This is a genomic window from Pseudomonas pudica, from assembly GCF_015680405.1.
GTDB classification, from domain to species: Bacteria; Pseudomonadota; Gammaproteobacteria; order Pseudomonadales; family Pseudomonadaceae; genus Aquipseudomonas; species Aquipseudomonas pudica.
This window is the reverse complement of the sequence record NZ_JADLJS010000006.1, coordinates 168494-226164: the sequence shown is the minus strand read 5'-3', so window position 1 is coordinate 226164 and position 57671 is coordinate 168494. Positions and strand designations below refer to the sequence as shown.

The following is a 57671-nucleotide window of genomic DNA, read 5'->3' as shown; positions in this document are numbered from 1 at the left end:
TTTGATCGTAGCCCTTTCAGCTCTTTCCGAACAACCTAACTTATTGAATTTCAAGAAGTTTGTCGTTCCGATGTCGCTGGAAGTGGGGCGCATTATAAGGGGATCCGAGAGGGCGTCAACCTTTAATTTCATTTATTTGAAATGTTCCAGGCGAAGACCTTATCAAGGCTACCAGGTGCTCGCCACAACACCTTCTGCGCCTGTGAGATCGAGCGCCGCACAGGCCCTTGCCCCCTCCCCTATCTCCGGCCAATTCTGGGCAGCACCCGCGCAACAGCAGGAACCCGCAACACCATCAACACAGCCCCAATACCCGCATAGATCGCCCACTCCCGCAGATCCGAGCGCACGATCCACAAGAAATGCAGCAACCCCAACCCAAGTATCACGTACACCAACCGATGTAGCTTCTTCCAACGCGCCCCCAACCGCCGCTGGCTATACCGATTCGAGGTAACGGCCAGGGCCAGCAACCCAAGAAACCCAAGCGCCCCCACAATAATGTAAGGCCGCTTGCGCAACTCCACCGCCAACTGCCCCCAGTCCAGCCCAAGGATAAAGAACAGGTAAGCCAGGATGTGCAGCACGATATAGGCGAACACCCACAACCCCAGTTGCCGGCGCACCACGATCCAACCCGACCATCCCGTCAGCTTCTGCAGCGGCGTCATGCCCAAGGTAACCAGCAGGAAGGTCAGCGCCCCGAGCCCAAGCCGGTCCATCATGATCTTTCCAGGATCAGGCCCTAGCAGATTCATCGCCGCCTCATACAACCACCAGGCCGGGAACAGGCACCCCACGATGAAGATGGCCAGGCGAAACCAGGGGTAACGCATCAATAGTTCTTCCGCAGATCAAGCCCGGTATACAGCGACGCCACTTCATCGGCATAGCCATTGAACATCTGGGTTTCTCGCACATTGGGACTGAACAGCCCGCTGGGCAGCCGCCGCTCACGCGCCTGACTCCAACGGGGGTGGTCGACCGTCGGGTTCACATTGGCATAGAACCCATATTCATCCGGCGCCAGCCCTTCCCAGGTGGTGCCGGGTTGCTCCGTCACCAGGCTGATACGCACGATCGACTTGATGCTCTTGAAACCATACTTCCACGGCACCACCAGCCGCAACGGCGCGCCATTCTGGTTGGGCAGCTCCCGGCCATACATGCCAACCGCCAGGATCGCCAAAGGATGCATCGCCTCATCCAGACGCAAGCCTTCCCTATAAGGCCAGTCGATCAGGGCGAACCCCGAACGCTGCCCCGGCATGTGCTCCGGGTCTTTCAGGGTTTCGAAGCGCACATAGCGCGCCTTGGACGTCGGCTCTACCTGCTTGAGCAACTGCGCCAACGGGAAGCCCAGCCACGGAATGACCATCGACCACGCCTCCACGCAACGCAGCCGGTAGATGCGCTCCTCTAGCTGGTACGGTTTGACGAAGTCTTCCAGTGCATAGCGCCCGGGCTTACCCACCTCGCCATCGACCACAACGCTCCACGGTTCGGTTTTCAGGCTATCGCCCTTGGCCGCCGGGTCGCCCTTGTCGGGCCCGAACTCGTAGAAGTTGTTGTAGTGGGTGGCATCCTTGAACGGCGTGATTGTCTCACCCTGGACCGTTACTGCCTGCCATCGGGTGGCCGCGAGTTTTTCACTGAACCAGCCAGGCGCCCTGCCAGCTTCGACATCGGCGTAACGGCTGGTTTCAGCTGCGCGCGCCATGCTCGGCAAGGCGCCCAGCGCCAGGCCGGCCAACGAGCCACCCAGCAGGGTACGACGGGAGAGGTAGATGCCTTCGGGGGTGATCTCCGATGCCTTGCACTCGGAAGACCTGGAAAGCTTGATGAGCATGAGCGGCTCCACAGCACTGGATAACGGATGTACCAGTAAGACTATGGAGCCGGCGGGTTATTCCTGCATTAAATGATTGTCACGCTTTGCGACGGCGTGCCTTGAGCAGGAACTGGATCGGCCCCGAAGCCGCATAGGCGAGGAAGATCAGCAGCAGGATACGCGGCGGGTCGCTGAACACCACGGCAAACACAAGCACCACGGCCAGGATAGCCACGAACGGCACACGACCCTTGAGGTCCAGCTCCTTGAAGCTGTTGTACTTGATGTTGCTGACCATCAGCATGCCGGCAGCAGCCACCAGCAGCGCCACCAGGAACGACAGCTTGGAGCCCTGGATGCCGTAGTCACTGAACGCCCACACGGTACCCGCGACCACGCCCGCGGCAGCTGGGCTGGCCAGGCCGATGAAGTAGCGCTTGTCAGCGGTGCCGACCTGGGTATTGAAGCGTGCCAGACGCAGTGCTGCACCGGCCACATAGATGAAGGCGACCATCCAGCCGACCTTGCCCATGTCGCCCAGCGCCCAGCCAAAGGCCAGCAAGGCCGGAGCCACACCGAAGGCGACCATGTCCGACAGCGAGTCGTACTCGGCACCAAAGGCGCTCTGGGTGTTGGTCATGCGCGCGACACGACCATCGAGGCCGTCGAGCACCATGGCCACGAAGATGGCGATGGCAGCAAAGGCAAAGTACTTGCTCGCCTCGCGCGGGTCACCGGCGCTCAGTGCGCTCTGTGCGCTCATCGAGCTGATGATGGAATAGAAACCGGCAAACAGGTTGGCGGTGGTAAACAGGTTGGGCAGCAGGTAGATGCCACGATGGCGCACCTTGCGCCCTTCGGCGTCATGCCCTTCTTCAACGTGCTCATCGACAGGTAGCAGGCTTTCGGCGTCGGAGGGCTTGTTCGGCTCTTCGGGACGTTCGCTCATGGAGGGTACCTTGCAACAGGATGGAAAATGTTCGACACGGGCCTGCAAAACAGGTTCTGACGGCAGGCCACTGGTCTGCTTTATACCAGAAGCGGACTGTCAGAACGAAAAAACGCGGCCGAAGCCGCGTTTTTCATCTTTCGACAAGACTTAGTTCTTGGTCTTGTCGACGATTTTGTTAGCCGAGATCCACGGCATCATCGAGCGCAGTTGCTCACCGATGATTTCGATGCCGTGAGCGGCGTTGTTGCGACGCTTGGCAGTCATCGATGGATAGTTGGTAGCACCTTCGGAGATGAACATCTTCGCGTACTCGCCGTCCTGGATGCGCTTCAGGGCGTTGCGCATGGCCTTGCGGGATTCTTCGTTGATGACTTCCGGACCGGTTACATACTCACCGTACTCGGCGTTGTTGGAGATCGAGTAGTTCATGTTGGCGATGCCGCCTTCGTACATGAGGTCAACGATCAGCTTCAGTTCGTGCAGGCACTCGAAGTAGGCCATTTCCGGCGCGTAGCCAGCTTCGACCAGGGTTTCGAAACCGGCCTTGACCAGCTCTACGGTACCGCCGCACAGAACAGCCTGCTCACCGAACAGGTCGGTTTCGGTCTCGTCCTTGAAGGTGGTTTCGATGATGCCGGTACGGCCGCCGCCTACGCCCGAAGCGTACGACAGGGCAACATTCTTGGCGTTGCCGGAGGCATCCTGGTAAATGGCGATCAGGTCAGGGATACCGCCGCCCTTGACGAACTCGGAGCGAACGGTGTGGCCCGGGGCCTTCGGCGCGATCATGATCACGTCGAGGTCGGCACGTGGAACAACCTGGTTGTAGTGGATCGAGAAACCGTGGGAGAAGGCCAGGGTAGCGCCCTTCTTGATGTTCGGCTCGATTTCCTGCTTGTACAGTTGGCCTTGGAACTCGTCCGGGGTCAGGATCATGACCAGGTCGGCAGCAGCGACGGCAGAGGCAACGTCGGTCACTTTCAGGCCATGGGCTTCTGCCTTGGCAACGGTGGCCGAACCTTTACGCAGACCGATGGTGACATCTACACCGGAGTCCTTCAGGTTGCACGCCTGAGCGTGGCCCTGGGAACCGTAACCGATGATGGCGACTTTCTTACCCTGGATGATGGAAAGGTCGCAGTCTTTATCGTAGAAAACTTTCATGAAAATACCCCTGGTTATATCTCGGCCCCTGCGGAGCCATCGCTAATTTTTTTGAATTTAGATGCTGAGCACTTTGTCGCCACGGGCAATGCCGGTAACGCCGCTGCGCACGGTTTCGAGAATCGATGCAGTGCCGATCGCCTGGATGAAGCTGTCCAGTTTGTCGCTGGTGCCGCTCAGCTGCACGGTGTACACGCTGGCAGTCACATCGACGATCTGGCCACGGAAGATATCCGTGGTGCGCTTGATCTCGGCGCGCTGGGCACCGGTGGCCTTGACCTTGACCAGCATCAGTTCACGCTCGATGTGAGCGCTTTCCGACAGGTCGACGAGCTTGACCACTTCGACCAGCTTGTTCAGGTTCTTGGTGATCTGTTCGATCACTTCGTCATGGCCAACAGTGGTCAGCGTCAGACGCGACAGGGTCGGGTCTTCGGTCGGCGCCACGGTCAGGCTTTCAATGTTGTAGTTACGCTGGGAGAACAGGCCGACCACGCGGGACAACGCACCTGGTTCGTTTTCCAGCAGCAGGGAAATGATGTGCCGCATATCAGGTACGCTCCGTCTTGCTCAGCCACATGTCACGCATCGAGCCATCCTTGATCTGCATCGGATAGACGTGCTCACTGCGGTCAACCGCGATGTCGATGAACACCAGGCGGTCCTTCATCGCAAACGCTTCTTCCAGCTTCGGCTTGAGGTCCTTCAGGCTGGTGATGCGGATACCCACATGGCCATAGGCCTCGGCCAGCTTGATGAAGTCAGGCAGCGACTCGACGTACGAGTGCGAGTGACGACCGTTGTAGGCCATGTCCTGCCACTGGCGGACCATGCCCAACACACCGTTGTTCAGGTTGACGATCTTCACCGGCAGGCCGTACTGCATGCAGGTGGACAGCTCCTGGATGTTCATCTGGATGCTGCCTTCGCCGGTCACGCAGGCCACGTCCTGGTCCGGGAAGTTGAGCTTGACGCCCATCGCCGCCGGGAAGCCGAAGCCCATGGTGCCCAGACCACCGGAGTTGATCCAGCGGTTCGGCTTGTTGAAGCGGTAGTACTGCGCCGCGAACATCTGGTGCTGGCCCACGTCGGAGGTGACGAAGGCATCGCCATTGGTCACTTCGCACAGGGTCTCGATGACTTTCTGCGGCTTGATGACATTGCCGTCACCCTTGTCGTAAGGGAACAGCTCGCCATTGCCACGCCATTCGTCGATCTGCTTCCACCAGGCATCCAGCGCCACCTTGTCAGGCTGCTCGCCGATTTCCTTGAGGATGCCAAGCATTTCGCTGAGCACGCTGTCGACAGGCCCGACGATCGGTACGTCGGCCTTGATCATCTTGGAGATCGACGCCGGATCGATGTCGATATGGATGATCTTGGCGTTCGGGCAGAACTTGGCCGGGCCGTTGACCACGCGATCGTCAAAACGGGCACCGACGGCGAAGATGACGTCGGCATGGTGCATGGCCATGTTGGCAGTGAAGCTGCCGTGCATGCCGAGCATGCCGAGGAACTGGCGGTCGGTACCCGGGAAGCCCCCCAGCCCCATCAGGGTATTGGTGACCGGCAGGTTCAGCGACTTGGCGATTTCGGTCAGGGCTTCGGAGCCACCACCGAGGATCACGCCGCCACCGGAGTAGACGATCGGGCGCTTGGCCGCCAGCAGCATCTCGGCAGCCTTGCGGATCTGGCCGGAGTGGCCACGTACCGCCGGGCTGTAGGAGCGCAGCTTGACCTTTTTCGGGTAGACGTATTCGAACTTCTCGGCCGGGTTGGTCATATCTTTTGGAATGTCGACCACGACCGGACCTGGGCGACCGGATTGCGCCAGGTAGAATGCTTTTTTCAGAACTTCGGGGATTTCGCTGGCATGTTTGATCATGAAGCTGTGCTTCACGATCGGCCGCGAAATACCGATCATATCGGTTTCCTGGAAGGCATCGGTGCCAACCATGGTGCTAGGCACCTGGCCGGACAGGATGACCATCGGAATCGAATCCATGTAGGCGGTGGCAATACCGGTAATGGCATTGGTCGCGCCCGGGCCGGAGGTCACCAGCACCACACCGGCCTTGCCGGTGGCGCGGGCGTAGCCGTCCGCCATATGGGTAGCTGCCTGCTCATGACGAACCAGGATGTGCTCGACTTCCGGTTCCTTGAACAGCGCGTCGTAAACATGCAGGAGAGCACCACCAGGGTACCCGTAGATGTGCTTAACGCCTTCGTCACGCAAGAAGCGGACGACCATCTCAGCGCCAGATAAAAGCTCCACGTTGTTCACCTCTAAAACGCCAGAATACCGCCCTCACTGGACGGGTCTTAATAGGTTTACTGCCAAGCAGAGCATGAGCGAACGTCAGCACTGACTGAGCAAGTATTGGGAGCACCCCAGAGTGTTGCGGGGTTTTCCCACCCAGCGCGAGGTAACGCGTTGCGGGGTGTAACAGGTCGGCGCGGGTGTGCGCCTCATGATCTGCTTAGCGGGTCTGCTTCTGGCAGTCCCTCTACAGCGGAGATTGGATTCTTCTGATTCGGCGCCAACAAGTCAAGAAAAATTATTGCCAATTTTTCCCCAAGATGAATTCCTGCCACCACTAAAAATCGCTTCAGCAGCAGAATAAATAAGATTTCCACAAAAAAGGGCCACAATCTGCGGCCCTTGGAGGAAAAACTGAAGAAATCAGGCGGAAGGAGCAATCAATTGGTCAAATGCTGCCAACAGGCGCCGTAGCTCACGACTTTGCTCTGGCCGGTCGGTAAACACGGTTTCGGCCATTACAAGGATGCCTGATGCATTGGGCAGCGGATGGCCCAGCTCGATGATGATCTTCATGCGCGGCAGGAAGATCCATTGCAACCACTGCTCGAAACTGAGGGTGTCGACTGCAAAAGGCACCGTACTGGCCAGTGCCTCGTCGCTTGGCGGCTCGTCATCCCACCAGCCTTGCACTTGCAGCTCACGCTCGATCAACAGCAGGTGGTCGGCAACATCCAGAATGCGCTGCTCGATCATCACGAATTGACCCGTGCCTTTTGCCGGGCCAGTGCTGCACCAGCGCTGTCACCCTGCTTTTCGCGGGCCTGGGCAATGGTGTTCCACAGCTCGGCCTGAAGGCTCGGACGGCCGTTGGCGTAAGTCAGGGCACGACGCGCCAACTGCTCGGCCTGCGGCGCATCGCCTTGCGAAAGACGCACCTGGGCCAGGCGGTAAAGCACCTGCGGCTCGCGCGGGGCAATGCGCTGGGCACGCTCCAGGCTCGAGGCGGCACCGTTGAAGTCACCACTGCCCTGCTGGGTTTTCGCGGTGGTCAGCAGCGCCAGCACCGGGCCGTCCAGCTGCTCGTCGGCCGACAAGCCACCTGCAGCTGCGCTGCTACGCGGTATACCAGTTGGTGCGCTGGTGGTTTGCGGGGCACTGTTCATCGCCGCGATATCGAAAGGTTCGTCGGCGATCGGGTTGGGGTTGGTGGTCATCGGTGCCGAAGTGACAGGCCCTGTGGTGATCGGCCCCGGAGTGATCGGGGAGGTGCTGATCGGCGCTGCGCCATTGGCCGCCGGGAATGTCTGAATGCCCGAGGCGCCAGCGCCCTGCGGGATCATCACGGTGACGCCGGAGTCTTCAGGCAGCGTTTGCGCCTGTGCGGTGCCCGCGCTATAGCCACCCGCAGAGCGGTTGGCCGTCACGCGTTCGCTGTTGGACACGCGGGTGCTCGAGTCGACCACCGGAATATTGCCACGCGGGACGCTGGCGCACCCCTGGAGCACCGCCAGCGCCGTCACGGCAGGAAACAGCCACTTGTTCACGTCACACCTCATCAATGCAGCCTGTGCTTAATTCATCCAGCCCTTGACCCAGTCCATGACCGATTCAACTGGATCCTGCTCACCGCCACAGGTCGCGCCGGCGGGCGGTTCACTGCCGCGAATATACGGCATCTGCACCGCTCCCGGACAGCTGCCATCAGACCCGTGGCCACTGTACGGGTCGATCCAGGCCTGCACCACGTTGTCCGGTTGCGGCATGTCCAGCGGCAGCGGGTCGGCCTTCTTCATGAAGCTGGTCCACACCTGCAAGGCACCGGTGGCACCGGTGAATGGCGTCTTGCCGTTATCGTCACGCCCCATCCATACAACGGCCAGCAGGTCCTGGCTGAAGCCGGAGAACCAGCTATCGCGCGAATCGTTACTGGTACCGGTCTTGCCCGCCAGGGTGAGATTGCGCGGCAAAGTGTTGTACACCGAGCGGCCGGTACCTTCGCGCATCACCCGCTGCATGGCGTTCTGCACCAGGTAGATGGCCCCCGGGTCGAAGGTTTGCTGGATCTGGAACGGGTAGCGCTTGAGCGGCTCGCCCTCGGCGGTGAGCACGCTGCGGATACCGCGCATCGGGGTGTTGAAGCCGCCATTGGCGATGGTCTGGTACATGGTTGCGACCTGCATCGGCGACATGCCACCGGCACCCAGCAGCATGGCCGGGAAGGCTGGCCAGTCGACATTCACCCCCAGCCGGCCAATGGTCTTGATCACGTTAGGCACACCCACTTCCAGGCCGATCTTGGCAGTCGACAGGTTGTAGGAGTTGGCCAGCCCCTGGTACAGGTAGATGGTGCCATGCGGGCGACGATCGTAGTTCTGCGGGCGCCAGACCTGGCCGTCGGCACCTTTGACCGAGAACGGCTCGTCCTGCACCCAACTGGTCAAGGTGTACTTGGTCGGTTGTTCCAGCGCGGTCAGGTACACCGCCGGCTTGACCAGCGAACCGATCGGCCGCACGGCATCAATGGCGCGGTTGAAGCCGGCGAAGCCGGCCTGGCGGCTGCCGATCAGCGCCTGCACCTCACCGGTTTCCGGATTGGTCACGACCATCGCCGACTCAACCTCGTCCGCCCCCTTGCGCCCCGCGAGGCGCTTGAAGGTCTCGCTCATCGAGGTTTCGGCCTTCATCTGCAGGATCGGGTCGAAGCTGGTGAAGATGCGCAGGCCTTCTTCGGTCAAGTCTTCATCGCGGTAGTCCTGGCGCAGCTGACGCTTGACCAGGTCGAGGAAGGCCGGGAATGAGCTGTCTGCCAGGCTGCCGCGCTTGGTCACGCCCAGCGGCATCTTCTTCGCTGCATCGACTTCTGCCTGGCTGGCCACGCCCTGCTCGGCCACCAGGTCGAGCACCAGGTTGCGGCGGGCCAGGGCGCGGTCCGGATAGCGACGCGGGTTGTAGTAGGAGGGCCCCTTGACCATGCCCACCAGCAGAGCGATCTGGTGCAATTTCAGCTCCGACAGCGGTTGGCTGAAGAAGAACTGGCTGGCGAGGCCGAAGCCGTGCACCGCACGCTGACCATCCTGGCCGACGAACACCTCGTTGAGGTAGGCCTCGAGGATCTCGCGCTTGTCGTAGTGCAGTTCCAGCAATACGGCCATCATCGCCTCGGTCAGCTTGCGGCTGAGGCTGCGCTCGCTGGTGAGGTAGAAGTTCTTCACCAACTGCTGGGTCAGGGTGCTGCCACCCTGGCGCATGGAACCTGCCGAGGTATTGACCCACATGGCTCGGGCGATGGACTTGGGCGACACCCCGAAGTGGCTGTAGAAATCACGGTCTTCCGTCGCCACCAGGGTTTCGAGCAGGTACGGCGGCACCTGGTCGATCTTGATCAGGATGCGGTCTTCGAGGTTTTTCGGGTAGATGCCGCCGATCATCAGCGGCTCCAGGCGCACTACATCGAGCGTCTTGCCGTTGGCGCCGGAAAGGCCCGCCACATAATCGCCAGAGAAGCGCACACGCACGAACTGCGCCGGCTCCATGCCCTCGTAGAACTGGAAGCCACGGGTATTGAGCTCGACGGTATTGCCGTTGACTGCCGCCGCGCCCGGGCCGTTGGCCGCGCTTTCACGCCGGTAGCCGAGGGCGTCCAGCTCGGTGAGGAAGTCGTTCTTGCTCAGCTTCTGGCCGGTGAACAGCTCCAGCGGCCGGGCATACACCTTGGCCGGGATGGTCCAGCGCTTGCCGGAAAACTTTTCCTGGACAACGGCATCGAGGTAAACCGCGAAGCCGGCGACGATCACCAGGCCGACCAGGCTGAGCTTCAAAGCCCAGCCCAGCCAGGCGCGGGAGCGGCCGGTCGGGCGTTTCTGAGGGGTACGGGGATTTCGGGTTCGGGTCATGGCGGCGGATTATACGCACTTTATAAAGGCTGGGCAGACGCCCCCGGCGGTAGGCAGGGACGGCACCATTGACCATAATGGCGCATTCGAATTCCCTGCCCCCGGAAGGATTTCCCGTGAGCCAAGCCCTTATCACTGCGTTGCAGAACCCCGCCCTGTACCCTCACCCCGTGGATGGGTTCCAGCTCATCGAGACGCATATCTCCTGGGTCCTGCTCACTGGCGAGTATGCCTACAAGATCAAGAAGCCGATGAACTTCGGCTTCCTCGACTTCACCGGCCTGGACCAGCGCCGGCATTTCTGTAACGAAGAATTGCGCCTGAACCAGCGCCTGACCGACGGCCTGTACCTGGAAGTGTTGCCGATCACCGGTAGCGTCGACGCGCCGCAGATCGGTGGTGAAGGCGAAGCCATCGAGTACGTGCTGAAGATGCGCCAGTTCCCCCAGGGGCAGATGCTCAACACCCTGCAGGCCAATGGCGAACTGAATGCCGCGCACATCGACCAGATGGCCCGGCAGATCGCCGAGTTCCACCTGCAGGCCCCACGCGTTCCGGTGGAGCACCCGCTCGGCACGCCGGACAGCGTGATGGCGCCTGTGGAACAGAACTTCGAGCAGATTCGCCCGTTCCTCAGCGACAAGGCCGACCTGCAGCAACTCGACGCCCTGCAGGCCTGGGCACGCAGCAGCTTCGAGCGCCTGCATGGCCTGCTGGAAAAGCGCAAGGCCAATGGTTTCATCCGTGAATGCCACGGTGACATCCACCTGGGCAACGCCACCCTGATCGACGGCAAGGTGGTGATCTTCGACTGCATCGAGTTCAACGAACCGTTCCGCCTGACCGATGTGTACGCCGACACCGGCTTCCTGGCCATGGACCTGGAAGACCGCGGCCTGAAATGCCTGGCCCGCCGCTTCATCAGCCAGTACCTGGAACTGACCGGCGACTACGAAGGCCTGGAACTGCTCAACTTCTACAAAGCCTACCGCGCGCTGGTGCGGGCCAAGGTTGCACTGTTCAGCATGCCAGCCGATGCCGATGGCGTGCAGCGTGCCACCACCCTGCGCACCTACCGCAACTATGCCAACCTGGCGGAAAGCTACAGCGCCATCCCGTCGCGCCTGCTGGCCATTACTCACGGTGTTTCGGCAGTGGGCAAAAGCCACGTCGCCATGCGCATGGTCGAGGCCTTGGGAGCCGTCCGCGTGCGTTCGGATGTGGAGCGCAAACGCCTGTTCGGCGAACAGCAGCAGGCTGACGCTGGCCAGCTGAGTACCGGCATCTATGGCCAGGACGCCAGTGTCGCGACCTACCAGCGCTTGCACGAGGTGGCGGCGACCGTGCTGCGAGCCGGCTTCCCGGTGGTGCTGGATGCCACCTACCTCAAGCGCGATCAACGCCAGGCCGCGGCGGACATCGCCAGCCAGACCGGCGTGCCATTCCTGATCCTCGACTGCCATGCACCGGATGCGGTCATCGCCAGCTGGCTGGAGCAGCGCCAGGCAGAAAACACCGACCCGTCGGATGCCACCCTGGAAGTGGTCAAGGCCCAGGAGGCCAGCCGTGAGCCGCTGAGTGCACAAGAGCTGGTGCAGAGCACCCGTGTCGATACCCAGAGTGCAGGGAGCATGGACCAGGTGATCGAGCAGATTCGCCAGCGCTTGCCTGGGCTGTAAGGTTAGCGTTTTCCTGTGCCGGCCTCTTCGCGGGTAAACCCACTCCCACGGACAGGTACTGCGTCAGTCGTGAGACTTGCAGAGAACCTTGTGGAAGCGGGTTTACCCGCGAAGAGGCCGGCACAGGACATCTCGTCGCCCCCTATGGCAAAAGGCCGCGCATTTCCCATCCCCCGCTACACTCCTCTCTGACCTGCTCGCGATTTATCCCCCAATCCCCGTTCAGCCATCGCAAGGAGGCTCGATGAACGATGAATTGCAGCATCTGAAGAACCTTGGCAAGACCTCTGCGCAGTGGCTGCATGCAGCCGGCATCCACAGTGCATCGGATCTGCGCCGCCTGGGCGCGGTAGGTGCGTACCAGGCCGTGAAGACACGAGGGTTCCGCGCATCGAAGGTGCTGTTGTATGCCATTGAAGGCGCCCTGCTGGACATGCACTGGAACGATTTGCCGCTGGAGCGCAAAGAGGCGCTCAACCAACAGCTGGATGCGAAAAGCCCTGCGCAAAAAAATCAGAAATAATCTCAGGAAAGGATTGACGACGAAATGAGAATCGTTATGATTATCACAACTGGTCGCGAGACTGGTTGGATAAGCTAAGAGCCCCTGGTTCGGACTCTCAGATTATCTCCTCATCAGGCTAATCACGGTTATTGACCCGGCAATTTGCCGGGTCTTTTTTTGCCTTTTGCAGCCTTGTCACCGCAGTTGCGCGCAATAGTCCTGCTCCGGCGTCGCTGCCGTGTACCACACAAAATCAGCCTCGCCTGCCTCAACCTGCTCACCGACCTCTGCCAGAAGCAATACCTTGCCCTCCCCCTGCGCTTGCAGGTCAGCCAGGTGCAACGGCACACCCAAGTCCTTGCGCACGTGATAAGCCCCGGCCAGCAGCACTGCCGGCTGCGGTGCAGCCAGCAACCGCTCGGCCATGCGCCGGTCGCGCTGTTGCTGCACAGCCAGCATTGCCGGCAACTGGCTTTCTGGCAGCATCCCGCAATGCCCAGCACGTACATGCTCCAGCAAGGCGGCCTTGACCGCCGGCGCATTGGAGCGTTCGCCAGGTAACGAGGCCGGCTGACGATAAGCCTGGCGCATCTCGCCGGTTGATAGGTTGGCGGCCAGCAAAGGCACCCGCTGCTGCAAAGCCTCAGTCACGATTGGCCCGTACATCTGCCAATCCCAGCCGTCCTGCCAAGCCAGAGCCTTGGGCAAATCTGCCGGCAAAGGTTGCCCCGCGAGCTTGTCCAGCAGCGGTTGCTGCTCGGGCTGCAGCATTTCCAGCAGCAGGCTGCCCTGCACACGTTGGCCTTGCAGGGCGCGCAGCAGCCACAACTGCAGTGCGTGATGATCGGGGTTGTCGTGTTTCTCGCCGACCAGCACCCGGGGGGCGGCAGACAGGTGCTGCACCAGTTGCTCAGGGCTGATCAGCTGGCCATTGGCGAGATCGACGATATGCCCCAGCTCGGCATGGCTGCGCCCCTCACTGCTCTGCCAGGCGGGCAGCGGTGGCAGGTTGGCCTGGCAGCCACCCAGTACCAGCACCAGGCACAGCGAGAAAACGGACAGCAGCGGATGTCGCATGGGCAGTACCTCCATTCATGGTCTGCACCAGCACTTGTAGGAGCGCACCAGCGTTAGCGTGTGATGATCAGCGGATGCCCACGCTCTGGGTGCGTCTGTACCAGCACATCGATCCCGTATACCGCCTTCAAAGCCGCAGGCGTCAGCACTGCTGACGGTGCGGCAAAGGCATAGCAGCGCCCGTGCTCCAGCAGCAGGATACGGTCACAGTAGCGCGCCGCCAGGTTCAAGTCATGCAGGATCACCAGCACCGCGGCGCCACGCTCGGCAAAGCGGCGCACGGCCTCCAGGGTGGTGTGCTGGTGCAATGGGTCGAGCATCGAGGTCGGCTCGTCGAGCAGCAGCGTGGTACCCGCCTCGCCCGGCCACAACTGCGCCAGCACCCGAGCCAGGTGCACCCGTTGCCGCTCGCCGCCAGACAACGCCAGGTAACTGCGCTCCACCAGGTGCCAGGCATCCGCCGTCCGCAAGGCCGCCTCGACGATTTCCGCATCGCGTCGCTGCCCGGTGCCATGAGGCATGCGCCCCATGCCAACCACTTCCTCGACCCGGAACGAGAACCCCAGGCTGGACACCTGCGGCAATACCGCCAGGCGCCTGGCCCGTTCCTGCCCCGCCCAGTCGGCCAGCGGCCTGCCCTTTAGCGTCACCTGCCCGCGATCAGGCACCAGTTCACCACACAGAACACCCAGCAGGCTGCTCTTGCCCGCACCGTTGGGGCCGAGCACGCCCACCACCTGCCCCGGGCCCAGCTGCAGATGAATGTCATGCAGCACTTCATTGCTGCCCCGCCGCAAGTACAGCCCCTCGGCTTGCAACATCAGCTGCGCCCTCGTATCAGCAGGAACAGGAAGAACGGTGCACCGATAAAGGCCGTGACGATGCCGATCGGCAGCTCGGCAGGCGCCACCAGCAGCCGCGCCGCCAAATCGGCGAACAGCATCAGCGCACCGCCCGCCAACAAGGAAGCTGGCAGTACCACACGGTGATCAGGCCCGGCCAGCAGGCGCACCAGGTGCGGTACCACCAGGCCGATGAAACCGATCAACCCGGCAGCCGCCACCGCCGCACCTACGCCCAGCGCCGTGCAGAACACCAGCTCGCGCTTGAGCCGCTCCACGTCAATGCCCAGGTGGCGTGCCTCCGACTCACCCAGCAGCATGGCATTCAACGCCTTGGCCCGGCGTGGCAGCCACACAGCCACGCCCGCAGCCGCCAGCAGCAACGGCCACAGTCGCTGGTAACTGGCGCCATTGAGGCTGCCCAGGTTCCAGAAGGTCAGCGTGCGCAGCGTGGCGTCGTCGGCCAGGTAGGAGAACAGCCCCACGACAGCCCCGCCCAACGCGGTCATGGCCACACCTGCCAGCAGCATCGTGGCGACGTTGGTCTGGCCGTCGCGTCGGCCCAGACGATAGACCAGCGCAGTCACGCCCAGCCCGCCGATGAATGCACAAAGCGACAATAGGTAAGGCGCAAGCACATCCGGCATGCCGCCCAGCCAGCTGCCACCAACGATGGCCACCGCCGCGCCCACCGCCGCCCCGGCGGCAACCCCTACCAGGCCGGGGTCGGCCAGTGGGTTACGGAACAGCCCCTGCATCGCTACACCGGACAACGCAAGCACCGCGCCCACCGCCAACCCCAGCAAGGTGCGTGGCAGACGGATCTGGCCGAGGATCATCTCGGCCTGCTGCAAGCCGTCAGCAGCTATAGGCAGCCCCAGCAGGCGCAGGCCGGCACGCAGGGTATCGAACAGCGGCAGGCTGACCGGCCCCAGGGCCAAAGACAACCACACCGCCAGGAGGCACGACAGGCTCAGGCAAACGAACAGCGTGCGTGGCTGGACCCGTTGTTTCATTGGGCGAGGCTGGCCTTGGCAGCCGGATAGAAGGTGGCGGCAAGCAACTGGAGTGTTGCCGGCAGGCGTGGTCCGAGCCCGCCGACCAACAGCGTCGGGTCAAGCGATACCAGACGCTTCTCCCGCACGGCGCGCGAGGCCGCCAGCGCGGGGTTTTCTTTCAGCAACGCCTGCAAGGCCCGCTCATCGGCCAGCGCCCGGTCGGAAAACACGATCACATCCGGGTCCAGCGCCGCCAGTGCTTCGCTGGAGAAATTCTTGTAGCCCTGATGTTCTGCCAGGTTATGCCCACCCGCCTGGTTCAGCAGCCAGTCACCGGCGGTGCCCTGCCCCGCGATCAGCGGCTTGGCACCGGCATGCCCGAGCAGCAGCAATACTCCTGGCGCCTTCTGCCCGGCCTGGGCCTGCCTGACCTCGGCCTGCAAGGCATCGAGCTGCTGGTGGTACCCCGACGCCAAGACCGCGGCCTGATGTTCTGCCCCCAGCAACTGCCCCAGGTGCTTGAGGTTTTCATCCACTGCCGCCAGTTCAGCCTTGCTGGAGAACAGTTCGACCCGCACGCCAGCCTTGCGGATTTGCGCCAGTACCGGTGGCGGCCCCATTTCCTCGGTGCCCACCAGCACATCCGGGCGCAGGCTGAGAATGCCTTCCGCAGACAACTGCCGCTGGTAGCCGACGCTGGGCAGTGACTTCAGCGATGGTGGGTGCTGGCTGGTGGTATCCACCCCCACCAACCGCGCTTCACCACCCAGCGCACTGATCCATTCGCTCAGTGCACCACCAGCGCTGACCCAACGCTGCGGCAGCTCGGCCGCCAGGGCCTGGGTGGGGAGCACAAGGCTCGCGCACAGGGCGAGCAAGGCGACGAGACGACGCATCATCGGGTTCCTTCTGCAGGCGGGCCGCGCGCCTTGTGGCGGGCGACGGAACTGCGCACCATAAGCAGCCGGGCGCAGCGAATGCGGGCCATTTGATAATTATTCGCATTGAAGCGTCAAGCCACCACTTGTTTCACGAGTCGTCCTTGCCATGCACTTCCTTTGTACCTCCCGCGGTCTGCTCGAAGGCCAAAGCCGCGCCTTCAGCGTAGACGGCGTCGAACTGTTCGGCGTACGCCGCCAAGGCCAGGTGTACCTCTACCGCAACCGTTGCCCCCACCGCGGCATCCCCCTGAACTGGGCAGAAGATGCGTTTCTCGATGACGGCGCCAGCCTGATCCACTGCGCCCATCATGGGGCGCTGTTCCTGATCGAAAGCGGCGAATGCGTGGCCGGGCCGTGCGAGGGCGAGCAGCTGCAGGCCCTGGGCTGCCACGAGGACAGCCAGGGCATCTGGTTCAAGGGGTAAGCAGCACCGGCAGGCGACGGTCGATGACGATGCCTTCAGCGGCGTCCAGGCGCGTGCCGTAGGCCAGCACCTCCACCCCCTCCGCCACCGCTGCGCGCAGGGCTTGGGCATAGGCCGCATCGATTTCCTCGGCCGGGCGCACCGCGTCGATACCGGTCAGGTTCACGCAGTACAGCTGCACCGCCCGCACGCCTTGCCTGGCCAGCTTCGCCAGCTCGCGCAGGTGCTTGGCACCGCGCTGGGTAACTGCATCAGGGAAGGCCGCGACCGTGCTGTCTGGGTAGCCCAGCGTCACGCTCTTGACCTCGACATAGGCCGGGGCACCGTCGAACTCCAGGCGAAAGTCGATGCGGCTACCTTCGTCGCCGTAGGCCACTTCACGCCTTAAAGCACTGAAGCCTGCAAGTTCGACGATGATGCCGGCATGTAGAGCCTCTTCGACCAGTGTATTGGCCCGCCCGGTATTCACACAGGCCAGCCGCCCTTGCGGGGTTTCGCTGATTTCCCACGTGCCCGGGAGCTTGCGCTTGGGGTCGTTGGAGCGGCTGAACCACACCTGCCCGCCTTCACGCATGCAGTTGAGCATGGAGCCGGTGTTGGGGCAGTGGATGGTCAGTTGTTCGCCGCCGGGCAGTTCGATATCCGCCAGAAAGCGTTTGTAGCGGCGCAGCAGGCGGCCCTGTTCGAGTGGGGGATGGAACTGCATCAGCCTTGCCAGCTCCGCAGGCCGCGGGCAATCCGCTGCACCGCCTCTTCCAGGCGTGGCAGGCTCTGGGTGTAGGCAAAGCGCACGTGGTGGCCGGCCAGGTGTCGGCCGAAGTCCAGGCCCGGGGTGAAGGCCAGGTGCTCCGTTTCCAGGAAGTGCCGGCAGAAGGCGAACGCGTCACCGCCAAAGGCACTGATGTCGGCATAAAGGTAGAAAGCCCCTTGCGGCTCGACGGCAATGCGGAAGCCCAGTTCGCGCAGGGCGGGCAACAGGTAGTCGCGGCGACGGGCGAACTCGGCGCGGCGCTCCTCGAAAATGGCCAGGGATTCGGGCTGGAAACACGCCAGCGCGGCATGTTGGGCCATGCTTGGCGCACTGATGTACAGGTTTTGTGCCAGCTTTTCCAGGTCGGCCACCGCGCCAGGAGGCGCCACCAGCCAGCCAAGGCGCCAACCGGTCATGCCGAAATACTTGGAAAAACTATTCAGGACAAATGCCGAGTCGTCCACTTCCAGCACGCTGGGTGCGTCCATGCCATAGGTCAGCCCGTGGTAAATCTCGTCTACCACCAGGTGGCCATGCCGTTCGCGGGTGGCGCGGGACAGGCTGGCCAGCTCGTCACGCCCCAGCACAGTGCCGGTCGGGTTGGCCGGCGAGGCGACCAGGGCACCGACCGTGCCTTTGTCCCAGTAGCGGTCGACAAGGCCGGCGGTCAGTTGATAATTCACATCCGGGCCCACCGGCACCAGCTGCGCCCCGCCCTCGACCAGGCGCAGGAAGTGGCGGTTGCACGGGTAGCCCGGGTCGGCCAGCAGCCAGTGCTTGCCTGGGTCGACCAGCAAGCTGCTGGCCAGCAGCAGCGCACCGGAGCCACCCGGGGTGATGAGGATGCGTTCAGGGTCGACAATCAGGCCATAACGCTGGCCGTAGAAACCGGCAATGGCTTCGCGCAGCGCCGGCAGCCCGCGAGCGGCGGTGTAGCGGGTGTGCCCGGCGGCCAATGCGGCCTGACCGGCGGCAACGATGGGCGCGGCTGTGGTGAAGTCCGGCTCGCCGATTTCCAGATGGATCACATCGTGCCCGGCCGCCTGCAGCTCGTTGGCCCGAGCCAGCAGCGCCATGACGTGGAAGGGTTCGATGGCGCGGCTGCGCGCGCTGTAGGGGTGGGCCATGACCTTCTCTCAATTGGGTCTAAACTGGAGATTCTACCTCTGCACGCCACCGAACGTGCGGTTCGCGCCGCTGTCAATTACCTGGATCGGGCGGGGTAGCGCACCCCCGATCTATCTGGTAAGTTCGGCGGCTCGCAGTCGCAGGGCCGGCGGGTGCCGGAGATGGAGCAGCCTGCGCATTGGATCAGATGAGTGAGAGGCGGTCTATTCATGTCCACCGTAGAAAAGCAAAAAGCCCAGACCATGTACGGTGTCGAGCCCTACGTAGAAACCAAGGGTGAAGAGTACATGGGCGAGCCCATGAAACAGCACTTCACCAAGCTTCTCGGCGCCTGGAAGCGAGACTTGATGGAAAGTGTCGACCGCACTGTGGATCACATGAAGGACGAAGCAGCCAACTTCCCCGACCCGGCCGACCGTGCCAGCCAGGAAGAAGAATTCGCCCTGGAGCTGCGCAACCGCGATCGCGAACGCAAGCTGATCAAGAAAATCGACAAGACCCTCGAGAAGATCAAGGCCGATGAGTACGGCTGGTGCGAATCGTGCGGCATCGAGATCGGCCTGCGTCGCCTGGAGGCCCGCCCTACCGCCGACCTGTGCTTCGACTGCAAGGAAATCGCAGAGAAAAAGGAAAAGACGGTCGGCAAAGGCTGATCTTTCTTTCCACCTGAACGGGGCGCATCATGCGCCCCGTTTCATTTATATACCCAGCCTGACCATGACCGAATCAAGCTACATCGGGCGTTTCGCCCCCACCCCCAGCGGCTTCCTGCACTTCGGCTCGCTGGTCGCCGCCCTCGCCTCCTGGCTCGATGCCCGCGCCGTGAACGGCCGCTGGCTGCTGCGCATGGAAGACACCGACCCGCCTCGGGAAATGCCCGGTGCCCGCGATGCGATCCTGCAGACCCTGGAACGCTACGGCCTGGAGTGGGATGGCGAAGTGGTGTTCCAGAGCCAGCGGCACGATGCCTATGCCGCGGTCGTCGACCGCCTGTTCAACATGGGCCTGGCCTACGCCTGCACCTGCTCGCGCAAGCAGCTCGAAGGTTACAACGGTATCTACCCAGGCCTTTGCCGCAATGCCGGGCATGCTCGTGAAGGCGCAGCGATCCGCCTGCGCGTGCCAGAGCTGCTCTACCGTTTTACCGACCGGGTGCAGGGCGAGTTCCAGCAGCACCTGGGGCGTGAAGTGGGCGATTTCGTCATCCAGCGCCGCGACGGGCTGTATGCCTATCAGCTGGCGGTGGTACTGGACGATGCCTGGCAAGGTGTTACCGACATCGTGCGTGGCGCCGACCTGCTCGACAACACCCCGCGCCAGCTCTACCTGCAAGAGTTGCTGGGCTTCTCGCAGCCGCGTTACCTGCATATTCCGCTGATCGTGCAGCCGGACGGGCACAAGCTGGGCAAATCGTACCGCTCGCCGCCGCTGCAGGCGGACCAGGCGACACCGCTGTTGCTGCGGGCGCTGCGGGCGCTGGGGCAGGAAGCAGACCCCGAGTTGTTGCTGGCAACGCCAGCCGAAGTGCTGGCGATGGCGCGCAAGCAGTGGCGGCCCGAGGCGATTGCACAGCGAACCACGGTGCCAGAGGCCGATTTGCGCTGAGGCATTACCGGCCCTATCGCCGGCAAGCCAGCTCCCACAGGTACAGCACAGCACTCAGATCCTGTGGTGATCCTGTGGGAGCTGGCTTGCCGGCGATAGGGCCAGAACAGGCAACCCACCCCTCAAAAACAAAAGCCCAATAAATTCAACCTCTTGGCGAACCCTATGGATTCCCGCTAGCATCCGCCCAGCCATTTGCGCCAATAATAAGTCCAAGCCCGCAGCGCCCAACCATCGAGGCCAGCATGTACATCTATCGTTTGGTCCTGCTTCTGGTCGTGGGGATCTACCTGTTCTCCCCGGCCATCATGGACTGGTGGATCGAACCGACCGGAGCCTGGTATCGCCCTTACCTGCTCTGGCTGATCCTGATCGTCGTCACCTTCATCCTGCAGAGCCAACGAGATGCCGATGAGCTTTAGCCTGACCCAGATGATCCTGATCAGCGCCGCGTACCTGATGGTGTTGTTCGGCGTGGCCTGGATCAGCGAGCGGGGGTTGATCCCGCGCTCGATCATTCGCCACCCGCTTACCTACATCCTGTCGCTCGGCGTGTACGCCAGTGCCTGGGCTTTCTATGGCTCGGTGGGCCTGGCCTACCAGTACGGTTACGGTTTCCTTGCCTGTTACCTGGGGGTGTCCGGCGCGTTCCTGCTGGCGCCGGTGCTGCTCTACCCGATCCTCAAGATCACCCGTACCTACCAGCTGTCCTCGCTGGCCGACCTGCTGGCGTTCCGTTTCCGCAGCACCTGGGCCGGGGCACTGACCACCATCATCATGCTGATCGGCGTGCTGCCCTTGCTGGCCCTGCAGATCCAGGCGGTGGCCGACTCGATAAGCATCCTTACCGGTGAGCCGGTCAAGGCACGGGTGGCCTTCGCCTTCTGTGCGCTGATCATCCTGTTCACCATCTTCTTTGGTTCCAGGCACATCGCCACACGCGAAAAGCATGAAGGGCTGGTGTTTGCCATCGCCTTCGAGTCGGTGATCAAGCTGCTGGCCCTGGGCGGTATCGGCCTGTACGCCCTGTATGGCGTATTCGGCGGCCCGCACGAACTGGAAGTGTGGTTGCTGCAGAACCAGACCGCCCTGGCGGCTCTGCATACGCCCCTGCAAGAAGGCCCATGGCGCACCTTGCTGCTGGTGTTCTTCGCATCGGCCATCGTCATGCCGCACATGTACCACATGGCCTTCACCGAAAACCTCAACCCGCGCTCGCTGGTCAGCGCCAGCTGGGGGCTACCGTTGTTCCTGCTGCTGATGAGCCTGGCCGTGCCGCTGGTGCTATGGGCCGGCCTGCGCCTGGGCGCCACCACCAATCCCGAGTATTTCACCCTGGGCCTGGGGCTTGCCGCCAACAACCAGGCGCTGGCGCTGCTGGCCTACATCGGCGGCTTGTCGGCTGCCAGCGGGTTGATCATCGTCACCACCCTGGCGCTGTCGGGCATGGCCCTCAACCACCTGGTGCTACCGCTGTACCAGCCGCCGGCCGAAGGTAACATCTACCGTTGGCTGAAGTGGACCCGCCGCGCGCTGATCGTCGCCATCATCACCGCCGGGTTCATGTTCTACCTGACCCAGAACAACCACCAGAGCCTGGCCAACCTGGGCATCGTCGCCTTCGTGGCCACGTTGCAGTTCCTGCCGGGCGTGCTGTCGGTGCTGTACTGGCCGACCGCCAACCGCCGCGGCTTCATCGCCGGCCTGCTGGCCGGCACCCTGGTGTGGATGGTGACCATGCTACTGCCACTGCTGGGCAACCTGCAGGGCTTCTACATCCCGCTGCTGGACATGATCTACGTGCTGGACGACACCAGCTGGCACATGGCGGCCATCGCCTCGCTGGCGGCCAACGTGCTGCTGTTCACCCTGATCTCGCTGTTCACCAACGCAAGCAACGAAGAGGTCAGCGCCGCCGAAGCCTGCGCGGTGGACAACGTGCGCCGCCCGCAACGCCGCGAGCTGCACGCCGCCTCGCCACAGGAATTCGCCACCCAACTGGCCAAGCCGCTGGGCGCCAAGGCCGCACAGAAGGAAGTGGAACAGGCTCTGCGCGACCTCTACCTGCCGTTCGACGAGCGCCGTCCCTATGCCTTGCGCCGCCTGCGCGACCGCATCGAGGCCAACCTGTCCGGCCTGATGGGGCCGAGCGTGGCCCAGGACATGGTCGAGACCTTCCTGCCGTACAAGTCCGGTAACGAAAACTACGTGACCGAGGACATCCACTTCATCGAAAGCCGCCTGGAAGACTACCACTCGCGCCTGACCGGCCTGGCCGCCGAGCTCGACGCCCTGCGCCGCTACCACCGCCAGACCCTGCAGGAACTGCCCATGGGCGTCTGCTCGCTGGCCAAGGACCAGGAAATCCTGATGTGGAACAAGGCCATGGAAGAGCTCACCGGCATCGCCGCCAAGCACGTGGTCGGCTCACGCCTGGTCACCATCAGCGAACCCTGGCGCGGCCTGCTGCAAGGTTTCATCAATGTGCCCGACGAGCACCTGCACAAGCAGCGCCTTGCGCTGGACGGCCAGCCGCGCTGGCTGAACCTGCACAAGGCGGCCATCGACGAGCCGCTGGCCCCAGGCAACAGTGGCCTGGTGCTGCTGGTAGAGGACCTTACCGAAACCCAGGCGCTGGAAGACAAGCTGGTTCATTCCGAACGCCTGGCCAGTATCGGCCGCCTGGCTGCCGGCGTGGCTCACGAGATCGGCAACCCGATCACCGGCATCGCCTGCCTGGCGCAGAACCTGCGCGAGGAGCGTGAGGGCGATGGCGAAATCATCGAGCTGTCCAGCCAGATTCTCGAACAGACCAAGCGGGTATCGCGCATCGTCCAGTCGCTGATGAGCTTCGCCCATGCCGGCGGCAGCCACCAGAACAGCGAAGAGCCGGTATGCCTGGCCGAAGTGGCGCAGGATGCCATCGGTCTGCTGGCGTTGAATCGGCGCAATTTCGAAGTACAGTTCTTCAACCTCTGCGACCCTGAGCACTGGGCCGAAGGGGACCCGCAGCGCCTGGCCCAGGTGCTGATCAACCTGCTTTCCAACGCTCGCGACGCCTCGCCGCCCGGCAGCGCCGTGCGTGTGCGCAGCGAAGTCAGCGAGCACACCGTCGACCTGATCGTCGAGGATGAGGGCAGCGGGATCCCGAAGAACATCATGGACCGCCTTTTCGAACCCTTCTTCACCACCAAGGACCCGGGCGAAGGAACCGGACTGGGGCTCGCTCTGGTCTATTCCATCGTGGAAGAGCATTATGGGCAAATCACCATCGACAGCCCGGCCGATATCGAACGGCAACGTGGCACCCGGATCCGCGTGACCCTGCCCCGGCATGTCGTAGCGACGTCCCCTGAAATTCGAGACCGTCGAGAGAATTGAATCAATGCCGCACATTCTGATCGTCGAAGACGAAACCATCATCCGCTCGGCCTTGCGTCGCCTGCTCGAACGGAACCAGTACCAGGTCAGCGAAGCCGGCTCGGTGCAGGAAGCCCAGGAACGCTTCAGCATTGCCACCTTCGACCTGATCGTCAGCGACCTGCGCCTGCCCGGCGCGCCCGGCACCGAACTGATCAAGCTCGGCCAGGGCACCCCAGTGCTGATCATGACCAGCTACGCCAGCCTGCGCTCGGCGGTAGACTCGATGAAAATGGGCGCGGTGGACTACATCGCCAAGCCCTTCGACCACGACGAGATGCTTCAAGCGGTGGCGCGTATCCTGCGCGACCGGCAGAACGCCCCGGCAGCCGCACCGGCGGCCGAGCCACGCGCCACCAATGGCAAGGCCGCCTCGGCCGACAAAGGCAGCGCGGCAGCCGCCAATGGCGAAATCGGCATCATCGGCTCCTGTCCGCCAATGCAGGACATGTACAGCAAGATCCGCAAGGTCGCGCCCACCGATTCGAACGTGCTGATCCAGGGCGAGTCGGGCACCGGTAAAGAGCTGGTCGCACGCGCCCTGCACAACCTGTCGCGTCGGGCCAAGGCACCAATGATTTCGGTGAACTGCGCAGCCATCCCCGAGACACTGATCGAGTCCGAGCTGTTCGGCCACGAGAAAGGCGCGTTCACCGGCGCCAGCGCCGGGCGCGCAGGCCTGGTGGAAGCTGCCGATGGCGGCACCCTGTTCCTCGACGAAATCGGCGAACTGCCGCTGGAAGCCCAGGCCCGCCTGCTGCGCGTGCTGCAGGAAGGCGAGATTCGCCGGGTGGGTTCGGTACAGTCGCAAAAGGTCGATGTACGCCTGATCGCCGCGACCCACCGCGACCTGAAGAACCTGGCCAAGGCCGGCCAGTTCCGCGAAGACCTCTATTACCGCCTGCACGTGATCGCGCTGAAACTGCCTGCCCTGCGCGAGCGCGGCAGTGACGTCAACGAGATCGCCAGCGCCTTCCTCGCCCGCCAGAGCGCGCGCATCGGCCGCGACGACTTGCACTTCTCGGCCGAAGCGGAGCAGGCCATTCGTCACTACAGCTGGCCGGGTAACGTGCGAGAGCTGGAAAACGCCGTGGAGCGTGCGGTGATCCTCAGCGAGAGCGCAGAAATTTCCGCGGACCTGCTGGGCATCGACATCGAACTGGGCGACCTGGAGGAGGACGAAATCCTCGACAACGCCCTGGTCGTGGCCAGTACGGCAAATGCCAGCCATGAACCGACCGAGGACCTGTCGCTTGAGGACTACTTCCAGCACTTCGTGCTCGAGCACCAGGACCACATGACCGAGACCGAGCTGGCCCGCAAGCTCGGGGTCAGCCGCAAGTGCCTGTGGGAACGCCGCCAGCGCCTGGGCATCCCGCGGCGCAAGAGCAACGCTACCAGCGAGTAGCCGTGTTGCCTGGGCGGGAGGCTCCTCCTGCCCTCATCCCTCTCTATGTGCCATTCCGGCCGCTTCGCGGGTGAACCCGCTCCCACAGGAATTTCACTGCCCTCAAGGTGGTGCGGTCCCTGTGGAAGCCGGCTTACCGGGATTTAGCGAAATCTGCGCCGTTCCCGTGGGAGCGGGTTCACCCGCGAAAGGGCCAGCAAAGCCAGCGCACACACCCCAGGTAACACTTCAGCCCCCGCAAAAATCTGTTACCCAAGCTTTCCGCCGTAACAGTTCCCGAGGCGTACGGTAACGAAATTTCGACATTTTCGACCGCCGCTAAACCGCTCACCAGCTCCAACCCCTTGATTTTACTGGGCTTGCAAAAGTTGGCACGGCACCTGCTATATGTCTGGTACAAGAACAATAACAAGCACTGCAACTCAGAATAAGAACAAGACGAAACGGCTCACGCACAATAAAAACAAGACGGCGGAGGCGCAGCTAACTGATTCTTTTGGAGAGGATGCGTGTTTGGGGCTTGCCCCACAACCAGGCAGAGAACAATAAAAACTGCACTAAAAAGCAGCGCCTGAACTGGTTGGATCGACAGATCAACGTGACATCAGCGGCCAAAGCAATCCGTTTGCTCTTAACCCCTGGATTGGGGGTCGTCCACAAGCTTCGAGATTTGTGGGCAGGGCACTCAACAAAAACAAGAAGCCCAGCAAAAAAACAATAAGAGCACGCAACGACTTCTTGGGGAGCTTAGGCTCCCCTTGTCGTTTCTACCCTTCCCGCAGGCACCCTGCTACCCGCCTACACCATTCCTTGAGTAAATGCTAGAATCCCCGCCCATCATGCGGCCATTCTCCTATTCTTGGCCGAACATTCCTTCAAACAGTGCATCCCATGCTGAAGAAGCTGTTCCAGTCGTTCCGCCCGCCCGTACCGGGCCCGCACCACAGGCGCACCACGCCTGAGGTGATCAACAAGAGCCAGCACTCGCTGCAACGCCATCAGTTCAGCCGCCATGCGGTGAGCATCGTGGAACGCCTGCAGAGCGCCGGTTACCAGGCTTACCTGGTCGGTGGCTGTGTCCGCGACCTGATGCTGGGCATCACGCCGAAAGACTTCGATGTCGCCACCAGTGCCACCCCCGAACAGGTCCGTGCCGAATTCCGCAACGCGCGCATCATTGGCCGCCGCTTCAAGCTGGTCCACGTGCATTTCGGCCGTGAGATCATCGAAGTCGCCACCTTCCGCGCCCACCACACGGAAGACGACCAGGGCGACAGCCACCGTTCGTCGCACAATGCCAGTGGTCGCATCCTGCGTGACAACGTGTACGGCACCCTGGAAGAGGACGCGCAACGTCGCGACTTCACCATCAACGCCCTTTACTACGACCCGGTCAGCGAGCGCATCCTCGACTACGCCAACGGCGTGCACGATATCCGCAACCGCCTGCTGCGCCTGATCGGTGACCCTACCCACCGCTACCAGGAAGACCCGGTGCGCATGCTGCGCGCGGTGCGTTTCGCCGCCAAGCTCGACTTCGGCATCGAAAAGCACACGGTCCAGCCGATCCGAGAGCTGGCTCCACTGCTGCGCGAAATTCCACCGGCGCGCCTGTTCGAAGAGAGCCTCAAGCTTTTCCTCTCGGGCCAGGGCGCCATCGCCTTTGAAATGCTGGTCGACCTGCAATTGTTCGAGCCGCTGTTCCCGGCCAGTTCACATGCCCTGGACGAACGCCCGACCTACACTCACACGCTGATCAGCCAAGCGCTGAACAACACCGACCTGCGCGTGAAGCAAGGTAAACCGGTAACCCCGGCCTTCCTCTTCGCCGCGCTGCTGTGGCCAGCCCTGCCTGCCCGCGTGTTGCACCTGCAGAACCAGGGCGTACCGCCGATACCGGCCATGAACGGTGCGGCCCACGACCTGATCGCCGAGCAATGCGCACGCATCGCCATCCCCAAGCGTTTCACCCTGCCGATCCGCGAGATCTGGGACATGCAGGAGCGCCTGCCTCGCCGCAGCGGCAAGCGCGCCGACATGCTGCTGGACAACCCTCGCTTCCGTGCCGGCTACGACTTCCTGCTGCTGCGGGAAAGCGCCGGCGAAGAAACCGACGACCTTGGCCAGTGGTGGACCGATTACCAGGATGCCAACGACAGCGAGCGTCGCGAGATGATCCGCGAACTGGGTAGCCGCGACGAAGGTACCGGTGCCGGCCCGCGCAAACGCAAGCGTAGCGGTGGCAAGCGCAAGCGCAGTGGCGACGAGGCGTTCGAGTGAGTACCCGCGCCTATATCGGCCTGGGCAGCAATCTGGACGCACCTGCCGAGCAGCTGCGTAGCGCCTTGCAGGCCCTCGACCAGGTCGAAGCCACGCGTCTGGTGGCGGCCTCGGCCCTGTACACCAGCGATTCACTGCTGCCTGGCCAGCCGCGCTACACCAATGCCGTCGCCGCCCTGGACACTGCCTTGGCGCCGCTGGACCTGCTCGATGCACTGCAGGCTATCGAAAACGGCCAGGGCCGCGTGCGCAAGGAGCGTTGGGGCCCGCGCACACTGGACCTGGACATCCTGCTGTTCGGCGACCAGGTGCTCGACGAGCCGCGCCTGAAAGTGCCGCATTACCACATGCATGCCCGGCCTTTCGTGCTGTACCCGCTGGCAGAACTGGTACCGGGCGATTTCCGCCTGGCCGATGGCCGCGCCCTTGCGCAACTGCTCGACGACTGCCCGTTCGTCGGCCTGGAACGCCTGTAAACCGGGCGTTCCAGCCTTGCGCACTGGCGCGGTAACGCCAGTAACACCCTGATCGTAACAATGCGGTAACAGGGTGATTGACTTCCCCCACCTCGCTCACGACTATAGGCGTCCCGTGTGGCACCAAAGTGCCGCATACCCGTATTTAGGCCCGGACGGACCTGTGCCCGAACATCACGCGCGATGATGTGCCGCTCCGGAAGATGACTACACGCGTTGAATGCAGTCGTTTTTTACAGCGCCTGAACGAGGAATTTCCTACATGCCTGAAGTAACCCTGACCACCCTCAATGGCCTCAAGGCCAAGGGTGAAAAAATCACCATGCTGACCTGCTACGACGCGACCTTCGCCAAGGTCGCCAGCCAGGCCGGTGTAGAAGTGTTGCTGGTGGGCGACTCGCTGGGCATGGTCCTGCAAGGCCACGACAGCACACTGCCAGTGACCACCGCGGACATGGCCTACCATACCGCCAGCGTCAAACGTGGCAACGACGGCGCCCTTATCCTCGCCGACCTGCCGTTCATGGCGCATGCCACCCCGGAGCAAGCTTTCGCCAACAGCGCCACGCTGATGCAGGCCGGCGCCCACATGATCAAGATCGAAGGTGCTGCCTGGCTGGCCGAGACCATCCGCCTGCTGGCCGAGCGTGGCGTGCCGGTGTGCGCGCACATGGGCCTGACCCCGCAGACTGTCAACGTGCTGGGCGGCTACAAGGTGCAGGGCCGTCAGGAAGCCCAGGCCCGACAGATGCGCGCCGACGCCATCGCCCTGGAACAGGCCGGTGCGGCCATGCTGCTGCTCGAATGCGTGCCCAGCGAACTGGCGGCGGAAATCACCAGTGCCGTGGCCATCCCGGTGATCGGCATTGGCGCCGGCAGCGGCACCGATGGCCAGGTACTGGTCCTGCACGACATGCTCGGCCTGTCGCTGAGCGGCCGGGTACCTAAATTCGTGAAGAACTTCATGCAAGGCCAGCCGGATATCCATAGCGCTCTCGTCGCTTACGTCGAGGCGGTCAAGCAAGTCAGCTTCCCAGGCAGCGAACACGGGTTCAGTGCATGAATACAGTCAAGACCGTCCGCGAACTGCGCGCCGCAGTCGCCCGCGCCCGCGGTGAAGGCAAGCGCATCGGCTTCGTGCCGACCATGGGCAACCTGCACAGCGGCCATGCCGCCTTGGTGACCAAGGCTGCGCAGCGCGCCGATTTCGTGGTCGCCAGCATCTTCGTCAACCCGCTGCAGTTCGGCGCCAACGAAGACCTCGACAAGTATCCGCGCACCCTGGCCGCCGATCAGGAGCGCCTGCTCCAGGCTGGCTGCAATCTGCTGTTCGCGCCCAGCGTCGAAGAGATGTACCCCGACGGCATGAGCGTGCAAACCCGCGTCAGCGTGCCCGGCCTTTCCGAAGGCCTGTGCGGCGCCAGCCGGCCCGGGCATTTCGAAGGCGTGGCCACCGTGGTCAGCAAGCTGTTCAACATGGTCCAGCCCGACCTTGCCGTGTTCGGTGAAAAGGACTTCCAGCAGCTGGCGGTGATCCGCGCCATGGTGCGCGACCTGAACATGCCGATCCAGATCATCGGCGAGCCTACCGTGCGGGCCGAGGACGGCCTGGCGCTGTCGTCGCGCAATGGTTACCTCACGCCTGAGCAGCGTGCTGCGGCGCCAGCGTTGTACCGCACGCTGCAGCACATCGCTGCTGCCATCGAACGTGGCCAGCGGGACTTTGCCGCGCTGGTTGCCGAAGGCCAGACACAGTTGACCACCGCTGGTTTTCGGCCGGATTACCTGGAAGTGCGTCATGCCGTTAGCCTGCGCCCGGCAGTGATCGATGATCGAGACCTGGTGGTAATTGCGGCGGCTTACCTGGGTAATACACGGTTGATCGACAACCTGTACCTGCATGTGGAAGAAAAGACCGCGTAACGGCCTGGGGCTGCCTTGCAGCCCATTCGCCGGCAAGCCAGCTCCCAACTCGATCGCATCGGCCTCGATGCCATGCGCTATCCCTGTGGGAGCTGGCTTGCCGGCGATGAGGCCAGTACAAGCGATACAAGACAGTTGCCTCCCCCAAATTCCCCCGCCTTACCCATTCCCTGCAAGTGGCCTTTGCCTATAATGGTGCCAGCCTGAACCCGGCAATGAGTGCCGTGTCCAAGGTCTCACCACGCACCAAGGGAACCCCGCGCAATGGCGTATTACCGTACACCCCACGATGTCACGGCCCTGCCCGCCTGGCAGGCGCTCCAGCAACACCGCGACGCCATGCAAGGCTTCAGCATGCGCGAAGCGTTCGCCGCCGATGCCAAGCGCTTCGACCAGTTCTCCCTGAGTTCCTGCGGCCTGTTCCTCGACTACTCGAAAAACCTGATCACCGAACAAAGCCGCGACCTGCTGGTGAACCTGGCCAACGAAGTGGGCCTGCAGGACGCCATCAAGTCCATGTTCAGTGGCGAAATCATCAACGCCTCCGAAGGGCGCCCGGTGCTGCACACCGCCCTGCGTCGGCCGGTGGGTGACAAACTCAGCGTCAACGGCGTGAACGTCATGCCGGAAGTGCACAAGGTGCTCAACCAGATCACCGAACTGGTCGGCCGCATCCACGACGGCCTGTGGCGCGGCTACAGCGAAAAACCGATCACCGACGTGGTCAACATCGGCATCGGTGGCTCGTTCCTCGGCCCCGAGCTGGTCTCCGAGGCGCTGCTGCCCTACGCCCAGCGCGGTGTGCGCTGCCACTACCTGGCGAACATCGACGGCAGTGAGTTTCACGAGCTATCGGCGAACCTGCGCGCCGAAACCACTCTGTTCATCGTCTCGTCGAAGTCGTTCAATACCCTCGAGACCCTGAAGAACGCCATGGCCGCGCGTACCTGGTACCTGGCCCAGGGTGGCTCGGAAGCCGAGCTGTACCGCCACTTCATCGCCGTTTCCAGCAACAAGGCCGCCGCCGTGGCCTTCGGCATCCGCGAAGAAAACATCTTCCCGATGTGGGACTGGGTGGGCGGGCGCTACTCGCTGTGGTCGGCCATCGGCCTGCCGATCGCCCTGGCCATCGGTACCGCCAACTTCAAGGAGCTGCTGTCCGGTGCCTACACCATGGACCAGCACTTCCAGACCGCGCCGTTCGAAAAGAACATGCCGGTACTGCTGGCCCTGCTGGGCGTGTGGTACGGCAACTTCTGGGGCGCCCAGAGCCACGCGATCCTGCCGTACGACCACTACCTGCGCAACATCACCAAGCACCTGCAACAGCTGGACATGGAGTCCAACGGCAAGAGCGTGCTGCAGGACGGCACCCCGGTGAAGACCGACACCGGCCCGGTGATCTGGGGCGGCGTCGGCTGCAACGGCCAGCATGCCTACCACCAGTTGCTGCACCAGGGCACCCAGCTTATTCCGGCCGACTTCATCGTGCCGGTGGTGAGCTTCAACCCGGTGGCCGACCATCATCAGTGGCTGTACGCCAACTGCCTGTCGCAGAGCCAGGCGCTGATGCTGGGCAAGACCCGCGAGGAAGCCGAAGCCGAGCTGCGTGGCAAAGGCCTGAACGAAGCAGACATCGAAAAGCTTGCCCCGCACAAGGTCATCCCGGGCAACCGCCCGAGCAATACCCTGGTGGTGGAACGCATCAGCCCCCGCCGCCTGGGCGCGCTTGTGGCGATGTACGAGCACAAGGTCTTCGTACAGAGCGTGATCTGGGGCATCAACGCCTTCGACCAGTGGGGCGTGGAGCTGGGCAAGGAGCTGGGCAAAGGCGTTTACCAACGCCTGGTCGGCAGCCTGGAAGAGAGCGCCGAAGATGGCTCCACCCAAGGCCTGATCAACTACTTCCGCGGCCGTCACCGCGGTTGATCCCAAAGCCGTCATACGGCCGCTCCGTGTAGGAGCGGCCGTATGACGGCACAAGGCCGCTCCTACAGGGACCGAGTCTACCCTCAAGGAACATCACCTCTGGCTACACTGTCCTATCGAATAGCCGTTGCAGTCCATCGCCCCTTACAAGAGCAGGACCACCCGCCATGTTCGATATCCGCAACTACCCCCAGGCCCTGGCCGCCAGCCAGTCCGCCGCCCTCACTCCCGACGAGTACCGCCGCCTCTACCGCCAGTCGGTGGATGACCCCGACACCTTCTGGGCCGAACAGGCCAGGTGCCTGGACTGGATCAAGCCCTGGTCGAGCGTGCAGCAATGCGACCTGAAGACCGGCAACGCTCGCTGGTTCGACGGCGCCCAGCTCAACGTCAGCTACAACTGTATCGACCGCCACCTGGACCGACGCGGCGCACAGACCGCCCTGCTGTGGGAGGGCGATGATCCCAAGGATTCCAAGGCCATCACCTACCGCGAACTGCACCGCCAGGTATGCCGCCTGGCCAATGCGCTGAAAGCACGCGGGGTAAAGAAAGGTGACCGGGTGTGCATCTACATGCCGATGATCCCCGAAGCCGCCTTCGCCATGCTTGCCTGCACCCGCATCGGTGCCATCCACTCGGTGGTGTTCGGCGGCTTCTCGCCCGATGCTCTTCGCGACCGTATCCTCGATGCCGACTGCCGTACGGTGATCACCGCCGATGAGGGCGTGCGCGGCGGCAAACGCATACCGCTGAAACAGAACGTCGACAAGGCCCTGGCCAGCTGCCCCGCGGTCAGCAGCGTATTCGTGGTTCGCCGCACCGGCGGCGATGTCGCCTGGACCGAAGGCCGTGATCTCTGGTACCACGAGGCCACGGTAAAGGCCGGCGACGACTGCGCTCCCGAGCCAATGGGCGCCGAAGACCCGTTGTTCATCCTCTACACCTCCGGCAGCACCGGCAAACCCAAGGGCGTGCTGCACACTACGGGCGGCTACCTGCTGCAGGCCACCCTCACTTTCAAGGTGGTGTTCGACTACCGTGACGGCGAGGTGTTCTGGTGCACCGCCGATGTCGGCTGGGTTACCGGCCACAGCTACATCGTCTATGGTCCGCTGGCCAATGGCGCGATCTCGCTGATGTTCGAAGGCGTACCCAACTACCCGGACACCTCGCGCTTCTGGCAAGTGGTCGACAAACACAAGGTGAACATCTTCTACACCGCCCCTACCGCCTTGCGCGCGCTGATGCGCGAAGGCTCCGCGCCGCTGCAGGGCACTTCACGCCAGAGCCTGCGTCTGCTGGGTAGCGTCGGCGAGCCGATCAACCCCGAAGCCTGGGAGTGGTATTTCGAAGAAGTCGGGCAAAAGCGCTGCCCTATCGTCGATACCTGGTGGCAGACTGAAACCGGCGGCATCATGCTCACCCCGCTGCCCGGCTCGCAATCGCTCAAGCCCGGCTGTGCCACCCAGCCCATGTTCGGCGTGCAACCAGTGCTGCTGGACGAAAAGGGCAAGCTCATCGAGGGCCCCGGTGCCGGTCTGCTGGCGATCAAGGCCAGCTGGCCTGGGCAGATCCGAAGCGTCTATGGCGACCATCAGCGCATGGTCGACACCTACTTCAAGCCGATGCCCGGCTACTACTTTACCGGCGACGGTGCCCGCCGCGATGCCGATGGTGACTACTGGATCACCGGTCGCATCGATGACGTGATCAACGTTTCCGGCCACCGTATCGGTACCGCCGAAGTGGAAAGCGCGCTGGTGCTGCATGACAGCGTTGCCGAAGCGGCGGTGGTCGGTTACCCCCACGACCTCAAGGGCCAAGGCGTCTACGCCTTCGTCACACCGATGAATGGCGTAACACCGGACGACGCGCTCAAGGCCGAGCTACTGGCCCTGGTCAGCAAGGAAATCGGCAGTTTCGCCAAGCCCGAGCTGATCCAGTGGGCTCCGGCGCTGCCCAAGACACGCTCAGGCAAGATCATGCGGCGTATACTGCGCAAGATCGCCTGCAACGAACTCGACAACCTGGGCGATACCTCGACCCTGGCAGACCCCAGCGTGGTGCAGGGCCTTATCGACAAACGCCTCAACCAGTAACCGGCGGCCGCTGTTGTTGGCCGCCCTGAACCACAGGTCGCCATGGAAGCCCTTCGCCGCCGCATCGAAACCCAGGTCATGAGCCTTACCGGGCTGGCCCTCGGCCAGCTCGACCTGGAATCGCCCAAGGGCGACCCCGGCCTGTTCGGCCCGCACAGTATCAGCTGGCGGGTACATGGCGACTTCCCGAGCATGCTGGTCGGAGGCATCAGCGCCCTCATGCTGCAGTTGCTGCACCCGCTGGCCCTGGCCGGGGTGTGGGACCATTCCAACTTTCGTGAAGACCTGCTCGGTCGCCTGCGCCGCACCAGCCAATTCATTTCCGGCACCACCTTCGGCGCCACCCGCGATGCCGAATGGTTGATCGACAAAGTGCGCACCATCCACCTTCAGGTGACCGGCATCGCGCCGGATGGCCGCCCGTATGCGGCCAGCGACCCGGACCTGCTGACCTGGGTGCATGTGGCGGAAGTCAGCAGCTTCCTCGCCGCCCATCTGCGTTACCGCAACCCGCACCTTGCGCGCGCAGAGCAGGATGCCTACTACGCAGAGATCGCGCTTATCGCCGAGCGCCTTGGCGCCCGCGACGTGCCGCGCTCGTGCCAGCAGGTCGAGGACTACCTGCAGCGCATGCGGCCACAATTGCACTGCGACGCCCGCAGCCATGAGGTGGTCGGCATCCTGCTCGATGCCCCCGCCCCCAGTCGCCTGGCAAAGCCGGTGGGCAAGCTGATGCTGCATGCCGGCATCGACCTGCTGCCGGGGTGGGCCCAGACCATGCTCGGGCTGCAGCACGGCCCGTTGCAGCGGCGCATCATCCGCCTGGGCCTGCAACGCACCGCGCCAGTACTGCGCTGGGCGATGCGTGACGGCTCGGCGCACCGAGCCAAACGGCGCATGGGCATCGAATGAAGTCGAATGGTCGCCTCAGCGGAACTGATTTAACGTGCCATACTCCAAGCTCTCCTGCTTAGACAGACGAAGCGACACATGTACAAAGGATTGACTCGCGCCGTTGGCGCACTGCTGGCCTTGGTAGCCCTCTACAGCCTTCTCGGCTTTCTCGTTCTCCCCGGTGTCGCGCTGCGCATCGCCAACCAGCAGTTGGCCGAGTACGCAACCGTGCCTGCCCATCTCGAACGGATCGAGCTCAACCCCTTCAGCCTCGAGCTGACGCTGTGGGGCCTGCAGATCGGCGAGCCTGGCAAGGAGCAGGTCGGCTTCGACCGGCTATACGCCAACCTCTCGCTCGACAGCCTGTGGAGTGGCGCCCTGCACCTTGACGCAGTGGAGCTGGTCAAGCCACGCAACGAAGTACTGTTCGCCAAGGACGGTACCCTCAACCTGACCCGCCTGTTCAAACTGCCAGCCAGCGAAGCCAAACCTGACGAACCGCCCAGCGACCCGTTCCCGCTACGCATCGGCAGCATCAAGCTCAGCGACGGCTACCTGCACTTCGAGGACCTGCGCCCGGGCGAGCCGATCGAGTTCCTCTATGACAACATGAACCTGGAGCTGAAAAACCTCAGCACGCTGCCCAACGACAACGCCGACATGACTTTGGTGGCCATCGGCCCCAACGGCGGGCGCATCGACTGGAAAGGCACCCTGAGCCTGGCGCCAATAGCCTCTGAAGGCACACTGAAGATCACCGAAGGCAGGATGAAGGCATTCTGGCCCTATGTACGCGATGCCGTGCCACTGGTGCTGGAAGAAGGCGTGGTCAGCCTCGACACCCACTACAAGCTCAACCTTGCCAAACAGACCGAACTGTTGCTGGACAACGCGTCGGTGCGCATTGCTCCGTTCGCCATCAAGGCCCCGGATGGCCGGCCGCTGGCACGCCTGGCCAGCCTGGAGGTAAGCGAAACCTCGGTCGACCTGGTCAAGCAGCTGGTCACCGTGGGCAAGATCCGCAGCGAAAAACTGGAAACCTGGGCTGCGCTGGAAAAGGACGGCCAGCTCGACTGGCAAAAGCTGTTCGCCAGCCAGCCGGCCAAAGCCACGCCGAAGGAAAAGGCCGAGCCTGCCACCGCCGAGCCAACGCCCGAACAGCAAGCCGCCAAGGAGCCAAGCAAACCTTGGCAGGTGTTGCTCAAGGACGTGCAACTGCGTAACTATCTGGTGCACTTGGCAGACCGTACCCAGAAGGAGCCGGTGGCCCTGGACGTCGGCCCGCTCAATGCCGATCTGCAAGGTTTCGATAGCCTCAACAAGTCGCCTTTCACGCTCAAGCTCGATACCGGTGTGGGCAAGCAAGGCAAACTGCAGGCAGCCGGCCAGGTCAACCTGGCGCCCATCTGGGCCAAGCTGGACGTGAGCAGCCGCGACATCGACCTGCGAGTGGCCCAAGCCTATATAAGCCCGTTCATTCTGCTGGAGCTGCGCAGTGGCATGCTCGCCAGCGACCTCAAGGTCGACTTGAAGAACACCGCACCGCTGGCCTTCAGCGTTACCGGCAAGGCACAGGTCAGCCAGCTGCACACCCTCGACACCATCAAGAGCCGTGACTTCGTCAAATGGCAGCAGGTGAACGTCGATGGCCTGTCCTACGTGCACGGCGATACGCTGTCGATCGACAAGGTGACCCTGCTGCAACCCTATGCGCGTTTCATCATCAACGAAGACCGCACCACCAACATCAACGACCTGCTGATCCCGCAGCCGGCCGGCGCTCCGGCAACCAGCCAGGCCAAGCCGGCCGCTGCCAGCAACGACAAGCCGCTGGGCATCCACATCGGCCAGATCGACATCAACGACGGCTCGGCCAACTTCGCCGACCTGTCTCTCACACCCAACTTCGCTACGGCCATCCAGCAGCTCAACGGCCGGATCGGCACCATCGACAACCGCAAGCCGGTGCCGGCCAAGGTCGACGTCAAGGGCAAGGTCGACCGCTACGCGCCGGTCACCATCAAAGGCGCCCTGAACCCTTTCAACCCGTTGGCCAGCCTGGACATCGCCACGAGTTTCAAGCGGGTCGAGCTGACCACACTCACCCCCTACTCCGGCAAGTTCGCCGGCTTCCGCATCCGCAAGGGCCGGCTCAACCTCGACTTGCACTACCTGATCACCAATGGCCAGCTGAAGGCCGAGAACAAGGTGGTGGTGGAGCAGCTGCAGTTGGGCGAGAAGGTCGACAGCCCGGACGCAGTGGACCTGCCGATCCGACTGGCGGTGGCGTTGCTGAAGGATACAGAAGGCAAGATCTCGATCGAGCTGCCTGTGTCAGGCGACCTCAACAACCCGCAGTTCAGCGTGATGCCGATCGTGTGGCAAACACTGCGCAACCTGGTGTTGCGTGCGGCGCAGGCACCGTTCAAGTTCATTGGCGGGCTGGTTGCCGGCGGTGGCTCGGAAGACCTGGGCAACGTGTCCTTCGCGCCGGGCTCCAGCGAGCTCGGTGGCGACGCCAAGGCATCGCTGGACAAGCTGGCGTCGGCCCTGAAGGAACGCCCGGAGCTGCGTCTGGAAATCGAAGGCACCAGTGCCCAGGCCAGCGATGGCCCGCTGATCGCCCAGCAGCGCCTGGAGCGTGAGTACCAGGCCACCTGGTACAAGATCCTGCAGCGTCGCGGTGACAAGGTACCGGCCAATGCCTCGATGCTGGTGGTCGACGACAGCGACAAACCAGCGATGCTCGAAGGCATCTACCGTAATCGCCTGAAACAGCAGCCGCCTGCCGAATGGGAGCAACTGGGCCGTGACGAGCGCACCGCCAAGCTGCGCGAGGCGGTGATCAAGTCCTGGGCCGAGAGTACTGCGCTGCTGCGCACGCTGGGCCAGGAGCGGGCCAGCAGCATCAAGGATTACCTGGTGGACAAAGGCCAGCTGGAAGATGACCGGGTGTACTTCATCGATACCAACCTGGGCCAGGCCGAGAGCGATGGGCGGGTGGTGACGCCGATGCATCTGGATGCCGAGTAGTTTCTACCAGCAGGGCTGGCCTCTTCGCGGGTAAACCCGCTCCCACAAGGTATGCGCTGGCCTTGAGCTGTGCGCGCTCCCTGTGGGAGCTCATCGGGGCGCCGAACCGCCGCGAAGAGGCCGGTACAGGCTTCACACCAAACGCTGGCCCGACACCGCCGGGTGATACAACGGCTGCACCTTGTTCCCTGCCGGGTCCAGCAGGTGAAAGCTGCGCGCCCCGTCACCATGGTTGAACGGCCGGTCGAGCAAGGTCACGCCGTGCGCCTTGAAGTACTGGTACCAGGCTTCCAGCTCCTCCACGCTATCGACGATGAACCCATAGTGGTCCAGGGTCTGCAACCCATTGGCCGCCCCTGCCCCACGCCCCAGCGACAGATTGTCGTTACCACAAGTGAGATACACCAGGTCTTCGTTGGCCCGGTTCAGCACCTCCATGCCCAGCACATCGACGTAGAAACGTTCGCACTCCTCAAGGTTGGGCACCAACAAGGCAATATGACGCAGGCCATTCAGGCGACCAGGGCGGGCAGGCAATTCGGACATTGGCGAGGCTCCATTTTTGTATACAATTCACAGTAGAATTTAAAACAAAAGGAGAGCCTTGTGTATAGCCTGTTCATCAAGACCCGAGTGAAGCCCGGTTGCGCCGAAGATTTTCTGACTGCGATCAAGGTCAATGCCGCAGCGTCTGTCGCCACCGAATCGGGCTGCCTTGTGTTCGACGTGTCGCAGGACCGGGCCGACCCGGAGGTGATTTACCTGTACGAGATCTACCGCGATGAAGCGGCGTATGAAGCGCACACTGAAACCGCGCACTTTCGCGATAGCCGGCCGTTGGTCGAGCCGCTGATCATCGAGCAGGAATGCTTCGAGAGTGATGTGATCGCACGTAACCCGGTTTACTAGCCGCAAATGAAAAGCCCCGGCAAATAGCAGGGGCTCGGAGCAAAGATGGCCAAATCCGTTTGGCCGACGGGACAATCCTTATTCGGCTTTCAGGCCATCCGACATCACACTCTTGACGCCTTTGATGTTCTTGGTAATACGAACAGCTTCTTCTTTCTGGGACTGAGTCACCGCCACGTCAGACGACAGCGAGACGACACCTTGGCTGGTCTCGACTTTGATGTCGCTGCCTGGAATACCTTTTTCAGTCAGCAGGTCCGCTTTCACTTTGGTGGTGATCCAGGTGTCAGAACCTTCCTGCTTGGCGTTGTCCACGGTATTGGCGGCCAACATGACTGGAGCCTGGGTTGGCTCTGCAGCGAATGCGCCGTTAGCCAGGGTCAGGGTCAGGGCGGTAGCAGTAGCGGCAGCAATGGCGAACTTCTTCATGTGAGTCACTCCTGTTTTTCGAAAGGTCTGCGCCGTATGTCCTGGCGTCAGATATGAAGGTAGTTGCACGCGCTGTGCCAGCTTTTCCGCCTCGCTTGTTTCCTTTTAAATCAATAAGTTAGCGAAAAATCAGTGTTCCTGTCGTCGTGCATTTTGCAATCTGCACCGTAAACCTGCATGCAAGATGCAAGTCCGCAAAAGGTTCCCTTTCGCCCATGAAAAAAGGGCCCCGAAGGGCCCTTTCCTGTAGCGTGGCAGTCGCTTAGACGCCCGAGGCCTTGGCCGCGGCAACATCCTTGATCGACAGCTTGATACGGCCGCGGTTGTCCACGTCCAGTACCAGTACTTCGACTTCCTGGCCTTCTTTCAGGATGTCGGTAACTTTCTCGACGCGAGCATCGCTCAGCATGGAGATGTGTACCAGGCCGTCCTTGCCAGGCAGGATGTTGACGAAGGCACCGAAGTCGACGATGCGTTCGACCTTGCCGACATAGATCTTGCCAATCTCGGCCTCGGCGGTGATGCCCAGGATGCGCTGCTTGGCAGCCTCTGCCGCTTCCTTGGTTTCGCCGAAGATCTTGATCGAGCCGTCGTCTTCGATGTCGATCGAAGCCTTGGTCTCTTCGCAGATGGCGCGAATGGTGGCGCCGCCTTTACCGATGACATCACGGATCTTGTCGGTGTCGATCTTCATCGCGATCATGGTCGGAGCGTTGGCCGACAGCTCGCTACGCGACTGGGCGATGATCTGGTTCATCTGGCCGAGGATGTTCAGGCGCGCTTCCAGGGCCTGGCCCAGGGCGATTTCCATGATCTCTTCGGTGATGCCGTTGATCTTGATGTCCATCTGCAGCGCGGTAACACCCTTGGCGGTACCGGCTACCTTGAAGTCCATGTCGCCCAGGTGGTCTTCGTCACCCAGGATGTCGGTCAGGACAGCGAACTTGTCACCTTCCTTGACCAGACCCATGGCGATACCAGCAACTGGGGCCTTCATCGGTACACCGGCGTCCATCAGGGCCAGGGAAGCACCGCAGACCGAAGCCATGGAGCTGGAACCGTTGGATTCGGTGATTTCCGAAACCACACGGATGGTGTACGGGAAGTCGCTGTCGCTCGGCAGCATGGCCTGCACGCCACGACGGGCCAGGCGACCGTGACCGATTTCACGACGGCCGGCGCCGCCCATGCGGCCGCACTCACCCACCGAGAATGGCGGGAAGTTGTAGTGCAGCATGAACGGGTCTTTCTTCTCGCCTTCCAGGGTGTCCAGCAGCTGGGCGTCACGTGCGGTACCCAAGGTCGCGACAACCAGGGCCTGGGTTTCACCACGGGTGAACAGCGCCGAACCGTGGGTCTTCGGCAATACGCCGACTTCGATGTTCAGCGGGCGCACGGTGCGGGTGTCACGGCCGTCGATACGCGGTTTGCCGTTGACGATGTTCTCACGGACGGTGCGGTATTCCAGTTCGCCGAAGATGTCCTTGATGGCGCTGGCGGACGGGCCGGTCTCTTCGTTGCTCAGACGGGCAACAGCTTCGTCGCGCAGCTGGCCCAGGCGGTTGTAGCGGTCAGCCTTCTGGGTAATGGTGTATGCCTGCGAAACGGCTTCACCGAACTCGCCACGCACCAGGTTCATCAGCTCGACATTGGCCGGGGCTGGCTGCCAGTCCCAGGTCGGCTTGCCGGCTTCGGCGGCCAGTTCCTTGACGGCCTGGATCACGGCCTGGAATTCGTCGTGTGCGAACAGTACGGCGCCCAGCATCTGGTCTTCGGTCAGCTCTTTGGCTTCCGATTCAACCATCAGTACAGCCGATTCGGTACCGGCAACGACCATGTCCAGGCTCGAGGCAGCCAGTTGCTCGTAGGTCGGGTTCAGCAGGTAGCCGGTGCTTTCGTGGAAGGCAACGCGAGCGGCGCCGATCGGGCCTTCGAACGGAATGCCGGAAATGGCCAGGGCAGCCGAGGTACCGATCATCGCAGCGATGTCCGGGTCGGTCTTCTTGCTGGTGGAAACCACGGTGCAGACAACCTGCACTTCGTTCATGAAGCCTTCCGGGAACAGCGGACGGATCGGACGGTCGATCAGGCGCGAGGTCAGGGTCTCTTTCTCGGAAGGACGGCCTTCACGCTTGAAGAAGCCACCCGGGATCTTGCCGGCGGCGTAGGTCTTTTCCTGGTAGTGAACCGACAGCGGGAAGAAACCCTTGCCTGGATCAGCCTGCTTGGCGCCTACCACGGTCACCAGCACGGTGACGTCGTTGTCGACGGTAACCAGCACAGCGCCGGTTGCCTGACGGGCAATACGGCCCGTTTCGAGAGTAACGGTCGATTGACCGAACTGGAAAGTCTTGATTACCGGGTTCACGGTTTCCTACCTTTTTCAGTGGCTCTTGGGGGGAACTGGTTTCTTGCGAATTCTTGGGCAGAACGGGGAATCGGCCCCATTGACCGTCCAGATACAACACGAGGCTGGGAGCCTGGCGCCAAGCGGAAGATCCGCTCAGCGTTGCCAGGCTGCCAACCTCGGAGATACGCGTGGCGTGTCCAACGGCAGCGCTGCAAAACAGCCCTGCCGAAGCCTGCGACACGCCATGCACACCACTGGCCAGGCCGCTATTAGCGACGCAGACCCAGGCGACCGATCAGGGCGCTGTAACGAGTGGTGTCTTTGCCCTTCAGGTAGTCCAGCAGCTTACGACGCTGGTTGACCATACGAATCAGACCACGACGGGAGTGGTGGTCTTTGTCGTTGGCCTTGAAGTGGCCTTGCAGCTTGTTGATGTTGGCGGTCAGCAGAGCAACCTGCACTTCCGGGCTACCGGTATCGCCGGCGGCTTGCTGGTATTCGGCAACGATCTGAGCTTTTTCTTCAACGCTGAGGGCCATGTGGCTTCTCCTGATAACGGATCCCGCATGCGGGTCCAATAGGCCAGGGACAAATCCCTGTATTAATAAAAAAGGTGTGACCGTGCCTACTGACAGCCACCCTTGGTCCCGTGGAACCTGGCAATTGCCCGGCCCCGCGGTTTCGGTCATTCCGACCGAATCAGCCGACGCGGCGCAATGCGCCCGTCTTCGCTCACTTCACCGATACCGATGAAGCGTGCATTGTGATCCTGTACCCGGACCATGCCAAATTGTGGCGCGTCCGGCGCGCGTACCGCCTGCCCATGCAGCCAGTAGAACGCACTGTGCTCGGACAGGCACACCAGTGGCCAGTCCTGCAGGCCGCTGTCAGAAGGCATAAGGAAGCGGTCGAGCGCTTCGTTGCCGCCTTCGGCGTGGGCCTGTTCGAGTTCCTCGAGAGTGACCGTCTGCGCCAGCGCGAAAGGCCCGGCCTGGGTCCTGCGCAGCTCGGCGACATAGGCGCCGCAGCCAAGAGCCTCGCCGATATCCTCCACCAGGGTGCGGATATAGGTGCCTTTGCTGCATCCTACGCTCAACCGCGCACGGGTGCCTTCGCACTCGAGCAACTCCAAGCGGCCAATAGTAACAGAACGCGCCTCGCGCTCCACTACCTCTCCTGCACGTGCCAGCTTGTACAGTGGCTGGCCGTCACGCTTGAGCGCCGAGTACATCGGCGGTATCTGGCTGATCTGGCCACGAAAACGCGACAGCAGGGCCTCGATGTCGGAGCGACCAACGGTCACCTCGCGAGTCTGCAGCACCTCACCCTCGGCATCGCCGGTGTTGGTAGTCTGCCCCATCTGCATGACTGTTTCGTAGCCCTTGTCGGAATCGAGCAGGTACTGCGAAAACTTGGTTGCTTCGCCAAAGCACAGCGGCAGCACGCCGGTTGCCAGCGGGTCGAGGCTGCCAGTGTGGCCGGCCTTTTCCGCATTGAGCAGCCAGCGCACCTTTTGCAGGGCCGCGTTGGAGGTGAAGCCCAGCGGCTTGTCGAGCAGGATGATGCCGCTGACGTTGCGGCGGATACGTTTGACCTGGGCCACCGCTTACTCCTCGGCGTCCGGCTTGTCGGCATCCTTGTGCAGACGGTCTTCGGCGACCGCGCGCTCGATCAATGCCGACAGGTGGGCACCACGGCTGACGCTTTCGTCGAAGTGGAAATGCAATTGCGGCACGCTGCGCAGTTGCATCACGCGCCCCAGGTGCAGGCGCAGGAAGCTCGCGGCGCTGGTCAGGGCCTTGAGGGTCTGCGGCACGGCGTCGGCGCCGTCCTGGCCCATCACGGTGATGAACACCTTGGCGTGGCCGAGGTCGCGGCTGACGTCCACGGCAGTGATGGTCACCAGGCCGACGCGCGGGTCTTTGACTTCACGGCGGATCAGCTCCGACAGCTCGCGCTGCATCTGATCGCCGATGCGTTGGGTACGGCTATATTCTTTTGCCATTCTTGCTACCTGTAACTTAAAGCGGCAAACGCCCGGCCAGGCTGAAGCCTGACCGGGCGCTACCTTCAGAGGCGCTGCCAGCCGCCCAAGGGCGGGGCCTGCACCACGCTCGCCCCTTACAGGGTACGAGCCACCTGGACTTTCTCGAAGACTTCGATCTTGTCGCCGACCTTGACGTCGTTGTAGCTCTTCACGCCAATACCGCACTCCATGCCGTTACGCACTTCGGAGGCATCGTCCTTGAAGCGACGCAGCGACTCCAGCTCGCCTTCGAAGATCACAACGTCTTCGCGCAGTACGCGGATCGGACGGTTGCGGTACACGGTACCCTCGATGACCATACAGCCAGCGATGGCGCCGAACTTCGGCGAACGGAACACGTCACGAACTTCGGCGACACCCAGGATGTTCTCGCGAACATCGCTGCCGAGCATGCCGGTCAGAGCCTTCTTGACGTCTTCGATGATGTCGTAGATCACGTTGTAGTAACGCATATCCAGACCTTCCTGCTCGACGATCTTGCGCGCGCCGGCATCGGCACGCACGTTGAAGCCGAACAGTACTGCATTCGAAGCCAGCGCCAGGTTGGCGTCGCTTTCGGTGATACCACCGACGCCGCCACCGATCACGCGCACCTGAACTTCGTCGTTGCCCAGGCCCGACAGCGAACCCTGCAGTGCTTCCAGGGAACCACGTACGTCGGTCTTGAGGACGATGTTGAGGGTCTTCTTCTCTTCCTGACCCATGGTCTCGAAGATGTTTTCCAGCTTGCCGGCGTGAGCACGAGCCAGCTTGACCTCGCGGTACTTGCCTTGACGGAACAGGGCAACCTCACGGGCTTTCTTCTCGTCGGCAACCACGGACAGCTCGTCACCGGCTTCCGGGGTACCGTCCAGGCCGAGGATTTCGACCGGGATCGACGGGCCGGCTTCCTTCACAGGCTTGCCGTTCTCGTCGAGCATGGCGCGCACGCGGCCATAATTGGAACCGCACAGGACCATGTCGCCCTGACGCAGGGTACCGTCCTGAACCAGGATGGTCGCCACCGGGCCACGGCCCTTGTCCAGGCGCGATTCGACAACCACGCCACGACCTGGAGCGGTCGGGGTAGCGGTCAGCTCGAGGATCTCGGCCTGCAGCAGAACAGCTTCAAGCAGCTCGTCGACGCCGGTACCCATCTTCGCCGAAACCTTGACGAATGGAGTATCACCACCCCAGTCTTCGGAGGTCACGCCTTCGACGGCCAGCTCGTTGCGAATGCGATCGATATCGGCACCCGGCTTGTCGATCTTGTTCACCGCAACCACCAGCGGAACGCCCGCTGCCTTGGCATGCTGAACGGCTTCGCGAGTTTGCGGCATCACGCCGTCGTCCGCCGCCACCACCAGGATGACGATGTCGGTAGCCTTGGCACCACGGGCACGCATTGCGGTGAACGCAGCGTGGCCTGGAGTATCGAGGAAGGTGACCATGCCGCGGTCGGTTTCCACGTGGTAGGCACCGATGTGCTGGGTAATACCACCGGCTTCGCCAGCAGCAACCTTGGCACGACGGATGTAGTCGAGCAGCGAGGTCTTGCCGTGGTCAACGTGACCCATGACGGTAACGACCGGCGCACGCGATTCGACTTCACCTTCGAACTTCAGCGATTCGGCCAGGGAGTCTTCCAGGGCGGTATCGCTGACCAGGGTCACTTTGTGGCCCAGTTCTTCGGCGACCAGCTGAGCGGTTTCCTGGTCGAGCACCTGATTGATGGTGACCGGAGTACCCAGCTTGAACATGAACTTGACCACTTCAGCGGCCTTGACCGACATCTGTTGGGCCAGTTCCGAGACGGTGATGGTCTCGCCGATGGTCACGTCACGGATGACTGGACCGGTCGGGTTCTGGAAGCCGTGCTGGTTGCGCTTCTTCAGCTTGCTCTTGCCACCGCGGCCACGGCGTACGCCATCGCTCTCTTCATCGGTGGTGCGCGGTGCGGCCCGTGGAGTCGGAGCCTTTTCCTTCTCCTTGACCTTGACCTTGATCGACACGCGCGGGGCCTCGCCACGACGCTCGCCACCACGACGGTCTTCGTCACGGGTACGGCCTTCGTTGCGACGGGCTTCGTCCTTCTTGCGCTCGGCAGCACGGGCTGCGGCGTCTTCGGACGCCGGGGCATCGGCAACTACCGGGGCCGGGGCAGCGGCAGGCGCCGACTCTGGCTTGGCGGCAGGCGCTGGGGCTGCAGCGGCGGTTTCGGCGGCCTGACGGCGAGCCTGCTCTTCGTTGCGCTGGCGAACTTCGGCCTCGACCTTCTCGCGAGCGGCGTTTTCAGCCGCACGGCGCTCTTCCAGTTCACGCTTCTGCTCAGCCTGGATTTCTTCCGGGCTACGCTGCACGAATACTTTCTTCTTGCGTACTTCTACGCTGATGCTCTTGCTACCGGCGACACGCAGGGTGCTGGTGGTTTTGCGCTGCAAGGTAATCTTGCGCGGCTCTTCCGCCTTGCTCTTGTGGCTGCTCTTCAAATGAGTCAGCAAGGTCTGCTTCTCATTGTCGGTCACTACCTGACCGGCGTCGGTGTGCGGCAGACCTGCCTCACGCATCTGCTGCAGCAGGCGCTCTACCGGTGCCTCGACCTCTTGGGCCAGTTCTTTCACCGTGACTTGCGTCATGCACTTCTCTCCTCAGGCCGCGCCTAATTACTCGAACCAGTGGGCTCGGGCGGCCATGATCAACTTGCCGGCACGCTCTTCGTCGATGCCGTCGATGTCGAGCAGATCGTCTATCGACTGCTCGGCCAGGTCTTCGCGGTTAACCACGCCGCGCACCGCCAGTTCCGCCGCCAGGTCTTTGTCCATGCCCTCGAGGGAGAGCAGGTCGTCAGCCGGATGGGCGTCTGCCAGTTTTTCTTCGGTAGCGATGGCCTTGGTCAACAAACGGTCCTTGGCTCGAGCGCGGAGCTCGTTGACGATATCTTCGTCAAAGCCATCGATGTTGAGCATTTCTTCCAACGGTACGTAGGCAATTTCTTCGAGGCTGGTGAAGCCTTCGTCGACCAGCACTTGGGCCAGCTCCTCGTCGACTTCCAGTTCATCGATGAAATTGCGCAGGATGTCACCGGTTTCGGCCTGCTGCTTGGCCTGGATGTCCTTCTCGGTCATCACGTTCAGGGTCCAGCCGGTCAGCTGACTGGCCAGGCGAACGTTCTGACCGCCACGACCAATGGCCTGGGCCAGGTTGTCCTCGGCAACGGCGATGTCCATGGCATGGGCATCTTCATCAACGATGATCGCCGCGACTTCAGCCGGCGACATGGCGTTGATGACGAACTGCGCCGGGTTATCGTCCCACAGGACGATATCCACACGCTCACCACCCAACTCCCCGGATACGGCCTGGACGCGCGAACCACGCATGCCGATGCAGGCGCCTTGCGGGTCGATGCGCTTGTCCTTGGAGCGGACGGCGATCTTGGCTCGCGAACCCGGATCACGGGAGGCAGCCATGACTTCGATGAGGCCTTCGGCAATTTCCGGCACTTCGATGCGGAAAAGCTCGATCAGCATCTGTGGCGCGGTGCGCGACAGGATCAGCTGTGGGCCACGATTCTCGGTGCGAATTTCCTTGAGCAGCGCACGCAGGCGCACGCCAACACGGAAGGTCTCGCGCGGAATGATGTCTTCGCGGGCCAGCAGGGCCTCGGCGTTGTTGCCCAGGTCAACGATGACGTTGTCGCGGGTAACCTTCTTGACGGTACCGGAGATGATCTCGCCAACGCGCTCGCGGTAGGCATCGACCACCTGGGCACGCTCGGCCTCACGGACCTTCTGCACGATGACCTGCTTGGCGGTCTGGGCGGCAATACGACCGAACTCGATGGACTCGATCTTCTCTTCGATCACGTCACCGACCTTGGCTTCAGGGTGGGTTTCGTGAATCTTGCTCAACCAGGTCTCGATCGCCGGATCATCAAGATCGGCTTCGTCGACCACGGTCCAGCGACGGAAGGTTTCGTAGCTACCGGTGTGGCGGTTGATTTCCACACGCAGGTCGACTTCGTCTTCAAAACGTTTTTTGGTTGCAGTGGCCAGTGCCACTTCCAGCGCTTCGAAAATGACGCCGGGCGGTACACCTTTTTCGTTGGATACCGATTCAACAACCAGCAGTACTTCTTTGCTCATCGTACGCCTCGCCTTGCGCAAGCCATTGGGCCCGGATAGTCCGCCGGGCCCGGCACGTCTCAGTCAAAACTGGGAATAATATTGGCCTTGTCGATCGAGTCGATCGGCAACAGGAACTCTTGATTGTCCACCTGGACCACCACGTCCTGCTCCTCCACACCGCGGAGAAGGCCCTGGAAGTTACGACGACCCTCGAAGGGTGAGCGCAGCTTGATCTTCACTTGTTCGCCGGCATGCGAGGCAAACTGTTCCAGAGTGAACAGTGGGCGATCCATGCCTGGAGAAGACACCTCGAGGGTGTACTCACTGCTGATCGGATCTTCCACATCGAGAATTGCGCTGGCCTGACGGCTGACCGCTTCGCAGTCGTCCACCAGGATACCGCCTTCCTTGTCGATGTAGATGCGCAGTACCGAATGCTTACCCTGGGAAACGTATTCGATCCCCCAGCATTGATAGCCCAGACCCTCGACAACCGGGGCCAACAAGGCCTGCAACTGTTCTAGCTTGCTCGACACCTGAACCCCCTCGTGCATGCTGTGCAAATAAAAAATGGGCGAAGCGCCCATCCCTGAAAGCGCCGTTGGACAACGACGCCGAAAACTGTTCGGTTAGCAAAAAGCCCCTGAAAAGGGGCTCCGCTGAAGCTGGTTGCGGGGGCTGGATTTGAACCAACGACCTTCGGGTTATGAGCCCGACGAGCTACCAAGCTGCTCCACCCCGCGACAAAGCTGGGGCAAAAGTATAAGACCGAACCCTCTTGAGGGTCAAATCCGAACCTTCACCTGCAAGAAAGCCCGCTAAAGCGGGCTCTCAAGCTTTAATTGGTACCGAGAAGGGGACTCGAACCCCTACACCCTATGGGCACAACCACCTCAAGGTTGCGTGTCTACCAATTCCACCACCTCGGCAATACTACTACTTGAAACCCGTTACTTCTGCTCTTGTGCCGGAGGAGGTACATCACCCGTACTAGGAGTGGTTTCGCTCTTCTGCTGCTGGAGCACCGGTACATCATCATTAACTGCCGGTTTCTGCGGCTCTTTCACTTCTAGCACTGCTGGATCTGGAAGACCTGCTTGGCTAAGCTGGTGAGCTTGTTGCTTCGCGAAGTATCCTAACCCAAGTGCTGTCAAAAAGAAAGTGGCAGCGAGTATAGCAGTTAATTTACTCAGGAACGTTGCAGAGCCTTGGCTCCCGAACACGGTATTTGAAGCACCCGCGCCGAAAGATGCACCTGCTTCAGCACCTTTACCCTGTTGCAACAGAACCAGCACTACAAGCGACAGCGCTGCCAACAGATGAAAAACAACGATGACTGTTTCCAGCATTTGTTCAGTTTCCTGCGGCGCGACAAATTGCACCGAATTCGTCTGCGTTCAGGGAAGCCCCACCAATGAGCCCCCCATCGATATCCGGCATGCCGAACAGTTCGGCCGCATTGGCCGCCTTCACGCTGCCGCCGTAGAGCAACTGCACCTTCGCAGCCACTTCAGCATCTTCTGCCGCCAACTGGCCACGGATGGCTGCGTGCACATCCTGGGCCTGCTGTGGCGTGGCCGTAAGGCCAGTGCCAATGGCCCATACAGGCTCATAGGCAATTACTGCATTGGCAAAAGCCTTAACACCGAATTCCTCGATGATACTGCTTAGTTGACGCCCGACAACTTCGAGCGTTTTGCCAGCCTCGCGCTCTTCAAGGGTTTCCCCTATGCAAAGCACTGGCTTCAAACCTTTGGCTTGGGCCGCTGCAAACTTTCGATTGAGCACTTCGTCAGTTTCGCCAATGATCTGGCGACGCTCCGAATGACCAATCAACACTAACTTGCAGCCTGCTTCAACCAGCTGTTCCGGAGCAACTTCTCCGGTCAGCGCACCCTGTTCGGGTTGTACTGCAGAATTCTGTGCGCCGACAGTAATTTCCTTACCTGCCAGGCCATCGATCACTTGATTGATGAACAAGGCCGGTGGAAACACAGCGACTTCCACTCCGCTCGGCAAGGCCAGATTTCTCAAGCCTTCGGTCAGCTCAGCGACGCTAGCGCGGGTACCGTGCATCTTCCAGTTACCAGCTACCATAGGGCGACGCATGCTTTACCTCGTCGGTCAAAGTGGGCGCAGATAGTACCCAACCCTATCTGCGCTGGCAAGCGCCTTCAGACACAAACTTCGTCGACCAGTTTGGCCAACGCTTCTGCGTGCGCACGCACCTGGCTTTCGTCCTCGCCCTCGACCATCACCCGCACCAACGGCTCGGTACCGGATTTGCGCAGCAGCACGCGGCCGCGGCCGGCCAAGGCCTCGGTCACCTTGGCACTGGCTTCCTTGACCGCCGGGTGCTCCAGCGGGTCGACCTTGCTGGCGCCATAGCGCACGTTGATCAGCACCTGCGGGCACTTGCGCAGGGCCTGACGAGCCTGGGCCAGGGTTTCGCCACGACGCTTGAGTGCCATCAGCACCTGCAGCGCAGCGATGATCGCGTCACCAGTGGTGGTGTGATTGCAGCACACGACGTGACCGGAGTTTTCACCACCGACCAGCCACTCACGCTCCAGCAGCTCGGCCATGACGTAACGGTCACCGACCTTGGCCCGCACGAACGGGATATCCAGGTCCTTCAGCGCAAGCTCCAGGCCCAGGTTGCTCATCAGCGTGCCCACCACCCCACCCTGTAGCTTGCCCCGCTCCTGCAGGTCGCGAGCGATGATGAACAGCAGCTCGTCACCATCGACGATGGCGCCGGTGTGGTCGACCATCAACACGCGGTCGCCATCACCATCGAAAGCGATGCCCAGGTCGGCATGACCGACCAGCACGGCAGCCTGCAGCGACTCGATGTGAGTCGAGCCACAGCCTTCGTTGATGTTCAGGCCGTCGGGTTGGGCATGCAGCACGGTTACGTCGGCACCCAGCTCACGGAAAACGCTTGGCGCGACCTTGTAGGTGGCGCCATGAGCACAATCGACCACCAGCTTGAGGCCGTCGAAGCTGGTGCTGCTCGGCACGCTGCTCTTGCAGAACTCGATGTAGCGGCCGGCGGCATCGTTGATGCGCGAAACCTTGCCCAGCTTGCCCGACTCGACAACGGTCATAGGCTGGTCGAGCAATTCCTCGATCATCAGCTCGACTTCGTCCGGCAACTTGGTCCCCTGGCCCGAGAAGAACTTGATGCCGTTGTCGTCGTGCGGGTTGTGCGAGGCACTGATGACGATGCCGGCTTCGGCATGGAAGGTACGCGTCAGGTAGGCGATAGCCGGCGTAGGCATCGGCCCGAGCAGCATCACGTCGGCACCTGCCGCGGACAGGCCGGCTTCGAGTGCGGACTCGAACATGTAGCCGGAAATACGCGTGTCCTTGCCAACCAGTACCCGGCAGTGGCCTTGCTTGCGGAAGGCCATGCCGGCGGCCCAGCCAAGCTTCAGCATGAAGTCAGGCGTGATCGGGTATTCGCCGACGCGACCACGAATGCCGTCGGTACCAAAGTATTTTCTGCTCATAGGGACTCCAATGTTCTTATTCGGCGTTTTGCACCGCAGCGATCATGCGCACCACATCAACGGTTTCGGCCACGTCATGGACACGAAGGATGCTCGCCCCCTTGGTCATGGCCAACGCCGCCAGCGCAAGGCTGCCGTACAACCGCTCGCCGACCGGACGTTCCAGCGTCAGGCCGATCATGCTCTTGCGTGAAACACCCACCAGCAGCGGGCGCTTCAGGCGATAGAGCGCTTCCATGTGTTTGAACAAGCTCAGGTTATGCGCCAGTGTCTTGGCGAAACCAAAGCCCGGATCAAGGATGATTCTGTTTGCATCTATGCCGGCCGCAGCACAGGCGGCCATTCGCTGTTCAAGATAACGCGTAACGTCGGCGGTCACATCTTCGTAATGCGGGTCGTCCTGCATGTTGCCTGGCTCGCCGCGCATATGCATGAGGCATACCGGCAGGCCGGTATCCGCTGCAGCGTCCAGGGCGCCATCGCGCTCCAGGGCACGCACGTCGTTGATCAGCCCGGCACCGAGACGCGCCGATTCACGCATGACCGCTGGCGTGGAGGTATCGACCGAGATGACCACATCGAGGCGACTGTTGATCGCCTCGACCATGGGGGCCACCCGCTCCAGCTCCTCGGTCACCGATACCGCGCGCGCGCCCGGCCGCGTGGATTCGCCGCCGATGTCGATCAGCGTGGCACCCGCGGCAACCATCGCCTCGGCATGACGCAACGCCTCGTCACGCTGGTTGAAGCGCCCGCCATCGGAGAAGGAATCAGGGGTGATATTGAGAATACCCATGACATGGGTACGCGACAAATCAAGAACCCGGTTGCCGCAAGGCAACCGGGTCGGGTACTGCACTGAGCTCATAGATGCCCTTAGTGTTGAGCCGCTGGACCGCCAATCGGCGATTCCGGGCGATCACCCTGGGCAGCAGGCTTGCCCGAAGCCGAGTCATCATCCCAGTCGCGCGGTTCGCGGGGGGTACGGCCGGCCATGATATCGTCAATCTGCTCGGCGTCGATGGTCTCGTACTTCATCAGCGCTTCGGCCATGGCATCGAGCTTGTCACGGTTGTCGGTGAGCAACTGCTTGGCCGTGGCGTAGCACTGGTCGATGATGCTGCGCACTTCCGAGTCGATCAGCTTGGCGGTTTCGCCGGAAACGCTGGCGTGCTGGCTGGCAGCACTGCGACCCAGGAACACCTCGCCTTCTTCCTCGGCGTACATCAGCGGGCCGAGTTTTTCGGAAAGGCCCCACTTGGTCACCATGTTGCGGGCGATCTGGCTGGCACGCATGATGTCGTTGGAGGCGCCGGTAGTGACACCGTCGAAGCCCAGAGTCATTTCCTCGGCAATACGGCCGCCATACAGCGAGCAGATCTGGCTGATCAGTGCGCGCTTGGACAGGCTGTAGCGGTCTTCTTCCGGCAGGAACATGGTCACGCCCAGGGCACGACCGCGCGGAATGATCGAAACCTTGTAGACCGGATCGTGCTCAGGCACCAGGCGACCGACAATGGCGTGGCCAGCTTCATGGTAGGCGGTGTTCTGCTTTTCTTTCTCGGACATGACCATGGTCTTGCGCTCGGCGCCCATCATGATCTTGTCCTTGGCCAGCTCGAACTCTTTCATTTCGACCAGGCGCTTGTTGGCGCGCGCGGCAAACAGAGAGGCCTCGTTGACCAGGTTGGCCAGGTCCGCACCGGAGAAGCCAGGGGTACCACGGGCGATGACGGCCGGGTTGACGTTCTCGCCGACCGGCACCTTGCGCATATGCACCTTGAGGATCTGCTCGCGACCACGAATGTCCGGCAGGCCGACCACCACCTGGCGGTCGAAGCGGCCGGGGCGCAGCAGAGCCGGGTCGAGCACGTCCGGGCGGTTGGTAGCGGCGATGACGATGATGCCATCGTTCATCTCGAAGCCGTCCATCTCCACCAGCAACTGGTTGAGGGTTTGCTCACGCTCGTCGTGACCGCCACCCATGCCGGCGCCACGGTGGCGACCAACGGCGTCGATCTCGTCGATGAAGATGATGCACGGGGCGTGCTTCTTGGCCTGCTCGAACATGTCGCGCACACGGCTGGCACCGACACCGACGAACATTTCCACGAAGTCCGAACCGGAAATGGTGAAGAACGGCACCTTCGCCTCGCCGGCGATGGCCTTGGCAAGCAAGGTCTTACCGGTACCGGGCGGGCCGACCATCAACACGCCACGCGGGATACGGCCGCCCAGGCGCTGGAACTTGCCCGGGTCGCGCAGGAACTCGACCAGCTCGCCGACCTCTTCCTTGGCTTCGTCGCAACCTGCAACGTCGGCCAGGGTGGTCTTGACCTGGTCTTCGGACAGCAGGCGTGCCTTGCTCTTGCCAAAACTCATCGGCCCGCCTTTGCCGCCCGCACCGCCCTGCATCTGGCGCATGAAGAACATGAACACGGCGATGATCACCAGGATCGGGAAGCTCGCAACCAGCAACTGGGTCCAGATGCTCTGCTGCTCAGGCTGCTTGCCTTCGATGATGACGTGGTTGTCGACCAGGTCGCCGATCAGGCCATTGTCGGTAATGGCCGGGCGCACGGTCTTGAAGTTGTCGCCGTCGGCGCGCTTGCCGGTAATGATGTAACCGTCGACGGTCACACGCTCGACCTTGCCATCCTTGACCTGCTGGATGAAGTCGGAATAGTTGAGGGTCTGCGGCTCGTTAGGGCTGGAGAAGTTGTTCATCACTGTCACCAGGACAGCTGCGATGATCAACCACAGGATCAGATTCTTTGCCATGTCGTTCAATTCGCTACCCTCTGAGGCCGGCGCACGACGCAGCCGCTCCTCGCATGATATTCATCGCCCTAACTTACTACATTACCTACGCAGCCGCAGGCACCGTCTGTAACCCTTTGTGAAAGCTAGACTACACGAAGTTCGGACGATCCTGACGCAGCGGCCGATTGGAAATAACTATCGGCCACCACGCTTCACGCCTTTCATGCCCCCTTGAAGCCCCTGCCCAGCAGGTACTGTTCGCGGGAACGGTCACGCGACGACGACGGCTTGCGCATCTGCACCTTGTCGAACTTGCTGCGCACGTCCTTGAGGTACACGTCAAAACCTTCGCCCTGGAAAATCTTGATCAGGAAGTCGCCGCCGGGCTTTAGCACGCGGGTTGCCAGATCGAGGGCCAGCTCGCAAAGGAACATGGCACGCGGCATGTCAACCGCAGGCGTACCACTCATATTGGGGGCCATGTCGGAAATCACAAGGTCTACGTGCGAATCGCCGACAGCCTCGAGAATGCGCTGCAACACTTCATCATCGGTGAAATCACCTTGGATGAAGGTCACATCGGGGATCGAGTCCATTTCCAGGATGTCGGACGCAATCAGGCGACCCTGGCCACCAATCAGACGACTGGTCACTTGCGACCACCCACCAGGAGCCGCGCCGAGGTCGATCACGCTCATGCCTGGGCGGATCAGCCGGTCCTTTTCCTGGATCTCCAGCAGTTTGTAGCTCGCACGCGAGCGGTAGCCATCCTTTTGTGCCTGTTTCACAAAAGGATCGTTGAAATGCTCTCGCAGCCAGTTTGCGCTGCTTTTGGAACGTTGTACCACGGGGCACCTCGATGATATGCGTCGTGATTGACTGGGCGGAGCCGGTGGCCCTCGGGTAAAATGCCGGTCAATTTTACAGAATCAGACGGAAAGGGTCAGATTATGCCGCTCAATAACGAGCAGAAGAAGCAATACAAGTCCATTGGTCATGACCTGAAGCCGGTCCTGATCGTTGCTGGCAATGGTTTGAATGAAGGTGTCATCGCCGAACTGGAGCGCGCCTTGGTCGACCATGAGCTGATCAAGGTCGAAATTCGCTCGGAAGACCGCGAAGAGCGTGCCGAGACCATTGCCGAGCTGTGCAAGGCCGGCCGTGCCGAGCTGGTGCAGACCATCGGCAAGAAAGCCCTGATCTACCGCAAGAACCCACAGCCGAACAAGCAGCTGTCCAATATCCACCGTTACAAGTAACGGCAAAGGGGCTGCTGCGCAGCCCATTGCCGGCAAGCCAGCTCCCACAGGTACGGCGCACGGCCTGAAATCGATGCAGTCGGTGTGGGAGCCGGCTTGCCGGCGATGGGCCGCGAAGCGACCCCAGCGATCTCGAGCCGCTTAGCGGCGCACCTTGACCGGAACCGGCTGGGCCACCAGCACGATGCCGGAAAAGCCCAGCACCAGGAAACAGAGCAGCTGCCAGCGCTCGCCAACGGAAATACCGTAGCGCAAGGTGTAATACCCCACACAGGCACCGAAGCCGAGCAACAGCATCTGGCCACGGAACTGCTGCCACCAGGCCGACAGGCCGTCCACCCTTGCCAGCACCGCCAGCTGGGTCAACAAGCCAAGCAGCGCCACACCGATCAACCAGCGGTCGATCTGCCCGGCGATATCCTGCACCAGCAGCGGCGCCAGGCCACTGACCTTGAGCGCGGGCACCAGCCCCACGTGAAACACCCACAGGCCACCAACCCAGAAAACCTGGGCCAGCTGCCAGAGGATTCCCTCGAGGGATGGCGCCCGCAGGCGCCGGTCAGATGTGCTTGACTTCGACAATCTCGTACTCGACCGTACCGTTAGGCGTCTTGACGACAACGGTATCCCCTTCTTCTTTGCCAATGATGGCGCGGGCAATCGGGGCGCTGTTCGAAAGCTTGCCTTTCTTCACATCGGCTTCATCTTCGCCAACGATCTGGTAGGTAACTTCATCATCGGTTTCGGTGTTGGCCAGCACCACAGTGGTGCCAAAAATCACCTTGCCGGTGTGAGCAATGGTGGTCACATCGATCACCACCGAGTTCTGCAAGCGACCTTCGATATCGCGGATACGCGCCTCGACCATGCCCTGCTCTTCACGAGCGGCGTGGTACTCGGCATTTTCCTTCAGGTCGCCCAGTTCGCGCGCTTCACCAATGGCCTGGCTCAAGCGCGGGCGCTCGGTCTTGCTCAGGAAGAGCAGCTCCTCTTCCAGGGCGCGAGCGCCCTGAACAGTCATCGGGTACTTGGTAATGCTCATGCTTTCAGTCCTGCATGCAGATCCTGCAGGCGGCGAACGGTCTTTTCCGGACCAAATTTCAGCGCCTCGCAGATGGCTTCACCGGCCGCAATGGTAGTAGTGCAGTAAATCTTGTGCTGCAGTGCATTGCGACGAATCGAGTAGGAATCGGCGATCGACTGGCGGCCTTCGGTGGTGTTGATGATCAGCGACACTTCGTCGTTCTTGATCATGTCGACCACGTGCGGGCGACCTTCGGTCACCTTGTTCACACGGCGCACTTTCAAGCCAGCCGCTTCGATAACCTTGGCAGTGCCGGCAGTTGCAACCACTTCGAAGCCCAGGGCGATCAGGTCGCGAGCAACGCCAGCCACTTGCGGCTTGTCGTCGTCACGCACGCTGATGAAGGCGGTACCGCCGGTCGGCAGCACTTCGCTGGCACCCATCTGGGCCTTGGCAAAGGCTTCACCGAAGCTGTCACCAACACCCATGACTTCACCGGTCGATTTCATCTCAGGGCCGAGGATCGGGTCAACCCCTGGGAACTTGGCGAACGGGAAGACGGCTTCCTTGACGCTGTAGAAGTTCGGGATGATTTCCTGGGTGAAGCCCAGCTCTTTGAGGGTTTTGCCGGCCATGACGCGAGCCGCGATCATCGCCAGGGAGGTGCCGATGCACTTGGAGACGAACGGCACGGTACGCGAAGCGCGCGGGTTGACTTCGATCACGTAGATCTTGTCGCCCTGCAGGGCCAGCTGCACGTTCATCAGGCCGACCACGCCCAGCTCCAGGGCCATTTTCTTGACCTGTACGCGAACTTCATCCTGCACTTCCTTGCTCAGCGAGTAAGGTGGCAGCGAGCACGCCGAGTCACCGGAGTGAACACCGGCTTGCTCGATGTGCTGCATGATCGCGCCGATCACCACGTCGGTGCCGTCGCATACCGCATCCACATCCATCTCGATGGCGCAGTTGAGGAAGTGGTCGAGCAGTACCGGGCTGTCGTTGGACACCTGTACGGCTTCACGCAGGTAGCGCTTGAGCTCGTCCAGCTCGTAGACGATTTCCATGGCACGGCCGCCCAGTACGTAGGACGGGCGCACTACCAGCGGGTAGCCGATGCCGCCAGCAGCGCTAATGGCTTCTTCTTCGCTACGCACGGTGGCGTTTGGCGGCTGCAGCAGGCTCAGGCGCTGGACCATCTGCTGGAAGCGCTCGCGGTCTTCGGCGCGGTCGATGGCGTCCGGGCTGGTACCGATGATCGGTACGCCGGCTTCTTCCAGGGCGCGCGCCAGTTTCAGCGGGGTCTGGCCGCCGTAGTGGACGATCACGCCTTTCGGCTTCTCGACGCGGCACACTTCCAGCACGTCTTCCAAGGTCAGCGGCTCGAAGTACAGGCGGTCGGAGGTGTCGTAGTCGGTGGAAACGGTTTCCGGGTTGCAGTTGACCATGATGGTCTCGTAACCGTCTTCACGCAGCGCCAGTGCGGCGTGTACGCAGCAGTAGTCGAACTCGATACCCTGACCGATACGGTTAGGACCGCCACCCAGGATCATGATCTTGTCGCGGGTCGACGGGTTGGCCTCGCACTCTTCCTCGTAGGTGGAGTACAGGTAGGCGGTGTCGGTGGCGAACTCGGCAGCGCAGGTGTCGACGCGCTTGTACACCGGGAACACTTCCAGCTTGTGGCGGTGACGGCGCAGGTTCTTGTCGGTGATACCCAGCAGCTTGGCCAGACGCTGGTCGGAGAAGCC

The 57671-nt window shown here is 62.1% G+C and carries 51 protein-coding genes and 2 tRNA genes (1 of these 53 cut by a window edge); 18 read left to right on the top strand and 35 right to left on the bottom strand.

Annotation, left to right across the window (positions count from 1 at the left end; translation table 11 throughout):
* Positions 1 to 239: 239 nt before the first annotated feature.
* From msrQ to mrcB, 9 genes are all read right to left on the bottom strand, one after another.
* Complete coding sequence (gene msrQ / locus IRZ77_RS07395; RefSeq protein WP_046613101.1) at positions 240 to 836, bottom strand: protein-methionine-sulfoxide reductase heme-binding subunit MsrQ; 597 nt, start codon at positions 834 to 836, stop codon at positions 240 to 242.
* A complete protein-coding gene (msrP, locus tag IRZ77_RS07390) occupies positions 836 to 1849 on the bottom strand; it encodes a protein-methionine-sulfoxide reductase catalytic subunit MsrP (RefSeq protein WP_046613102.1) in 1014 nt (337 codons plus the stop codon). The genes msrQ and msrP overlap by 1 nt, the downstream gene beginning before the upstream one ends.
* Positions 1850 to 1928: 79 nt before the next feature.
* Entirely contained in the window at positions 1929 to 2780 is an 852-nt protein-coding gene (gene pssA / locus IRZ77_RS07385; RefSeq protein ID WP_003250045.1) for a CDP-diacylglycerol--serine O-phosphatidyltransferase, read from the bottom strand.
* Between the two features lie 150 nt (positions 2781 to 2930).
* Positions 2931 to 3947 (bottom strand): ketol-acid reductoisomerase, encoded by a 1017-nt coding sequence (gene ilvC, locus IRZ77_RS07380; protein WP_013974255.1) that lies wholly within the window; start codon positions 3945 to 3947, stop codon positions 2931 to 2933.
* Between the two features lie 57 nt (positions 3948 to 4004).
* Entirely contained in the window at positions 4005 to 4496 is a 492-nt protein-coding gene (ilvN, locus tag IRZ77_RS07375) for an acetolactate synthase small subunit (RefSeq protein WP_003250040.1), read from the bottom strand.
* A gap of 1 nt (position 4497) precedes the next feature.
* Positions 4498 to 6222: an acetolactate synthase 3 large subunit gene (locus IRZ77_RS07370; RefSeq protein ID WP_046613717.1), complete on the bottom strand. Its 1725-nt coding sequence runs from the start codon at positions 6220 to 6222 to the stop codon at positions 4498 to 4500.
* Positions 6223 to 6630: 408 nt separating this feature from the next.
* Positions 6631 to 6963, bottom strand: a complete 333-nt coding sequence (locus tag IRZ77_RS07365; RefSeq protein WP_031324603.1) for a YqcC family protein — start codon at positions 6961 to 6963, stop codon at positions 6631 to 6633.
* On the bottom strand, positions 6963 to 7766 hold the full coding sequence (locus tag IRZ77_RS07360; RefSeq protein ID WP_046613103.1) for a tetratricopeptide repeat protein: 804 nt from the start codon (positions 7764 to 7766) through the stop codon (positions 6963 to 6965). The genes IRZ77_RS07365 and IRZ77_RS07360 overlap by 1 nt, the downstream gene beginning before the upstream one ends.
* A gap of 15 nt (positions 7767 to 7781) precedes the next feature.
* Positions 7782 to 10103: a penicillin-binding protein 1B gene (mrcB, locus tag IRZ77_RS07355; RefSeq protein ID WP_023661650.1), complete on the bottom strand. Its 2322-nt coding sequence runs from the start codon at positions 10101 to 10103 to the stop codon at positions 7782 to 7784.
* A gap of 116 nt (positions 10104 to 10219) precedes the next feature.
* On the opposite strand from mrcB, the gene IRZ77_RS07350 reads away from it, so the two are divergent.
* Positions 10220 to 11782 (top strand): bifunctional aminoglycoside phosphotransferase/ATP-binding protein, encoded by a 1563-nt coding sequence (locus IRZ77_RS07350; protein WP_046613104.1) that lies wholly within the window; start codon positions 10220 to 10222, stop codon positions 11780 to 11782.
* Positions 11783 to 12026: 244 nt separating this feature from the next.
* The gene (locus IRZ77_RS07345) at positions 12027 to 12305 is read left to right on the top strand and encodes a TfoX/Sxy family protein (RefSeq protein WP_013974260.1); all 279 of its coding nucleotides are present in this window, start codon (positions 12027 to 12029) and stop codon (positions 12303 to 12305) included.
* Positions 12306 to 12482: 177 nt separating this feature from the next.
* Here the strand turns inward: IRZ77_RS07345 and IRZ77_RS07340 are convergent, their stop codons facing one another.
* From IRZ77_RS07340 to IRZ77_RS07325, 4 genes are read right to left on the bottom strand one after another with little or no spacing between them, the layout of a single operon-like run.
* Entirely contained in the window at positions 12483 to 13364 is an 882-nt protein-coding gene (locus IRZ77_RS07340; protein ID WP_046613105.1) for a ChaN family lipoprotein, read from the bottom strand.
* Positions 13365 to 13417: 53 nt separating this feature from the next.
* Complete coding sequence (locus IRZ77_RS07335; RefSeq protein WP_196173197.1) at positions 13418 to 14185, bottom strand: heme ABC transporter ATP-binding protein; 768 nt, start codon at positions 14183 to 14185, stop codon at positions 13418 to 13420.
* Entirely contained in the window at positions 14185 to 15222 is a 1038-nt protein-coding gene (locus IRZ77_RS07330) for a FecCD family ABC transporter permease (RefSeq protein ID WP_196173195.1), read from the bottom strand. The genes IRZ77_RS07335 and IRZ77_RS07330 overlap by 1 nt, the downstream gene beginning before the upstream one ends.
* Positions 15219 to 16103, bottom strand: a complete 885-nt coding sequence (locus tag IRZ77_RS07325; RefSeq protein ID WP_108480740.1) for a heme/hemin ABC transporter substrate-binding protein — start codon at positions 16101 to 16103, stop codon at positions 15219 to 15221. The genes IRZ77_RS07330 and IRZ77_RS07325 overlap by 4 nt, the downstream gene beginning before the upstream one ends.
* 148 nt (positions 16104 to 16251) lie before the next feature.
* Here IRZ77_RS07325 and IRZ77_RS07320 point away from each other — a divergent pair, with 148 nt between their 5' ends.
* Positions 16252 to 16569 carry a Rieske (2Fe-2S) protein gene (locus IRZ77_RS07320; RefSeq protein WP_196173192.1) on the top strand — a complete coding sequence of 106 codons (318 nt, stop codon included), beginning with the start codon at positions 16252 to 16254 and terminating at the stop codon, positions 16567 to 16569.
* Here the strand turns inward: IRZ77_RS07320 and sfsA are convergent.
* On the bottom strand, positions 16559 to 17275 hold the full coding sequence (sfsA, locus tag IRZ77_RS07315) for a DNA/RNA nuclease SfsA (protein ID WP_046613110.1): 717 nt from the start codon (positions 17273 to 17275) through the stop codon (positions 16559 to 16561). The two genes, IRZ77_RS07320 and sfsA, sit on opposite strands and share 11 nt — an antisense overlap.
* The gene (locus IRZ77_RS07310) at positions 17275 to 18447 is read right to left on the bottom strand and encodes a pyridoxal phosphate-dependent aminotransferase (protein WP_196173190.1); all 1173 of its coding nucleotides are present in this window, start codon (positions 18445 to 18447) and stop codon (positions 17275 to 17277) included. The genes sfsA and IRZ77_RS07310 overlap by 1 nt, the downstream gene beginning before the upstream one ends.
* Before the next feature lie 210 nt (positions 18448 to 18657).
* Between IRZ77_RS07310 and dksA the strand changes: the two genes are divergently transcribed.
* The 13 genes from dksA (at position 18658) to IRZ77_RS07245 (ending at position 37518) form a co-directional block, all read left to right on the top strand.
* On the top strand, positions 18658 to 19101 hold the full coding sequence (dksA, locus tag IRZ77_RS07305) for an RNA polymerase-binding protein DksA (RefSeq protein WP_046613112.1): 444 nt from the start codon (positions 18658 to 18660) through the stop codon (positions 19099 to 19101).
* Between the two features lie 64 nt (positions 19102 to 19165).
* The gene (gene gluQRS, locus IRZ77_RS07300) at positions 19166 to 20053 is read left to right on the top strand and encodes a tRNA glutamyl-Q(34) synthetase GluQRS (RefSeq protein ID WP_046613113.1); all 888 of its coding nucleotides are present in this window, start codon (positions 19166 to 19168) and stop codon (positions 20051 to 20053) included.
* A gap of 245 nt (positions 20054 to 20298) precedes the next feature.
* Positions 20299 to 20475, top strand: a complete 177-nt coding sequence (locus IRZ77_RS07295) for a hypothetical protein (RefSeq protein ID WP_003250005.1) — start codon at positions 20299 to 20301, stop codon at positions 20473 to 20475.
* Positions 20459 to 23434: a sensor histidine kinase gene (locus IRZ77_RS07290; RefSeq protein WP_173015123.1), complete on the top strand. Its 2976-nt coding sequence runs from the start codon at positions 20459 to 20461 to the stop codon at positions 23432 to 23434. Before IRZ77_RS07295 ends, IRZ77_RS07290 begins: the two co-directional genes overlap by 17 nt.
* A 4-nt stretch (positions 23435 to 23438) precedes the next feature.
* Entirely contained in the window at positions 23439 to 24881 is a 1443-nt protein-coding gene (locus tag IRZ77_RS07285; protein ID WP_196173188.1) for a sigma-54-dependent transcriptional regulator, read from the top strand.
* Between the two features lie 891 nt (positions 24882 to 25772).
* On the top strand, positions 25773 to 27161 hold the full coding sequence (locus IRZ77_RS07280; RefSeq protein WP_085599572.1) for a polynucleotide adenylyltransferase PcnB: 1389 nt from the start codon (positions 25773 to 25775) through the stop codon (positions 27159 to 27161).
* Positions 27158 to 27637 (top strand): 2-amino-4-hydroxy-6-hydroxymethyldihydropteridine diphosphokinase, encoded by a 480-nt coding sequence (gene folK, locus IRZ77_RS07275; protein WP_046613117.1) that lies wholly within the window; start codon positions 27158 to 27160, stop codon positions 27635 to 27637. The genes IRZ77_RS07280 and folK overlap by 4 nt, the downstream gene beginning before the upstream one ends.
* Before the next feature lie 262 nt (positions 27638 to 27899).
* Positions 27900 to 28700 carry a 3-methyl-2-oxobutanoate hydroxymethyltransferase gene (gene panB, locus IRZ77_RS07270; RefSeq protein WP_046613118.1) on the top strand — a complete coding sequence of 267 codons (801 nt, stop codon included), beginning with the start codon at positions 27900 to 27902 and terminating at the stop codon, positions 28698 to 28700.
* Positions 28697 to 29560: a pantoate--beta-alanine ligase gene (gene panC / locus IRZ77_RS07265; RefSeq protein ID WP_046613119.1), complete on the top strand. Its 864-nt coding sequence runs from the start codon at positions 28697 to 28699 to the stop codon at positions 29558 to 29560. Before panB ends, panC begins: the two co-directional genes overlap by 4 nt.
* Positions 29561 to 29824: 264 nt before the next feature.
* A complete protein-coding gene (gene pgi, locus IRZ77_RS07260; RefSeq protein WP_046613120.1) occupies positions 29825 to 31489 on the top strand; it encodes a glucose-6-phosphate isomerase in 1665 nt (554 codons plus the stop codon).
* Positions 31490 to 31656: 167 nt separating this feature from the next.
* Positions 31657 to 33591, top strand: coding sequence for an acetate--CoA ligase (acs, locus tag IRZ77_RS07255; RefSeq protein ID WP_196173187.1), 1935 nt, complete (start codon positions 31657 to 31659; stop codon positions 33589 to 33591).
* A 42-nt stretch (positions 33592 to 33633) separates the two neighbouring features.
* Positions 33634 to 34503, top strand: a complete 870-nt coding sequence (locus IRZ77_RS07250; RefSeq protein ID WP_046613122.1) for an oxygenase MpaB family protein — start codon at positions 33634 to 33636, stop codon at positions 34501 to 34503.
* A 78-nt stretch (positions 34504 to 34581) separates the two neighbouring features.
* Positions 34582 to 37518: a DUF748 domain-containing protein gene (locus tag IRZ77_RS07245; protein ID WP_196173185.1), complete on the top strand. Its 2937-nt coding sequence runs from the start codon at positions 34582 to 34584 to the stop codon at positions 37516 to 37518.
* Positions 37519 to 37650: 132 nt separating this feature from the next.
* Here the strand turns inward: IRZ77_RS07245 and IRZ77_RS07240 are convergent, their stop codons facing one another.
* A complete protein-coding gene (locus tag IRZ77_RS07240) occupies positions 37651 to 38064 on the bottom strand; it encodes a VOC family protein (protein ID WP_010955354.1) in 414 nt (137 codons plus the stop codon).
* Positions 38065 to 38124: 60 nt separating this feature from the next.
* On the opposite strand from IRZ77_RS07240, the gene IRZ77_RS07235 reads away from it, so the two are divergent.
* The gene (locus tag IRZ77_RS07235) at positions 38125 to 38427 is read left to right on the top strand and encodes a putative quinol monooxygenase (protein WP_046613124.1); all 303 of its coding nucleotides are present in this window, start codon (positions 38125 to 38127) and stop codon (positions 38425 to 38427) included.
* 78 nt (positions 38428 to 38505) lie between these two features.
* On the opposite strand, the gene IRZ77_RS07230 is transcribed toward IRZ77_RS07235, so the two are convergent.
* The 16 genes from IRZ77_RS07230 to rlmE form a co-directional block, all read right to left on the bottom strand.
* A complete protein-coding gene (locus IRZ77_RS07230; RefSeq protein WP_046613125.1) occupies positions 38506 to 38856 on the bottom strand; it encodes a BON domain-containing protein in 351 nt (116 codons plus the stop codon).
* Between the two features lie 262 nt (positions 38857 to 39118).
* The gene (pnp, locus tag IRZ77_RS07225; protein ID WP_046613126.1) at positions 39119 to 41224 is read right to left on the bottom strand and encodes a polyribonucleotide nucleotidyltransferase; all 2106 of its coding nucleotides are present in this window, start codon (positions 41222 to 41224) and stop codon (positions 39119 to 39121) included.
* 251 nt (positions 41225 to 41475) lie between these two features.
* Positions 41476 to 41745 carry a 30S ribosomal protein S15 gene (gene rpsO, locus IRZ77_RS07220; protein WP_003249971.1) on the bottom strand — a complete coding sequence of 90 codons (270 nt, stop codon included), beginning with the start codon at positions 41743 to 41745 and terminating at the stop codon, positions 41476 to 41478.
* Between the two features lie 146 nt (positions 41746 to 41891).
* Complete coding sequence (gene truB / locus IRZ77_RS07215; RefSeq protein ID WP_135002626.1) at positions 41892 to 42809, bottom strand: tRNA pseudouridine(55) synthase TruB; 918 nt, start codon at positions 42807 to 42809, stop codon at positions 41892 to 41894.
* A gap of 3 nt (positions 42810 to 42812) precedes the next feature.
* Positions 42813 to 43211, bottom strand: a complete 399-nt coding sequence (gene rbfA, locus IRZ77_RS07210) for a 30S ribosome-binding factor RbfA (protein ID WP_046613128.1) — start codon at positions 43209 to 43211, stop codon at positions 42813 to 42815.
* Positions 43212 to 43327: 116 nt separating this feature from the next.
* Entirely contained in the window at positions 43328 to 45868 is a 2541-nt protein-coding gene (infB, locus tag IRZ77_RS07205; RefSeq protein WP_046613129.1) for a translation initiation factor IF-2, read from the bottom strand.
* A gap of 27 nt (positions 45869 to 45895) precedes the next feature.
* Positions 45896 to 47377 (bottom strand): transcription termination factor NusA, encoded by a 1482-nt coding sequence (gene nusA / locus IRZ77_RS07200; RefSeq protein WP_003258062.1) that lies wholly within the window; start codon positions 47375 to 47377, stop codon positions 45896 to 45898.
* A gap of 59 nt (positions 47378 to 47436) precedes the next feature.
* On the bottom strand, positions 47437 to 47895 hold the full coding sequence (gene rimP / locus IRZ77_RS07195) for a ribosome maturation factor RimP (protein ID WP_003249960.1): 459 nt from the start codon (positions 47893 to 47895) through the stop codon (positions 47437 to 47439).
* Positions 47896 to 48025: 130 nt separating this feature from the next.
* Positions 48026 to 48102, bottom strand: a tRNA-Met gene (locus IRZ77_RS07190).
* 100 nt (positions 48103 to 48202) lie between these two features.
* A tRNA-Leu gene (locus tag IRZ77_RS07185) sits at positions 48203 to 48288 on the bottom strand.
* Positions 48289 to 48309: 21 nt separating this feature from the next.
* Positions 48310 to 48708 carry a preprotein translocase subunit SecG gene (gene secG / locus IRZ77_RS07180; RefSeq protein WP_046613130.1) on the bottom strand — a complete coding sequence of 133 codons (399 nt, stop codon included), beginning with the start codon at positions 48706 to 48708 and terminating at the stop codon, positions 48310 to 48312.
* A 4-nt stretch (positions 48709 to 48712) separates the two neighbouring features.
* A complete protein-coding gene (gene tpiA / locus IRZ77_RS07175) occupies positions 48713 to 49468 on the bottom strand; it encodes a triose-phosphate isomerase (protein ID WP_046613131.1) in 756 nt (251 codons plus the stop codon).
* A gap of 65 nt (positions 49469 to 49533) precedes the next feature.
* Positions 49534 to 50874 (bottom strand): phosphoglucosamine mutase, encoded by a 1341-nt coding sequence (glmM, locus tag IRZ77_RS07170; protein ID WP_046613132.1) that lies wholly within the window; start codon positions 50872 to 50874, stop codon positions 49534 to 49536.
* Positions 50875 to 50890: 16 nt separating this feature from the next.
* Positions 50891 to 51742, bottom strand: coding sequence for a dihydropteroate synthase (folP, locus tag IRZ77_RS07165; protein WP_046613133.1), 852 nt, complete (start codon positions 51740 to 51742; stop codon positions 50891 to 50893).
* 8 nt (positions 51743 to 51750) lie between these two features.
* Positions 51751 to 53655 carry an ATP-dependent zinc metalloprotease FtsH gene (gene ftsH / locus IRZ77_RS07160; RefSeq protein WP_015271861.1) on the bottom strand — a complete coding sequence of 635 codons (1905 nt, stop codon included), beginning with the start codon at positions 53653 to 53655 and terminating at the stop codon, positions 51751 to 51753.
* A 203-nt stretch (positions 53656 to 53858) separates the two neighbouring features.
* On the bottom strand, positions 53859 to 54485 hold the full coding sequence (gene rlmE / locus IRZ77_RS07155; protein WP_046613134.1) for a 23S rRNA (uridine(2552)-2'-O)-methyltransferase RlmE: 627 nt from the start codon (positions 54483 to 54485) through the stop codon (positions 53859 to 53861).
* A gap of 102 nt (positions 54486 to 54587) precedes the next feature.
* On the opposite strand from rlmE, the gene yhbY reads away from it, so the two are divergent.
* Positions 54588 to 54896 carry a ribosome assembly RNA-binding protein YhbY gene (yhbY, locus tag IRZ77_RS07150; RefSeq protein WP_003249945.1) on the top strand — a complete coding sequence of 103 codons (309 nt, stop codon included), beginning with the start codon at positions 54588 to 54590 and terminating at the stop codon, positions 54894 to 54896.
* Positions 54897 to 55037: 141 nt separating this feature from the next.
* Here yhbY and IRZ77_RS07145 read toward each other — a convergent pair whose 3' ends face one another.
* The 3 genes in view from IRZ77_RS07145 to carB are tightly spaced (each overlapping or abutting the next) and all read right to left on the bottom strand, a layout consistent with a single transcriptional unit that may run on beyond the window.
* Positions 55038 to 55478 (bottom strand): hypothetical protein, encoded by a 441-nt coding sequence (locus IRZ77_RS07145; protein WP_049798463.1) that lies wholly within the window; start codon positions 55476 to 55478, stop codon positions 55038 to 55040.
* The gene (gene greA, locus IRZ77_RS07140; RefSeq protein WP_046613135.1) at positions 55456 to 55938 is read right to left on the bottom strand and encodes a transcription elongation factor GreA; all 483 of its coding nucleotides are present in this window, start codon (positions 55936 to 55938) and stop codon (positions 55456 to 55458) included. Before greA ends, IRZ77_RS07145 begins: the two co-directional genes overlap by 23 nt.
* Positions 55935 to 57671 carry the 3' portion of a carbamoyl-phosphate synthase large subunit gene (carB, locus tag IRZ77_RS07135; RefSeq protein WP_013974293.1) on the bottom strand. It continues 1485 nt past the right edge of the window, so 1737 of the gene's 3222 nt are visible here — the last part of the coding sequence; the start codon falls outside the window, past its right edge — the gene reads right to left on this strand; its stop codon occupies positions 55935 to 55937. The genes greA and carB overlap by 4 nt, the downstream gene beginning before the upstream one ends.

Bases quoted from the DNA above. Each gene is read 5' to 3' on its own strand.
- msrQ (WP_046613101.1), bottom strand. From the start codon at position 836: ATGCGTTACCCCTGGTTTCGCCTGGCCATCTTCATCGTGGGGTGCCTG.
- msrP (WP_046613102.1), bottom strand. From the start codon at position 1,849: ATGCTCATCAAGCTTTCCAGGTCTTCCGAGTGCAAGGCATCGGAGATC.
- pssA (WP_003250045.1), bottom strand. From the start codon at position 2,780: ATGAGCGAACGTCCCGAAGAGCCGAACAAGCCCTCCGACGCCGAAAGC.
- ilvC (WP_013974255.1), bottom strand. From the start codon at position 3,947: ATGAAAGTTTTCTACGATAAAGACTGCGACCTTTCCATCATCCAGGGT.
- ilvN (WP_003250040.1), bottom strand. From the start codon at position 4,496: ATGCGGCACATCATTTCCCTGCTGCTGGAAAACGAACCAGGTGCGTTG.
- IRZ77_RS07365 (WP_031324603.1), bottom strand. From the start codon at position 6,963: ATGATCGAGCAGCGCATTCTGGATGTTGCCGACCACCTGCTGTTGATC.
- IRZ77_RS07360 (WP_046613103.1), bottom strand. From the start codon at position 7,766: ATGAGGTGTGACGTGAACAAGTGGCTGTTTCCTGCCGTGACGGCGCTG.
- mrcB (WP_023661650.1), bottom strand. From the start codon at position 10,103: ATGACCCGAACCCGAAATCCCCGTACCCCTCAGAAACGCCCGACCGGC.
- IRZ77_RS07345 (WP_013974260.1), top strand. From the start codon at position 12,027: ATGAACGATGAATTGCAGCATCTGAAGAACCTTGGCAAGACCTCTGCG.
- IRZ77_RS07340 (WP_046613105.1), bottom strand. From the start codon at position 13,364: ATGCGACATCCGCTGCTGTCCGTTTTCTCGCTGTGCCTGGTGCTGGTA.
- IRZ77_RS07335 (WP_196173197.1), bottom strand. From the start codon at position 14,185: ATGTTGCAAGCCGAGGGGCTGTACTTGCGGCGGGGCAGCAATGAAGTG.
- IRZ77_RS07330 (WP_196173195.1), bottom strand. From the start codon at position 15,222: ATGAAACAACGGGTCCAGCCACGCACGCTGTTCGTTTGCCTGAGCCTG.
- IRZ77_RS07325 (WP_108480740.1), bottom strand. From the start codon at position 16,103: ATGATGCGTCGTCTCGTCGCCTTGCTCGCCCTGTGCGCGAGCCTTGTG.
- IRZ77_RS07320 (WP_196173192.1), top strand. From the start codon at position 16,252: ATGCACTTCCTTTGTACCTCCCGCGGTCTGCTCGAAGGCCAAAGCCGC.
- sfsA (WP_046613110.1), bottom strand. From the start codon at position 17,275: ATGCAGTTCCATCCCCCACTCGAACAGGGCCGCCTGCTGCGCCGCTAC.
- IRZ77_RS07310 (WP_196173190.1), bottom strand. From the start codon at position 18,447: ATGGCCCACCCCTACAGCGCGCGCAGCCGCGCCATCGAACCCTTCCAC.
- dksA (WP_046613112.1), top strand. From the start codon at position 18,658: ATGTCCACCGTAGAAAAGCAAAAAGCCCAGACCATGTACGGTGTCGAG.
- gluQRS (WP_046613113.1), top strand. From the start codon at position 19,166: ATGACCGAATCAAGCTACATCGGGCGTTTCGCCCCCACCCCCAGCGGC.
- IRZ77_RS07295 (WP_003250005.1), top strand. From the start codon at position 20,299: ATGTACATCTATCGTTTGGTCCTGCTTCTGGTCGTGGGGATCTACCTG.
- IRZ77_RS07290 (WP_173015123.1), top strand. From the start codon at position 20,459: ATGCCGATGAGCTTTAGCCTGACCCAGATGATCCTGATCAGCGCCGCG.
- IRZ77_RS07285 (WP_196173188.1), top strand. From the start codon at position 23,439: ATGCCGCACATTCTGATCGTCGAAGACGAAACCATCATCCGCTCGGCC.
- IRZ77_RS07280 (WP_085599572.1), top strand. From the start codon at position 25,773: ATGCTGAAGAAGCTGTTCCAGTCGTTCCGCCCGCCCGTACCGGGCCCG.
- panB (WP_046613118.1), top strand. From the start codon at position 27,900: ATGCCTGAAGTAACCCTGACCACCCTCAATGGCCTCAAGGCCAAGGGT.
- panC (WP_046613119.1), top strand. From the start codon at position 28,697: ATGAATACAGTCAAGACCGTCCGCGAACTGCGCGCCGCAGTCGCCCGC.
- pgi (WP_046613120.1), top strand. From the start codon at position 29,825: ATGGCGTATTACCGTACACCCCACGATGTCACGGCCCTGCCCGCCTGG.
- acs (WP_196173187.1), top strand. From the start codon at position 31,657: ATGTTCGATATCCGCAACTACCCCCAGGCCCTGGCCGCCAGCCAGTCC.
- IRZ77_RS07250 (WP_046613122.1), top strand. From the start codon at position 33,634: ATGGAAGCCCTTCGCCGCCGCATCGAAACCCAGGTCATGAGCCTTACC.
- IRZ77_RS07245 (WP_196173185.1), top strand. From the start codon at position 34,582: ATGTACAAAGGATTGACTCGCGCCGTTGGCGCACTGCTGGCCTTGGTA.
- IRZ77_RS07240 (WP_010955354.1), bottom strand. From the start codon at position 38,064: ATGTCCGAATTGCCTGCCCGCCCTGGTCGCCTGAATGGCCTGCGTCAT.
- IRZ77_RS07230 (WP_046613125.1), bottom strand. From the start codon at position 38,856: ATGAAGAAGTTCGCCATTGCTGCCGCTACTGCTACCGCCCTGACCCTG.
- rpsO (WP_003249971.1), bottom strand. From the start codon at position 41,745: ATGGCCCTCAGCGTTGAAGAAAAAGCTCAGATCGTTGCCGAATACCAG.
- rbfA (WP_046613128.1), bottom strand. From the start codon at position 43,211: ATGGCAAAAGAATATAGCCGTACCCAACGCATCGGCGATCAGATGCAG.
- infB (WP_046613129.1), bottom strand. From the start codon at position 45,868: ATGACGCAAGTCACGGTGAAAGAACTGGCCCAAGAGGTCGAGGCACCG.
- nusA (WP_003258062.1), bottom strand. From the start codon at position 47,377: ATGAGCAAAGAAGTACTGCTGGTTGTTGAATCGGTATCCAACGAAAAA.
- secG (WP_046613130.1), bottom strand. From the start codon at position 48,708: ATGCTGGAAACAGTCATCGTTGTTTTTCATCTGTTGGCAGCGCTGTCG.
- tpiA (WP_046613131.1), bottom strand. From the start codon at position 49,468: ATGCGTCGCCCTATGGTAGCTGGTAACTGGAAGATGCACGGTACCCGC.
- glmM (WP_046613132.1), bottom strand. From the start codon at position 50,874: ATGAGCAGAAAATACTTTGGTACCGACGGCATTCGTGGTCGCGTCGGC.
- folP (WP_046613133.1), bottom strand. From the start codon at position 51,742: ATGAGCTCAGTGCAGTACCCGACCCGGTTGCCTTGCGGCAACCGGGTT.
- ftsH (WP_015271861.1), bottom strand. From the start codon at position 53,655: ATGGCAAAGAATCTGATCCTGTGGTTGATCATCGCAGCTGTCCTGGTG.
- yhbY (WP_003249945.1), top strand. From the start codon at position 54,588: ATGCCGCTCAATAACGAGCAGAAGAAGCAATACAAGTCCATTGGTCAT.
- greA (WP_046613135.1), bottom strand. From the start codon at position 55,938: ATGAGCATTACCAAGTACCCGATGACTGTTCAGGGCGCTCGCGCCCTG.